Genomic DNA, 56,299 nt, shown 5'->3' with positions numbered 1-56,299 from the left:
ATGCCACCGCGTTTCATCAGGCGTTGTTTTCGTTGATCAGGCGCTTGAGCAGTTCGATCTCGTGACTGAGCTTGGTATCACCGGAGATCAGCTCCTCAATCTTTCGCACCGCATGAAGAACGGTAGTATGATCACGCCCACCAAAGCGGCGGCCGATTTCAGGGAATGATCTTGGCGTCAGTGTTTTCGACAGATACATGGCGATCTGGCGGGGCTTCACTATGACACGCGTACGGCGGTTCGACACAAGCTCCTGACGCGATACATTGTAGTGGCGCGCCACGATCCGCTGAATATCCTCGATTCTAACCCGCTTGGCCTCGCCTGCACCGACGAGATGAGCAAGAAGCTCATCGACACGCTCGATGGATAGCTCAGGCTCAAATGAGCGCCGGAAGATCAGCTGGTTGAACGCACCTTCCAGTTCACGACCCGAATTGGCAACATTGCGCGCAACGTGGCTAAGGATCTCGTCCGGGATATCGAGCGCCTGATCATCCTGACGCGCCATTTCCAGACGGCGCTTCAGCATCTCGAAGCGCATTTCGTAATCAGGTGTTTCCATCTCGATGGCGACACCGCCCTGGAGCCGCGAACGAACGCGTGGATCGAGAGACTCAAGTTCCCAAGGCGCACGGTCGGCAGCCACGACAACCTGCTTTGCGCTGTCCAACAGCATGTTCAGAAGGTGACAGAATTCGTTCTGGATCATCTTGCCCTGCAGGAACTGCATGTCATCGATGATGAGAAGGTCAATGTTGCGCAGCGACTCCTTTAGTGTCAGCGCGTCGTTGTCGCGAATGGCCGTTGCAAAACGCCACATGAAATATTCGGCGGTCAGATAGACGACCCGCGGCATGCGCGATGAGCCGACCGCCGCATTGGCAATGGCCTGCAGCAGATGTGTCTTGCCAAGCCCCACACCGGAATGGATGAACAGCGGATTGAAGCGCACGGCACTTGCACCGGCTTCCGCAATCGTGCGGGCAGCGGCCAGTGCCACCCGGTTCGACGGACCCTCGACGAAGGTGTCGAAGGTATAACGGCTGTCGAGCGGCGAGCCAAACAGCGGGCTCGCAGAAGGCTGGCGAGCCGATGGCGCTGCGGCCTGCTGCACTGGCTGGGACTGCGCCGGAAAGGCCGCGATTTGGCCGATTTCGCGCGGACCGCTGGAACGGCGCTGCGGTGCTGTAACGGCAGTTTCCGGCACGGCTGCGCGCTCTTCGCCTGACGGACGAACTGCACGGCTGGCCGTACGAACCAAGATCTCGACCTTAAGGATCTCGGAGTCCTCGGCCTGGAAGATCGAGGTGATGAGATCCAGATAGCGGTTGTTGATCCAGGATTTCAGAAAGGTCGTCGGCACGCTCAAACGGACGACACTCCTGGAGATGGAATGCAGTTTCAAGCGGCCGAACCAACTGGCATAAACATCCTGGCCGACCTGCGCCTTCAAACGGGCACTAAACCGTTCGAACAGAGCATCATGCTTCATTTCAGACTTTTCCCCTGCCGCCTGGGACTGAACGCTTTCGAACGCCTCGGACACCAGGTTGCCACTCTCCAAAGTCCGGGTCGATACGGTGTTCATATGCATTCCTTGCCGCCTTCTTATGAGTTTCCCGCCGAAGGGTGCCATACCCACCCGCCAGGACAAATTCTTGTTCGGCCTCCGCACCCGGTCCTCCTCGTCAGAACCGGAAACATCCGCCTTGGTTGCATGTGCCGCGCGACCCGTCGCACGACGCCGGCTACCCGGCTGCTGGTTCGCCTCGTGCGCCCCAAGAAACCCGATTTCACCCTCGTCGATGAAATAAGGCCTACACTTCAATCCGAAGGCGACGCCCAACCATTCGGCACGAACGAGAAACCCCGGAGCCGGAGAGGCACCGCTGAACACGCTCAAGCTTTTTGAAGAACCGCGCTGCAGTCACAGCCCGGACAAGAGGCGAAAACCTGAAGTTCTCGGCTGCGCCGAGTTCTCTGCGTCGATTTTCTGGAGGGTTCCCCGTGCCGCTTGTTGAAATGCATTAAGGCAGGATCAGGGGGGGGAATCAACGACGAATTTTACATAAAATTAAGCCAGGTGCGTTGACTCAGAGCACCTAATTTGACTCGGACAGCGGGCTTTGAGCCAGAATCTCAAACGAATCAATGGGATTCGAAAATGGCATAGAGACACATGGCGAAAAAGGGCAAAAAAATAAAAAAATGCTTGACTCACTGACTCTCGAGTTTCCCTGGCCGATCGCGATAGACCTGACAGGATCCTCCGATAAACTATTGTAAATAAAAGATTATTTATGTCACTGCGATGTCATGGAACTCTTTTCTGGCCCTAGGTCCAAGTTCTTATAGGTCAGAATCACGAAAAGCCCGGTCAAAGACCAGGCTTTTAAAAACAACCGTTTGTGACGGTAATTAGGCGGAAATTGCCTTCACGCGCGCCGCCAGACGCGACACCTTGCGGGAGGCCGTGTTGCGGTGAACGACGCCCTTCGTGGCGGCACGCTGGATTTCCGGCTGTGCTGCACGCAGAGCTTCTGCTGCTGCTGCTGCATCGCCCGAAGCAATGGCTTCTTCAACCTTGCGGATGAAAGTACGAACACGCGAACGGCGCGCCTTGTTGATGTCTGTGCGGCGTGCGATCTTGCGGGTCGCCTTCTTCGCCGAAGTGGTATTGGCCATCTCTGCCTCTCTTCGAATTCGAACCAAAACTCCGCCGTCGCCGCGCCGGGTCTACATGACCTGTCATCCAGCAATTTGGGAGCAATAGAGGAAGCCGTCAAAGGCTTTCCCAACTGTGGGCGGTCTAATAGCCGGAATGCCGCCCGCCGTCAACGCGCAATTTCGCAGGAATTTGTGCGAAAAGCGCCCAAACCTTAAGTCTTGCGAGTCACTTCTGGCACGTTGCGCAGAAGAAGGTTGAGCGGCCGGACTGTACGACGCGTTCAATCGTTCCGCTGCAACCTTCTCGCCGACAGGGCTGTCCTTCCTGATCGTAGACCGCAAAACTGTGCTGGAAGTAGCCCAGAGAGCCGTCCGTCTGAATATGGTCTCGCAGGCTAGACCCTCCCGCCGCGATGGCATCGGCAATCACGTCGCGAATGGATTGCGTCAGCAGTTGCAGAGGTGGCCGGGCCTTGCCCGTCACGGTCACGAGCGTTGCGCCTTTTCGCAGAGGCGAAAGCCCGGCACGCCAGAGAGCTTCACAGACGTAGATATTGCCAAGGCCCGCAATGACAGTCTGATCGAGCAACAGGTTTTTCAGCGGTTGTGAACGTCCTTCGAATTTTCTCGCCAGCAGATCCGCATCCAGCAGATTCCCGGTCGGCTCCGGCCCCATTCCGGCAAAGGCCGGATAGAGATCAAGGTCAGCTCGCGGCCACAGATGCATGAAGCCGAAGCGGCGCGGATCGTTATAGATGACACGGCATGCCGTATCGCCGCTGTCGAGGTGAAAGACGACATGATCATGCTTGCCATCCTTGGATCGCGCGTGATGAAACTCACCCGGAAGATCGCTCGAGCCGCCTTGTTCGATGCGGAAGGAACCGGACATCCCCAGATGGGCTATGATGGTCATGCCATCGTCGAGATCTATCAGCAGATATTTGGCGCGACGCCCAAGCCCGACAATCCGCCGACCGGACACGCGGGCGACAAAATCCTCCGGAAAGGGGAAGCGCAGATCAGCACGGCGGGTTTCGAGCGCAAGCACCGTCATGTTTTCCATCACCGGCGCCAATCCGCGGCGCACCGTTTCCACCTCTGGCAATTCGGGCATGCGTACCTTACTTCCTGTTTCAACGGTGCTGTCCTTGCTCTATAGACCAGCGCCAAAGTGCCGCAAGCGGCCTCAACAGAGATAGTATAGCCGATCCAACTTCGCTATGGTCCGGCCAAGTTTGAAACGGAGATGAACAACCATGGCTGAGAACCGTGTCACGGCAGACGGCGGAATGGAAACCTCCTACGGTTTTCGCAGCGTTGCGGAAGGCGAAAAACAGGGGCTGGTGAACGAGGTTTTTCACAAGGTCGCAAAGCGCTACGACATCATGAACGATGTCATGTCGGCCGGCATGCATCGTGTTTGGAAGAATGCGATGGTGGCCGCGCTCAACCCGCGCAAGGATCCATCCTACAAGGTTCTGGATGTCGCAGGCGGCACCGGAGATATTGCCTTCCGGATCGTGGAGGCCTCCAACCGTCTCGCCCATGCCACCGTTCTGGACATCAACGGCTCGATGCTGGAAGTCGGCGCAGAACGGGCTGCCAGCCGCAAGCTTTCCAACAATCTGACGTTTGTCGAAGCCAATGCGGAAGAACTTCCATTCGAGAGCAACAGCTTCGACGCCTACACGATCGCCTTCGGCATTCGCAACGTTCCGCGCATCGACGTGGCGCTGAGCGAGGCCTATCGCGTGCTGAAGCGTGGCGGCCGTCTCCTGGTGCTGGAGTTCTCCGAGGTCGAGATGCCTCTGCTCGACCGCTTTTATGACGAGTGGTCTTTCAGGGCTATTCCCCAGTTCGGCAAGATGATCACGGGCGATGCGGAACCTTACCAGTATCTGGTGGAATCGATCCGCAAGTTTCCCAATCAGGAGGACTTTGCCCGTATGATCCGGACCGCTGGCTTCTCCCGCGTGACATACACCAATTATACGGGCGGCATTGCAGCTCTTCACTCTGGCTGGAAACTGTAATCGCATGAAATTGGCAAGGATTGCTGCGGAGGCCGGAGCATGAGCACGATCGGCGCTTATTTCCGGCTTGCGCGCGTGGGCTGGGTTCTCGTGCGGGAAGGCGTGGTGGCGGCACTCCCGACCCAGGGTCTGCCGCCGGTTGTCGGACTGGTGAAGTCGCTCGCGCAGATTTTCACACGGCCGAACTCCATCCAGGAAAGCCGCAGCGTTCGATTGACACGCGCCGTCGACAGGCTCGGTCCGTCCTACGTCAAGATCGGCCAGTTTCTGGCAACCCGCCCTGATGTGGTGGGCGTCGATTGGGCTCTTGATCTTTCCATGCTCCAGGACCGCATGGCCTTCTTTCCGACCGAGACGGCAAAGAGCGCCATCGAAGCCTCGCTTGGCAGACCGGTGACCGAACTTTATACGCGTTTCGAGGAGCCACTTGCTGCGGCCTCCATCGCACAGGTTCACCCAGCGCGTGTTGCCTATGCCAAGGGTGAGCGCAAGGTGGCGGTGAAGGTGGTGCGTCCAGGTGTGCGCCAGCGCTTCGCCCACGACATAGAAAGCATGTACCTGATCTCCCGCATGCAAGAGCGCTTCCTGCCGTCTACGCGTCGTCTGAAGCCGGTGGAAGTGACGCGCACGCTGGAGCAGACGACGAAGCTGGAAATGGATCTGCGGCTGGAAGCAGCCGCCCTATCCGAAATAGGCGAAAATACAAAAAACGATCCGGGCTTCCGGGTACCTCAGGTCGACTGGGAGCGAACCGGGCGCGACGTCATCACCATGGAATGGATCGATGGCGTCAAGATGTCGAACATCGACGGTCTGCGAGAGGCGGGCCATGATCTGGAGAAGCTGGCGGAAACGCTGATCCAGTCGTTCCTGCGCCACACGCTGCGCGACGGCTTCTTCCATGCCGACATGCATCCCGGCAACCTGTTCGTCGATCCTGCAGGCACGATTGTCGCCGTCGACATGGGCATTGTCGGGCGTCTCGGCAAAAAGGAGCGCCGTTTCCTGGCGGAAATCCTTTATGGCTTCATCACGCGCGATTATATGCGGGTGGCGGAAGTGCATTTCGAAGCGGGCTATGTGCCGTCCCATCATGACGTGGCGAGCTTTGCACAGGCCATCCGCGCCATTGGCGAACCGATCCACGGGCAGCCCGCTGAAACGATTTCCATGGCACGGCTACTGGCCCTTCTGTTCGAGGTGACCGATCTCTTCGAAATGCAGACACGGCCCGAATTAATCCTGCTTCAGAAGACCATGGTGGTTGTCGAAGGCGTGTCGCGTATGCTGGATCCGCGTTTCAACATGTGGCGTGCGGCAGAACCCGTTGTGGGAGACTGGATCCGCGACAATCTGGGTCCAAAGCGGGTCGTCACGGATCTGAAGGACGGGCTGAAAGCCGCGATGAAACTTGCGGAGGCGGCGCCAGAGATCGCTGCCAAGACCGAGAAGTTTCATCAGCAGCTGCTGCATATGACGGAACATGGCGTGCGCTTCGACGATCAGACAGCAGAAGCGATCGGCAAATCCGAGGCAAAGCACGGCCGATGGGGACGCATAGCGCTTTGGGTCATTGCTGCCTCACTGATCTATATCGCCGTTCAACTGAGCTGAACCGCCCTTCTTCTCTCGCATAGGCAATAGGGTTAGGATCAGGACCAAAAAAGGGCAGGAGTGAGTGCGGTCATGGAGCTTGCGGGAAAGCGCATTCTTCTCATCATTTCGGGCGGCATTGCCGCCTATAAAAGCCTCGACCTGATCCGTCGGCTGCGCGAACGGGGTGCTGAGGTCAGGCCGGTGATGTCGCGGGCCGCGCAGGAATTCATCACGCCGCTTGCCGTCGGCGCTCTCTCTTCGGGGCATGTCTATACCGGTCTCTTTTCGCGGGAAGACGAGCAGGATGTCGGACATATCCGGCTTGCTCGCGATTGCGATCTGGTTCTGGTCGCGCCCGCAACCGCTGATCTGATGGCCAAGATGGCGCATGGTCTGGCCGATGACCTGCCCAGCGCCGTGCTGCTGGCAACCGACCGGCCTGTTCTTGTTGCGCCCGCCATGAACCCGAAGATGTGGGATGCGGCGCCAACGCGGCGCAATGTCGCAACACTTCAACAGGACGGTATCCATTTCATTGGCCCCATGAAGGGCGAAATGGCGGAAAGTGGCGAGGCGGGAACGGGTCGCATGGCCGAACCGCTGGAGATTGCTGCGGCTGTCACCGCCCTGCTTTTGCCGGGCGAGAAGCCGCTGGCGGGCAAAAAGGCCATCGTTACGTCAGGCCCCACACACGAGCCGATCGATCCGGTACGCTACATCGCCAATCGTTCTTCCGGCAAGCAGGGTCACGCCATCGCCGCAGCCCTTGCAAAACTTGGTGCCGAGGTCACGCTGATTTCGGGACCGGTAGTGATTGCCGATCCGACGGGAGTTACTACTACCCATGTGGAAACCGCAGACCAGATGTTGCACGCTGTTCTGGCCGCTCTCCCGGCGGATATCGCCGTGATGGTTGCGGCGGTGGCAGACTGGCGCGTCGCGGGTTCCTCAGACCAGAAGATCAAGAAGCAACCGGGTGAACCTCCGGCTCCACTTCAACTCACCGAAAATCCGGATATCCTGAAGATGATAGGTCACCATGCCCTTCGACCCCGCTTCGTGGTGGGCTTTGCAGCTGAGACGCAGAATGTCGAGCAGAATGGCCGCCGCAAACTCGAAGCGAAGGGAGCAGACATCATCGTCGCGAACGATGTTTCGCCTGCAACTGGCATCATGGGCGGCGATCGAAACCGGGTTAAAGTGATTTCGCCCACCGGCATCGAGGAATGGCCGGATCTCGGCAAGGACGAAGTTGCCGAGAAGCTTGCGCACGAGATTGCGCGCCGGCTCGGATAGCAGCGTCAGAGATAGCTTGAGGCGAGACCCACAGCCGCGCCGAGCCCAAGAACCGCAACAGGGTGGGCGCGGGTCCAGATGGAGATTGCCGCGGTAGCCCCCGTTATCGCGGCAAGCAGCAGCGTATTGGCGGATGCGACGGTAATCACGACGGCACTGGCCGCGACCAACCCCGTCGTGATGGGCAGGAGCCCGGCCTGTACCACGGTGCGCAACGGGCGGTCGCGGAACCGGTCCCAGACCGACACGGTCAGGCAGGTGATCAGCGACGAAGGCAGGAATTTCGCAATTGATGCAACCGCGAGCCCCGGCAATCCGGCAACGTGCCAGCCGATGAGCGGGACGATCATCATGTTTGGTCCGGGTGCTGCCTGCGCAAGCGCGAAGAGCGCGCTGAATTCCTCTGCTGTCACCCAGTGCTGCACATCCACCACCCGCCGCTGGATCTCGGGCAGAACCGCATAGCCTCCGCCAAACGCCATGAGCGACAGCTCGGTGAAGATGAAAGCAAGCGCAATAAGGGTTCCGATCATGGACGCAACCTCCAGGCCAGAAGAACGGATAACGGCGCAAGCACCAGCATGGTTGGCAATAGCGGCAGACGCAGGAAGGCGACCGCAAAGAAGAGTAAGGAGGCGATGAAAAGCGCCGCGGGTTTGGTGAGGATCGGCGTGACGAGCTTGATTGCCATGGCGATCAGCAAGCCCGCTGCCGCCGCTGCCAGACCTGCGAAGACTTGCTGCACATGCGGATCGTCACGATACCGATCGTAGATCACGCCGAGAACGATGACGAAAGCCGTTGGAACCGCCGTCAGGCCGAGAATGGACGCCAGAGCGCCACGCCACCCGCGAAACTTCATGCCAACGGCGACGGAAATATTGATGACATTGCCACCCGGCAGGAACTGGCAAAGACCCAGAAGATCGACGAATTCATCGGGCGTCAGCCAGCGTCGGTCTTCCACCAGCATGCGACGGGCCAAGGGCAGAACGCCGCCAAAGCCGATGATGCCTATCCCTAAGAAACCGAGAAACAGCTGAAAACTGGTCGGGGGCGCTGAGGAAATCGTGGGGGCGCCGTCAGTCTTCATCGTCAACTCTCATTTCCATTGCAATGCAGGACGGCCAGATCAACTGATCTGGCCGTCCTGTTTTATGATCAAGCCGCTTTCGCGAAAGGTGCGGGCGAAAATGCAGAGGTCAGCAGTCCATCATCCGTCACCAGAACGGCGCTTCCGGCGGGGATCTCCGTCCAGGCATCAACGTCATCGTTCAATGGCTCAGACACGAGGCAATAGCCGCCTTGTGGCCCCATGGGAGCCGCGTAAAGCGTCGGCGGCTTTTGATCGCTCGCATAACGAACTGCATAGAGCGATTTGCCATCCGAGAAGGCTGCCGTGAAGCGCACAAGCGGATTTGCCCCTTCCTCTGCGGCATGTTTCTGCACCAGAGCGATTGCGCGAGAAACGGCACCGATCGGATCCTTCGCCATGCCCGTTTCCAGGGAGAGCAGAAAAAGCAGTTCGGAATCTGTCGTGCCCGAACGGGCATGGAAGAGTTCATCCGACAAATGCGCTTCCAGCTTGCGGCGGATCTTGTCGAAGCCTGCGACCTGGCCGTTATGCATGAACGACCACGGACCGAAAACGAAGGGATGGCAGTTATCGCGCCGTGTTCCACCGCTGGTCGCTGCGCGCACATGAGCGAGGAACAGCGGCGAGCGGATCTGCTTGGCGATACTGCGCAAGTTGCAGTCCGACCAGGCGGGCAGAATATCGCGATATCGCCCCGGTTCGGGGTGGTCGCCATACCAGGCGATACCGAAGCCATCGCCGTTGGTGGCTGTTTTTGCGCGGCTTGCGCAATGGCTCTGCTCGATAAGGGAGTGGGCAGGAGAGGAAACGAGTTCCTCCAGGTAAAGAGGGTTACCGCGATAGGCGGCCCAGCGACACATGATCGATCTTCCTGACTTAAATGCCCAGCAACCTGCCGGGATATCGATGTAAAGCTTGTGACGAATTGGTAAACGATGTCTTAGCGAACGTCGTGCCTGATAAACTTGCCTGGAAAGTGTCAAATAAATGACCAGGCGTATTCGCACCGAAGCAGTCAGTTCGCGGTTGACACCTTGCCTTATGAGTGCCCCGGTCTACATCCCAAAACATGTTAACACCTGATACAGCTTGTGAAGCCAAGGGGCAGTTCGCGGACTCAGCAGTGCTTGAAGAGCTTGCAAGAGAGCCTCAAGTCTGGGCGCTGTTCCTCGATATTGACGGCACTCTCATAGACCTTGCAGAGACGCCGGAAGCGGTTGTCGTTCCTGAGGGGTTGATTTCGACCCTGTCGCGGATCTCAAACCTTCTGGGCGGCGCGGTCGGGCTTGTTACCGGGCGGGCGGTTTCCTTTGCAGACCAGCTTTTCTCACCGCTGGCTTTGCCAATCGCCGGCCTTCATGGTGCAGAAAGGCGAAATTCTGCCGGGGATCTGGAACGGCTGCCCCAAGACGACGATTTCGAGGCCCTTAAACGATCTCTGGCACGCGTAACCGCCGACTGGGACGGCGTCATCATCGAGGACAAGGGATCAGCAGTGGCGGCCCATTACCGTCAGGCGCAGCAATGGGCCGGAGCGCTGGACGCCGTCATGCAATCTGCTGCCGAGGAGGCAGGGGCTGACTACACGCTTCAACGCGGCAAAATGGTGATCGAGATCAGGCCTGCCCGTGCCAGCAAGGGAGAGGCATTGAAGGCATTCCTCGATGCGGAACCCTTTCTAGGGCGCAAACCCATCGCCATCGGTGATGATCTGACGGATGAGGCGATGTTCAAAGTCGCCAACGAGTTGGGAGGCCTGTCCATCCGGATCGGAGAACTGCGCGATACCGCCGCGGTGTGTGCGATACCGTCACCCGATGCACTCAGGAAGATTCTGGCCGATCTGGCGCGCCAGGCCTGACACCATTCGGATTGAATTCGATCGTTGAAGAGGGAGTTTATTGTGAGCCGTCTCGTTGTCATTTCCAACCGCGTGCCCATGCCGGAGAAAAACGGCACGGCACCTGCCGGCGGACTTGCGGTCGCACTTCAGGCAGCGCTTGAAGAGCGCGGCGGCGTGTGGATGGGCTGGTCCGGGAAATCGAGCGGCACAAAAGAGCCAGCCCCGCTGGCACTGACGGAGCGCGGCAACATTACCTATGCGCTGACCGATCTGACGAGCACCGATGTCGAAGAATATTATCACGGCTTCGCCAACCGTGTTCTCTGGCCGATATGTCATTACCGGCTGGATCTCGCAGAGTATGGCCGCAAGGAAATGGCCGGTTACTTCAGGGTCAACCGCTTTTTCGCCCATAGGGTGGCTCCTCTCATCCAGGAGGACGACGTTCTCTGGATCCACGATTATCATCTGATCCCGCTTGCAGCCGAACTCCGGCAGATGGGCTTCAAGAACAAGATTGGTTTTTTCCTGCACATTCCCTGGCCGCCAGCAGATGTGCTGTTTGCCATGCCCGTGCATGAAGAGATCATGCGCGGACTGACCCATTATGACGTTGTTGGTTTTCAGACAGACCACGATTTGGAAAACTTCCGTGGCTGCCTGGTTCGCGAGGGTTTCGGCAATGCGGTTGGAGAGGGGCTTTATTCCTCGCACGGACGAACCTTTAAAGGCGGCTTTTATTCCATCGGTATCGAGACAGCGGCGTTTGCAGAATTTGCCAAACGGGCCGCCTCCACCACCATGGTGCGCAAGGCAAGGCAGAGCCTTGAGGGCCGTGATCTGATCATCGGTGTCGACCGGCTGGACTATTCCAAGGGCATCACCCAGCGCATCGACGCCTATGAAAGCCTGGTGTCCCACAATCCTGCCTATCAGGGCAAAGTCACTTATCTGCAGATCACGCCGAAATCGCGGTCAGAAGTGCCGGAATACGAGGCCATGCAGCGAACCGTTGCAGAGCAGGCTGGTCGGGTGAACGGCGCTCTCGGCACTGTGGACTGGGTTCCCATCCGCTACATCAACCGTTCCATCGGGCGTCCCGTTCTGGCGGGGCTTTACCGGCTGGCGAAGGTTGGTCTTGTGACACCTTTGCGAGATGGCATGAACCTTGTCGCCAAGGAATTCGTCGCCGCACAGGACCCGGAAGATCCCGGAGTTCTGGTGCTATCACGTTTTGCGGGAGCGGCACGAGAACTGAACGGCGCTCTTCTGGTCAATCCCTACGACATCGAGGGAACGGGCCATGCAATCGCTCGCGCCCTGACGATGGGCAAGGAGGAGCGTATCCAGCGTTGGCGCGGCATGATGGACCATTTGCTGGTTCATGACGTGAAGCGCTGGTGCGACGACTTCCTGGTAGACCTTACGTCGGAAGGGGATCACGCCGCCTTGGCGACGTGATACTCCTTGATTGCAACCATCTTGATGGACGGGTAGCGTTCCGCCTCATAGCGGAGCGAGAACGCATCCTGAGCCAGGAACACCGGATCGCCATCCAGATCGCGGGCGATATCGCCTCGCTTGACGGTCAGGAACTTCTCCATGTCGGCCTTGTTTTCCGAGGAAATCCAGCGGCAAACCGAAAAGCGCGACATTTCAAACGAGACTGGAAGGCTGTATTCGGCAGAGAGCCGTTCCTTCAGAACGTCAAGCTGCAGAGCACCGACCACGCCAACAATGGCCGGTGAGCCATCCTCTGGCGAGAAGAGCTGCACAACGCCTTCTTCTGCCATCTGCTGAAGCGCTTCCTTCAGCTTCTTTGCCTTCATGGCATCTTCCAACCGCACGCGTCGCAGGATTTCCGGCGAGAAGTTCGGCACGCCCTGGAAGACCAGCGCTTCGCCTTCTGTCAGCGTATCACCGATACGCAACGTGCCGTGGTTCGGAATACCCACCACATCGCCTGCATAGGCTGTATCTGCCAGCTGGCGCTGCGAGGCAAAGAAGAACTGCGGTGCGGTCAGGCCCATCTGCTTGCCGGTACGGGCCAGGCGCGCCTTCATGCCGCGCTCCAGCTTGCCGGAGCAAATGCGGGCAAAAGCAATGCGGTCGCGATGGTTGGGGTCCATGTTTGCCTGGATCTTGAAGACGAAGGCCGTCATCTTGTCTTCAGCCGCATGAACGGTGCGGGTATCGGCTACCTGATCTCGTGGTGGAGGCGCAAAATCGCCCAGCGCATTGATGAGATCACGAACGCCAAAGTTTCTGAGCGCCGAGCCGAAGAAGACCGGCGTCATATGGCCTTCTAGAAAAGCCTGACGGTCGAACGGGCGGCAGGCTTCGCGCGCCAGCTCCAGTTCGTCGATGAAAGCATCGCGTTCGTTTTCCGGCAGGTTTTCGGCAACACTTTGCGGACCATTCACCTTCAATGGCTCAACCTGTGTGTCGGAACCACGATAGGTGTTGTTGGCCAGATTGTAGGAGCCGCAGAAGGTTTTGGACCGCCCGACAGGCCAGGTGACCGGCGCCGTGTCCAGCGCCAGTTTCTCTTCCACTTCGTCCAGGATTTCGAAGGTATCGCGGCTCTCGCGGTCCATCTTGTTGACGAATGTGATGATCGGAATGTCGCGCATGCGGCAGACTTCAAAAAGCTTCAGCGTTCGCGGCTCGATACCCTTTGCGGCATCGATGACCATGACAGCCGCATCCACTGCCGTCAGCGTGCGGTAGGTATCGTCCGCGAAGTCTTCGTGACCCGGCGTATCCAGAATATTGAAAACATTGCCTTCGTATTCGAAGGTCATGACCGAGGTCACGACGGAAATGCCGCGTTCGCGCTCTATCTTCATCCAGTCGGACCGGGTCTGGATACGATCCTTCTTCGCCTTTACCTCACCTGCGAGCTGGATGGCACCGCCGAACAGCAGCAGTTTTTCAGTGAGCGTCGTCTTACCGGCGTCCGGGTGCGCGATAATCGCGAATGTGCGGCGGCGGGATACCGCCTCGGCAATGCTTTCAGCCATGATGTGCAAATCCTTCGAGTTGCGGCGTATCTAGCGATTTCGGGCCAATTATGCAATTGACCTGCCTGATTTGAAGGAGACGCTCATGCGCGAAGTCATCGGCCCTGCCCTGAAACTCGTTCGACTGCCTCATGCTGAGGGGCTTGATCTGCCGGCTTATGAAACGGCGGGCGCGGCCGGTATGGACATTCGCGCCGCTGTGAGTGAATCTCTCGTCCTGCAGCCCGGCACTCGCATGCTTGTGCCAACCGGCTTCATTTTGGAGATACCGCAGGGTTTTGAAATTCAAGTCCGCCCTCGCTCTGGGCTCGCGTTCAAACATGGCGTGACCTGTCTCAACACGCCCGGCACGATCGATAGCGACTATCGCGGTGAGGTTAAAGTCCTGCTGATCAATCTGGGCCAGGAGGACTTCACGATCGACCGCGGCATGCGGATCGCACAGCTGGTTTTCGCGCCCGTTGTTCAGGCTCAGGTGCAGGAGGCCGATACGTTCAATGACACGGCGCGCGGTGCGGGCGGCTTCGGCTCTACCGGTGTATAAACCGTTGCGCCCGGATCGCAACGCAATTAGCAATGGCGAATGAGGAGATAGTTCATGACCCTTGCTTCATTGATCACCTATGCTGGCGCTCTGTTCATCGCAGCGGCCATTCCCGGTCCCGGCATGACAGCCATTGTCGCGCGGGCCCTCGGATCCGGCTTCCGCCCCACATTCTTCATGGGGCTTGGCCTCATTCTGGGTGATCTCGTCTATCTCACGGCCGTCATTCTCGGCCTTGCCATTCTTGCGCAGAATTTCACGACGCCCTTTCTCATCATCAAATATCTTGGTGCTCTGTATCTCTGCTATATCGCCTGGAAGCTGTGGACTGCAGGATTGCTGCGGCAAGACATTCAGGCGACAAAGGGTGCAACCGGCATGATGGCATTTCTATCCGGACTGCTGGTCACGCTTGGCAATCCGAAGACCATGCTGTTTTACGTGGCGCTCGTGCCAACCCTGATACCGTTGCAGGACATCGGTTTGCGAGATTATGTGGCTCTGGTAGCGACTACGTTCATCGTGCTGCTAGCGGTCTTGCTGCCCTATATTTTGCTCGCGTCGAAAGCGCGCGAACTCCTGAAGAAACCACGCACGCTGCAGGCACTCAATCGTTCGGCAGCAGGTATTCTGGCGGGAACAGCGGCTTACATCGCAGCACGCTGAGAACGCAGGGTAAGCACCGGATCCAACGCGGGAAAAATTATTCCGCCAAGTCCGGCGGACAGCGTTCACTCTCCCCTCGCGCAACACGGTTTTACGGCTTAGGTTGAGGCTCAATCACCCCAAACTCGATGCTTGACGAATGCTTGGAGATACGCAATGACTGATGCAAAACCGGGTCGCGGCAAAATCTATTCCTCGATCACCGAAACGATTGGCAACACCCCGATTGTGCGGCTGGAAAAGCTGGCCAAGGAGAAGGGTGTGAAGGCCAATCTTTTGGCCAAGCTGGAATTTTTCAATCCGATCGCCTCCGTCAAGGACCGTATTGGCGTTGCAATGATCGAGGCTTTGGAAGCTGCAGGTACGATTACGCCGGGCAAGACAGTTCTGGTCGAACCGACCTCCGGAAATACGGGCATTGCACTCGCCTTTGCAGCCGCCGCCAAGGGTTACCGCCTCATCCTCACCATGCCGGAGACCATGTCCATCGAGCGTCGCAAGATGTTGGCGCTTCTGGGCGCGGAACTTGTTTTGACCGAGGGGCCTAAGGGGATGAAGGGAGCAATCGCCAAGGCAGAAGAGCTGGCGGCCAGCCTGCCCGATGCCATTATCCCCCAGCAATTCGAGAACCCGGCCAATCCTGAAATACACCGCAAGACAACCGCGGAGGAAATCTGGAACGATACAGACGGACAGGTCGACTTCTTCGTGTCCGGCATCGGTACCGGTGGCACGATTACCGGCACGGGTCAGGTTCTGAAGAGCCGCAAACCGGACATCAAGGTCATCGCCGTTGAACCCGCTGAATCCCCGGTCCTGTCTGGCGGAGAACCCGGTCCTCACAAGATCCAGGGCATCGGTGCGGGCTTTGCACCCAAGATCCTCGACCAATCCGTCTATGACGAAATCGTGACCATTTCCAGCCAGGAGGCCATCGACACCGCGCGTCTGGTGGCTCGTCTTGAAGGCGTGCCGGTCGGCATCTCGTCTGGCGCAGCACTCGCAGCCGCCATCAAAATCGGCTCCCGGCCAGAGAATGAAGGGAAAAACCTCGTTGTGATCATTCCGTCTTTTGCAGAACGCTATCTCTCGACCGTCCTGTTCGACGGTCTCGGTGCCTAAAGCCAAGCAACGCGATAAGACTTGCCGGACACCACTACAGCGCGGCGCGTTCGATTGAACGCGCGGACGACGCTGTAAGACTTTGAAATGATGCATGTTCGTTTCGCTCAACCGAATCCGGTTGAGCGCGACATGCATTAGCGCTACGCCGTCAGGGCTGATCTCCATGGTCGGGGTCAGCCCGACATCGGGCGTGAGATCTACGAGCGAGCATCCGGTCTGCTCATCAGCGGGTCTCACCGGTTATCTCGAGAGCCTTTCGTCAGACGGCTGCAGTCAATCGTTCTCCTGCTATTCGGTAGGATATGGCTTCCGCGAGATGGATGCGCCCAACACGGTCGCAGTCGTCCAGATCCGCAAGGGTTCGGGCTACTTTCAGCACCCGATGATAAGCGCGCGCCGAGAATTTCATCTTGTCGGCCGCATCCTTCAGCAGTTGCGCTCCGGCATTGTCAGGTTCAGCGACCTGCTCGATGAGCGAGGTCGAACATCTTGCATTGGTGCTGATGTAAGGCATGCCTGCGGCAATGAACCTCCGGCGCTGGCGATCCCTTGCCTTCGCGACGCGGGCAGCCACATCGGCACTGCTTTCAGCCGGACGAGGACGGATGAGGTCCGCTGCCGCGACAGCAGGTACGTCGATACGGATATCGATGCGATCCAGCAGAGGCCCGGAGATGCGTGCCTGATAATCCGTCATGCATTTGGGACCCTTGGCACAGGTATGCCCCGGCTCACCGGCCATACCGCATCGGCACGGATTCATGGCAGCGACCAGTTGGATATTGGCCGGATAAGAGACCCGATGATTGGCGCGTGCAATAATGCACTCGCCCGTTTCCAGCGGCTGTCGCAAGGCATCGAGAACCTGCGGGGAAAATTCGGGAAACTCGTCAAGGAACAATACGCCGTGATGTGACAGTGATGCTTCACCCGGTTTTGCCCGAAAACCGCCACCGACAAGCGCTGCCATGGTGGCCGAATGATGCGGTGTGCGGAACGGCCGCCGGTCCGACAACTTCCCTCCCGAAAGTTGACCCGCAATCGAGTGAATCATGGAGACTTCCAGAAGCTCCGCAGCCGAAAGCGGCGGGAGAATGGAAGGAAGGCGCGCCGCCAGCATCGACTTTCCAGAACCTGGCGGCCCCACCATCAGAAGATTATGACCACCCGCCGCAGCAACTTCCAGCGCTCGCTTGGCGCTTTCCTGTCCTTTGATCTCGGCGAGATCCGGCAAGTTGGTGGGAGCTGCACGAATTGCTGGCGCTGGCCTTGAGAGAAGCTGGCTTCCGCGAAAATGATTGGCCAGCGCAATCAGACTGCGAGGTGCCAGAATATCGAATTCGGCACCAGCCCAGGCAGCCTCCGCGCCGCTATCAGCCGGGCAGATGAGGCCTTTGCCGAGCGCGTTTGCACCAATGGCTGCGGGCAATGCACCGGCCACCGCAGCCAGTGTTCCGTCAAGGTTGAGCTCGCCGATGACGACATAGCCTGCCAACGCTTCTGCAGGAATGGCGCCCAAGGCAGCCATGAGCCCCAGTGCAATTGGCAAATCGAAGTGAGATCCCTCTTTTGGAAGATCTGCGGGCGCCAGATTAATCGTGATCCGTTTCGGCGGCAGCGCGAGACCGGAGGCATGCAGGGCTGCCTGTACGCGCTCACGACTCTCGGCTACCGCCTTGTCCGGCAGGCCAACGATCTGCATGGCGAGCTTCCCCGGGCCCACCATGACCTGCACGTCAACAGGGACGCCCTCTATGCCCTGAAAGGCAACCGTATTAACACGCGCGACCATTTCCACCTGCCAGCCACGCTTCGGCAGCAGCACCGAAGCTCGCGCGCAATCAAGCACAACTTGCAGGCGGAAACAAGAACAATTAGAGAACAAAAATCCTGTTAAAGTTGCATCTAAATTTGAAAGGTCTCAACTCTCAAGCGGCAGAACGCTTTGCCTCAATCGCATCCCAAAGCAGCGCGGCCGCATCGACCCCCCCGAACTTCTTCACCTCGCGAATGCCGGTTGGAGACGTGACATTGATCTCGGTCATGTAATCACCGATGACATCAATCCCGACGAACAGGAAGCCGCGCTCACGCAAAGCGGGCCCAATCCGATCGCAGATTTCCTGCTCGCGGCGGGTCAACTCTGTCGGCTCTGCACGACCGCCGACATGCATGTTGGAACGGGCGTCATGCTCGGCAGGGACGCGGTTGATGGCCCCGACCGGCTTCCCGTCCACGAGGAGGATACGCTTGTCACCCTTGCGCACAGCCGGCAGATAGGCTTGGGCGATGTAAGGTTCGCGATACATCTGGCCGAACATTTCCAGAAGCGACGAAAAGTTTCGATCATCACGAGCAGAGTGGAAGACGCCTGCGCCACCATTGCCATAGAGTGGCTTCAGGATGATATCGCCGAGTTCTTCCCGGAAGCGAGCGATCTCGCCGACATCCTTCGTGATCAGGGTCGGCGGCATCAGATCTCCGAACTCGGTCACAAAAATCTTTTCAGGAGAATTGCGAACCCAGGCTGGATCGTTCACGACCAGTGTCTTGGGATGAATGCGCTCGAGAAGATGAGTGGATGTGATATAGCCCATGTCAAAGGGGGGATCTTGCCGCAGGTGGACGACATCCATGGTCGAAAGGTCCACGCGCTCCCGCTCACCCAAAGTGAAATGGTTGCCTTTTTCGTCACGCAACTGCATGGCTTCCACTGCGGCAGAGACTTTACCATCGCGCATGGTCAGCCGGTCAGGCGTATAGTGAAAAAGTTCGTAGCCGCGCGACTGCGCTTCCAGCGCCATGGCGAAGGTCGAATCTCCGGCTATGTTGATGCCGGATATGTGGTCCATCTGGAACGCGACTTTGCGAATACTGGCCATGACTGCCCCTCAAGGAATTGCCTGGCAGATGTAGGATGCCTGAGGGGCAATGGCAACGCGTGAAACAAACCTTATAGATTTCGTTGCCGACCTTTAAGCTCCCAGATGATGCGCCGCCGCATCCGGTAAAAGAACGACATAGGCAGACCTAGTGGCTGGCGCATAAAGGCGATCTTGCGGACATAGTGATCGATACGCCATGTCGCCCAGGTACCCGCTGTGAAGTAACCTACGTCCCCGGCTCTCAGCAGTTTCTGGGTGCCATCCGCGGCTGTTATGAAAACCTCGCCCTCAAGAATAACCACTGTCTCGTCTTCGGCAAAAAACCAGCGAAAACTACCGGCCGTACAATCCCACATCGCTGTCGATGCGCATTTGTCCGCCGCTATGGATTGATAGGCGACACGCGCCTGCGGGTTACCGGATAGGATCCAGCTCGGCTCAATTGGCGAAGACACCATATCCCTGACGAGGTGCTCGTTGCTGGCACCGATGAACGGAGTCGGGACCGTCTCTTTATTGGCAATCCGTCTACGATGAGCCAGAGCCAATGCCCCAGCCAAAGCCAGTTTCAATACCATACTTTCCCCCACGACCATATTCGAGCGGAGAGTATCAGGTACAACCAACGATCAGGTTTCTGCGGTCACTCACATTTTAATCGTTTGCCCAAAATTCTGATCATGCCCTTGCAGAAGATCGAGCAAGTGGCCTCGACCCTTCCAGCGCATGCCTTTTTCCGCTGGTTGCATCGCAGAAATGGAGCCATGCTGGGTCAATCACCATGCAAAGATCCTCGGCCAGCAGAGATTTGGCAGAAAAGGCTGTCAGAGCCTGGTCTCCGACAAAGCCATCCGCAAGACGTTGCGGGCCAAGTTCCTCGATGTAGTCCAGCCGGAATGGAAGCCCTCTCTCGCCGACTCTCACCACTCGCATGTCCTCTGGCCTTAGCCCCACGGTCACTGCTCCCGATAACAGTCCTGGCGTCGATAGATCCAGCTGTCCAGAGCCGATCAATAGTTTTGAGCCTTGCACCTTCTGCTCGTAACAGGTTCATCGCGGGAGATCCGAGAAAGCTTGCGACGAAGGCAGACGCTGGCGCGTGATAGACTTGGCGCGGAGACCCGATCGGCTCGATCTCTCCGCTGTTTTGCACTACCAGCCGATCCGCCAGCGTCATGGCTTCTAGCTGATCATGCAAGACATAGAGGTGGTGCCGAGACGCCGCTGGAGGCGCTTGATTTCGCCACGCATGGACACGCGCAGCTTTGCATCGAGATTGGAGAGCGGCTCGTCGAAAAGAAATGCCGCTGGCTTGCGTACAATGGCGTGCCCCAGGGCAACGTGCTGGCGCTGCCCGTCGGAAAGTGCGCGCGGCTTGCGCTCCAGATACTGGATGATCTCCAGCATGCGAGCGGCTTCTGCGACGCGCGCATCGATTTCCACCTTTGGCGTGCCGCGATTTTTCAGGCAGTAAGCCAGGTCTTGATAGACGGTCATATGCGGGTAGAGCGCATAGTTCTGGAAGACCATCGCAATGTCGCGCTCGGCCGGTTCTTTATGGTTGACCACGCTGCCACCGATGGAAACTTCACCTTCCGAAATCGTCTCCAGCCCGGCTAACATGCGAAGCAACGTTGACTTGCCGCAGCCCGAAGGACCGACGATGACTTAGCCGTCAGCGCCATGTGGGAATAGTTCGGCAGGCCATTTGCAGCCGGAGCATTGGTCAGGATTATTCGGTAATTTTTGATAAAATGATCCCCCGGTAACAGGGGAATCCGCTGACCATCAAAGTCGAAACATAATGGGTAGAAGCAATGACTGCCACATAGATAGGCAGCGCGGCGACCAGAAAGCCGCAGATGAGGAAAAGATGCGTGAGAAAGGCGAGGAAGGGTTTGTCTTCAATCATGGTCGTTCCTCAATACAGCGCTAGGCGTTCGATGTAGCGGGGCTGAACAAACGTCAGCACCATGACGATGAGCATCAGAAGGACCAATTACGCCGAGGAGGAGTCGAGATTCAAGCCGAGATAGCCATCCTTATAGACCTTGTAGACGAGGGTGATGATTGCTTGTGTCGGCCCGCCAACCGTCGTCGCATCAACAATCGGGAAGGTGTCGAACATCGTGTAGTTCACATTCATGATGAACAGAAAGAAGGTGGTGGGGAAGAGAAGCGGCAGCGAAATAGTGAAGAAGCGCTTCATCGGGCCGGAGCCGTCGATTGCGGCGGCTTCCATCAACGCCTACGGCACGGATTGCAGACCGGCCAGTAAGAACAGGAAGTTGTATGAGATCTGTTTCCAGGCAGCCGCAACGATGATCAGGATCATCGCATGCGTGCCATCAGATCATGGTCCCAGCGAATGCCGAATCGTTCCAGAACAAAGGGCATAAGCCCGTCGAGGTATTTAAGAGAAACCACCACAAAACGCCTGCGACGACCGGTGCTACCGCATAAGTCGCACTTGGCCGCGCCCGACGTTACGATCTTATTTGAAAACTCCTCGACTTCCTTCCAGGTCTTCGGAGCAACTTCTGGATCAAGGCCAGCCTTCTTGAAAACGTATCTGTTGTAATAGAGGACGGGCGTTGACGAGTTGAACGGCAGTGACAGGATATTGCCCTGAGTGTCGGAGTAGTAGCCGACGACCGGACCGAGGAACGACTTCGGCTCGAAGCTTTCGCTCTCATCCTTCATCAGCTTGCAGACGGGTAAACGGCACTCTTGGCGGCCATCATAGTGCCGGTTCCGACTTCGAAAACCTGAATGATGGCCGACTGCTGACTGGCGCGGAAGGCAGCAATGGCTGTAGTCAGAGTTTCCGGGTAGGAACCATTGTAAACGGGAACGACCTTGTATTCGCTCTGGCCTTCATTGAACTTCGCGGCAATCTCTTCGAGCTTGTTGCCGAGTTCGCCGTCCATGGCGTGCCACCAGGTGACCTCAGTTGCCGCAAGCGACGTGGATGCAGATAGAGCAAACGCTACCGCTGCAAGGCCAAGCTTCTTGAACATGGGGATAGTCCCTCTTTCCTTAAGTTTAGGATGAGGGGGGTGATTAGCGACGTTCCGTGACGGGTCCTTGAAATAGATATGACTTACTAATGCAGATTCATCGAATTTGCAAAATTATGCAAAAGCACTCAGAAAGCATCAACAAAATGCCTTGGTAGACGCCAAGGCCTTACCGCAACGATGTCATATCTTAGCGATAAGACGGATGCCTTCCTTTGCTTTGCAAGCCACAAATCGCTTGCTGCACGAATACGTTTCTGGCTTTGAAAGCCGACCGCCTCGACAGCTAAATTTTCCGATTTGCGCGCCTTGACCTCAATAAATGCAACAACGCTGCCCTTACGGGCAATCAGATCAATCTCGCCAAGAGGCGTACGATACCGTGTCGAGACAATCCGATAGCCTTTGGCCATCAGATAAAGCGCTGCCAAATACTCCGAATATCGGCCTCGCCTTTCTGCGTGCCTGCGCCGTTTGCCGTCATTTTTGTGTGTCTTCGGCATCTTTCAACTCGATCAGGCGCTGATAAAGATCTTTACGCGAGAGACCGGTAAGCCGGGCGGCCTCAGCTGCGGCTTTGGTGGCTGGCATGGCGATGGAGAGTTCTTTCAGCATGATGTCCACATCGACGGCGGCGGGAACATCATCATAGTCTGGTGGACCAACAACAAAAACGATTTCCCCTTTGACCGTCACGTCCTTGTACTGCACTGCCAGATCGCCCAGCGTTCCGCGGCGGAACTCTTCGAAAGTTTTAGTCAGTTCACGGCACACGCAGGCTGCACGTGTCGGGCCAAGAACATCCGCTGCAATGGTGAGCGTATCTGAAATCCGGTGCGGTGATTCGAAAAAAATTAGGGTTGCCGGGATCTTGGAAAGCTCTGCCAAACGATCTCGCCTGCCCTTTTCCTTCACCGGCAAGAAGCCCGCGAAGAGAAAAGTTTCCGTCGATAAGCCCGAACCCACAAGTGCAGCCAGCGGCGCCGAGGCGCCGGGGATCGGCACCACCCGATAGCCCGCTTCAATCGCCAATTGGCCCAGGCGATAACCGGGATCGGAAACCAGCGGAGTTCCGGCATCTGACACCAGCGCAACAGATTTGCCGACCTCAAGCGCCGCCAGAAGCTTCGGTCCAGCCTCGTTGGCGTTGTGTTCATGATATGCATATGGCCTGCCCGTAATGCCGAAACGGTCCAGCAGCACACGCGTGACCCGTGTGTCCTCGCAGGCCAAAACATCCGCGCCTGCCAGCGTTTCCAAGGCACGAAGAGTGATATCGCCCAGATTGCCGATCGGAGTTGCCACCAGATAGAGTGCCGGTTCCAGCGGTCGCGCCGGGATCGCCGTGTTCCCGATTCGATAGGTTTTCGCCGCTTGTTGTCGATCTTCCGTCAATGCTTAACGCCCGCCTGGTGAATATCTCGCCTTTATGGGCGAGCGCACCATGCTGAGCAAGGCAAAAGCGGCAACCATGTGGAAAGCTGTGAGTAGTTCATGCACCAACTTGATTCCGACCTGAGAATCTGACGGCCCTCTTGCCTTTTTGCCGCTTTGTCTGCCATTTTGCCGGTCCATATCCGTCCGACCAGCCTGACGGATGAGAATAACATTCGGCTTCTCATCGGAAGCCGGCACGGTCGAAAGCGGTAGCATCCCATGCGTATTACTCTTGAGCGGTCCAACCTCCTGAAATCGCTGAATCACGTTCACCGAGTGGTGGAGCGCCGCAACACGATTCCGATCCTTTCCAACGTCCTGCTGCGTGCTTCCGGCAACGATCTGGCGCTGAAGGCGACGGACCTAGATCTCGAGATCACTGAAGAACTGCCGGCAATGGTGGAGACGGCCGGTGCGACAACGGTTCCGGCGCATCTTCTCTATGAAATCGTGCGCAAGCTGCCTGATGGCTCGGAGGTTCTTCTAGCCGTCAACCCGGATGGCAGCACGATGTCGGTTCAGTCCGGCCGTTCGAAGTTTTCGCTGCAATGCCTGCCCGAAGCTGACTTCCCTGACCTGACGGCGGGAAGTTTCACGCATAGCTTCAAGATCAAGGCATCCGATCTGAAGATGCTGATCGATCGCACGCAGTTCGCGATCTCTACGGAGGAAACGCGCTATTACCTCAACGGCATTTTCTTCCATACGATCGAGACGGGCGGTCAGTTGAAGCTGCGAGCCGTTGCGACCGATGGACATCGGCTTGCTCGCGCCGATATCGAGGCACCCTCCGGTTCGGAAGGCATGCCAGGCATCATCATTCCCCGCAAGACAGTGGGCGAGTTGCAGAAGTTGATGGACGATGCGGAAGCCGTGGTCACGGTCGAGGTTTCGGATGCCAAAATCCGCTTTACGCTTGGTGGCATAGTCATGACGTCCAAGCTGATCGATGGGACGTTTCCGGATTATCAGCGCGTTATTCCCACTGGAAACGATAAGGAAATGCGCGTGGATTGTCAGAGCTTTACCCGCGCAGTCGATCGCGTGTCCACAATCTCTTCCGAACGTGGCCGCGCCGTGAAGCTGGCACTGAGCGACGGGCAGTTGCTCCTGACGGTCAACAACCCGGATTCCGGCAGCGCTACGGAAGAAGTGGCCGTCGGCTATGAAAGCGACCCGATGGAAATTGGCTTCAACGCCAAGTATCTTCTAGATATCACGGCGCAGCTATCAGGAGAGGATGCGATATTTCTCCTCGCCGATGCGGGTTCGCCGACACTCGTTCGGGATACAGCGGGCGATGACGCACTTTATGTGCTGATGCCGATGCGTGTTTAATCTAAATTTCAAGGGTCGCAGCCGCGGCCCTTTTTTCTGCCGCATTTCAGATGCGACATTTTTCCTTGATTTTGCGTCATGTCGGCGCGATGAACACTGAATAGATTCGCGGGAGATAGTTGATGGAATTGCGCCTGAAGGAACGACTGGGCCGTAAATTCGATGAGGAAATCCGTTTCTTCAAGGGATGGATGGAAGGCCCCAAGCAGGTTGGGGCGATCCTGCCCACCTCCAGCGTCACGGCACGCCGGATGGCAAGCGTCATCAATCCGCAGTCCGGTCTTCCGGTTCTGGAGCTTGGTCCCGGCACGGGCATCATCACCAAGGCAATCCTGAAACGGGGCATCAAGCCGCAGGATCTGGTGTCCATCGAGTATTCGACGGACTTCTATCAGCATCTGATGAGGACCATGCCGGACGTGCGCTTCGTCAACGGCGATGCTTTCGAGCTTCAGACCATTCTTGGCGACTTCAAGGATCGCAAATTCGACGCCGTCATTTCTGCCATCCCGATGCTAAGCTTCCCGATGGAAAAGCGGATCTGGCTCCTGGAAGACCTTCTGGATCGCATGCCACACGGCCGCCCGGTGATGCAGATCACCTACGGACCGGTTTCACCCATCATCGCAAAGCCGGATTGCTATCGCATCAAGCATTTTGACTTCGTGGTGCGCAATTTACCGCCGGCGCAGTTGTGGACCTATACGCGTCCTGATTAAATCAGAAAATGTTCGGGCTCTATATCAGTCATCCTCAGGTGCAGATCGACCCGCAGATTCCGGTTCCCGACTGGAGCCTCTCGCCGCTTGGGCGTGAACGCGTTTTTGCTGTAGCAGCTCGTCCATGGGTGACAAAGCTGCAGCGGATTATTAGCAGTCCGGAACGCAAGGCCATCGAGACCGCCGAAATCCTGGTCGAGGCGGCTGGCGTCGAGTTGGAAATCGCGAGCGCCAGCCGCGAAATTGATCGATCCGCGACGGGCTATCTCACGCATGACGCCCATGAAGAAGCGGCCGATCGCTTTTTCGCGGATCCTTCCCGCAGCTTTCGGGGTTGGGAGAAGGCTATCGATGCGCAACAGCGGATCGTGACCACGATTTCGCAGATCATTCTGGAACATGATCCCGCCCGCCCCATCGTGTTTGTAGGCCACGGCGGAGTTGGAACGCTCCTCAAATGCGCGCTTGCGGGTCGGTCCATCGCTCGAGACTGGGATCAGCCAGCGGGAGGCGGCAATCTTTTCTGCTTTTCTCTTGCGCGCAATCTTGCCGAGTGCCGCCTCAAATGCGAGTGGACACCGATGGAATTCTGGCAAGGAGAAACGTGATGGATGCTCGCGACCGCCTGATCTTGGGCCTGGATGTACCGACCGTTGGCGAGGCAGAGGCGCTGATCCGCACACTTGGCGAGACGGTTTCCTTCTACAAGATCGGCTACCAGTTGGCTTTTGTCGGTGGACTGGAACTGGCGCGCGATCTGGTTCGGAACGGAAAATCCGTTTTTCTCGACATGAAGCTGCTCGACATTGACAACACCGTTGCCCACGGGGTCGAGAATGTTGCCAAGATGGGCGTGAACATGCTGACGCTGCATGCCTATCCGAAGGCGATGCGTGCAGCGGTCGCGGCAGCGAAGGGATCGGATCTTTGCCTGCTGGGCGTCACCGTCCTTACATCAATGGACGCGCCAGATCTCTTGGACGCTGGCTACGACACCGATCCTCGCTCGTTGGTTCTCAAGCGCGCCGAACAGGCCCGAGACGCCGGGATGGGCGGTATAGTGTGCTCTGCCGAGGAATCCTCTGCTGTGCGCAGCGTCATCGGACCCGATATGGCGCTCGTCACACCAGGAATTCGTCCTGCGGGTTCTGACGCGGGCGATCAGAAGCGCGTGGTGACGCCTGGCGATGCGATAAGGAACGGTTCGAGCCATCTGGTTGTCGGACGCCCCATCATCAAGGCGAGCGATCCTCTCGCTGCGGCAAAATCGATCCTTGATGAAATGGCACTTGCGCTTTCCGCATAAGGCGCCTTTCATTCCGTAAAATTAAATATGGAGGAAGGCATGCCGAAGGGATACTGGATTGCGCGCGTCGATGTTCGTGATCCCGAACGGTACAAGGATTATGTGGCAGCGGCCAAACCAGCGTTCGAGAAGTATGGCGCAAAGTTTCTGGCACGCGGCGGCGATCATACGCGGCTGGAAGGAACGGCCCGGGCCAGGAACGTTGTCATAGAGTTCCCTTCCATGCAGGCCGCAGTCGATTGCTACAAGTCTCCCGAATATCAGATTGCCGCCAAGATCCGTCAGCAGGTTGCCGATGCGGAAATGGTGGTTGTCGAAGGCATCGGAGACGTTTGACCCTAAGGCATCCTCTGTTGCGCAGAGCGCATTGAAGAAAACATGCGCTGCCAGCGAATGCGTGCATTGCAACCCTTCACCTCGTCCGCGGTTTCGGCTAGAGACAAAGAAAAACAACTCTCCTTGGCTTTCGGAGTACTCCCATGACCATGTCCAATCTTCCGCCGCTCGTGACCGTTTTCGGGGGGTCGGGCTTTGTCGGCCGGCATGTTGTGCGGGAACTGGCCAAGCGCGGCTACCGTATCCGTGTGGCTGTCCGTCGGCCGGACCTCGCTGGCTTCCTGCGTCCGGCTGGCTATGTGGGCCAGATTCAACTGGTACAGGCCAATCTGCGTTACCGGAAATCGATCGATCAGGCGGTTGCCGGCTCGGATCACGTGGTCAACTGCGTTGGCATCCTGTTCGAAAGCGGCAAGAACTCGTTTGATGCCGTGCAGGAATTTGGCGCCAAGGCCGTAGCTGAGGCTGCCCGCGCCGCGGGCGCAACCCTGACGCATGTATCGGCCATCGGCGCGGATGCCAATTCGCAGTCCTCCTATGCACGCAGCAAGGGCCGCGCCGAGGAAGCAATCCTCTCCACCGTTCCGGATGCTATCATCCTGCGTCCCTCCATTATCTTCGGCAAGGAAGATAACTTCTTCAATAAATTTGCCGATATGGCGCGCACCATGCCCTTCCTTCCGCTGATCGGTGGCGGGCTGACCAAGTTCCAGCCCGTTTTCGTGGAAGACGTCGCCACGGCCATTGCAAAGGCGGTCGAAGGCAAGGTTGCCAAGGGCAAGATTTATGAACTCGGCGGCGCAGAGGTTCTGACCTTCAAGCAGTGTCTCGAGGCTGTCCTTCGCATCACCTACCGCAAGCGTCCGCTGGTCACGCTACCCTTCGGTGTTGCCTCGTTGATCGGCAGCATCGCCTCCATGGTTCCTCTGATCACGCCGCCGCTGACGAGCGATCAGGTTCTGCTCCTGAAGTCTGATAACGTTGTTTCGAAGGAAGCCGAGCAGGAAGGCCGCACGCTTGCAGCCTTCGGTATCCGTCCTACGCTGCTGGATGCGATCCTGCCAAGCTACCTCGTCCAGTATCGCGTGCAGGGGCAGTTCACCAATTCCGGCAAGGCAGCCTGACGGCCGAAAATCCACTTCAATTAGATATGCTCAAGCAGGAGGCAGGACATGGTTCTGCCTCTTTGACGTTCAGGGTTGTGGCGTAAATGACGCAACGCACAACTGCTTAACGTTAACCGGCGGTTCAGCAAAATACTCTATTGAAACAGATCGCGACGGCCCGTACACCGCCGCCATTCTCCCAAGTACCCGAGTATCGCCGTGACTGCCACACCCTCCTCCGAAAGGCTTCCCCCCATGGGCAAATCCATCGCACTGTTTTTTGCGTGTGCGGCATTTGTTATTCTTGCAGGCTCGTTCCTGGCCCCCGGCACTGTTGCCGCCAACAAGAGCGCCTGCGCGCCCGCCTATGGCGTGGATCCGTGCAGCACGGCGTCCATTCGCCGTTAGAGCGCTTCAGGGTTAAATGGAAACAGTTCTGTTTGGGAGGGCGGGAGCAGATGCGAGGAGAAGGGCGCGTGTCGTAGCCTCAGCATAGGGCCAAGCCCTGCGACAAAGCAGATGACCCGCCATCTCAAACCCAGAGGGCCGGATCATTTTCAGCCATTATCTGCGGCTTTTGTCTCGATCGTACCTTGCGGGTATGCCCTTCGCCAAAAGCCTTGATCCTGACTGAAACCGAGCACGGCAGAACGATTCCATTGAGCCCTGAAACGCCCTAAGCTGAACAAGTTCGGCCTGCCATTGGCAGCACCAGCTTTCTGACAAACCCCACTGGTCCAACCGCCAGCATGAGGGTCTATCATCAATCTGAGGTCCGCTTCGAAAGAGGCGGACCTTTTTGATTTTAAGACGATGGAAGTGGATTATGCGGCGTTCGCCTGCTCCTGATTCAGAAACGCATAAATGGCGGACGCTGAATCGGTGGCGCGCAGCTTTGCCACAAGATCGTGATCTCTCAGCACCCGGGCAATCCGCGAGAGTGCCTTGAGGTGGTCAGCTCCAGCGCCTTCTGGTGCCAGAAGCAGGAAAACCAGATCGACCGGTTCATCATCCAATGCTTCGAAATCCACAGGGGTTTCAAGTCGAGCAAATAATCCCGTGATTGCCCCAATACTGCCAAGCTTGCCGTGCGGAATGGCAATGCCGTGGCCGACACCGGTCGAGCCAAGTCGCTCACGCTGCAGGATGACATCGAATATCTCGCGCTCTGGAAGTCCCGTCAGCTTTGCAGCCTTGACGGCGAGTTCCTGGAGAAGCTGTTTCTTGGAATTGACCTTGAGCGCAGGAACAATTGCATCTTGCTGCAGCAGATCTGCCAACGCCATTCTTTCCATCCTTCTGCCCCCGCTGGGGGGGAATGGGAGTGCCGAAGCACTCCCTTCAGGCTATCCTTTGATACTGGCGGCGTCGATCCAGCCAATATTGCCGTCGTTGCGGCGGTACACAATGTTCAACTGTTTTCCAGGGTTCCTGAAAAACAGAACGGGTTCGTCTGTCATGTCGAGCGCCATGACGGCGCTTGCGACGGTCATTGTCTTCAGAGGCTTGGAGCTTTCTGCCACGATCGTGGGAGCAAAGTCATCCGGAACCTCATCCTCCTCTTCCGACACTGCGTCCATCACCGTGTAGGCGATTTCTGCATAGCCGTTCTGGGTTGCCCCAGCATGGTGGTCGCGAAGCTTGCGCTTGTAGCGGCGCAGGCGCTTTTCAATCCGTTCCGATGCTGCATCGAAGCTAACCTGCGGATCGTTGGCTTCACCTGTGGCATGAAGCACGATGCCGGTGTCCAGGTGCACCTTACAGTCCGAGGTGTATCGGGATCCGGATTTCTCCACGATCACCTGACCCGAATATCCTCCGTCGAAGTATTTTGTAACCGCCTCCCCGATATGGCCCTCGATCCGCTGTCTGAACGAATCGCCGATTTCCATATGCTTTCCGGATACACGCACACTCATGGAATTCCTTCCTTCTTGTCGTGACTTGCACGTGGCAGTCTACGCCAAGCGGCTCCCTCATCCAAGCGTCTCTGCTGATACTTCGCCGATTTGATAACGATAGGCCTGACCGACCGTTAAATGCGGCTTCCGCCGTCCTTTCTCATTGTGCGGCGCGCTTCTAACGGTCGATTTCGGGAAAGTCAACGGTGGTATATGCGCATAATATTTTAAAGCCTAGGTTTATCTTTGGCGTGATTCGGCAGCCAAAAAGTGATTCGCCGGTTCCTGATCATCTGAGTCAGCTTTAGTCTTAAGCTCAACAGGCGGCAATCCTGGCAAGAGTCCGCTTCTCGCGCCGTCGTTGGACGGAGCTCGGAATGTTCATGGATTCCCGATATTTGGCAACGGTTCTTCGTGCCAGCTCGACCCCTGATTTCTTCAGGATGGCGACGATATCGTCATCGGAGAGGACCGCTTCGGGAGCCTCCTGCGCGATCATCTGGCGAATGCGATGACGCACGGCTTCCGCGGAGTGATTGTCTCCACCTTCAGCTGAGTTGATGGAAACTGTGAAAAAATATTTGAGCTCGAAAAGCCCGCGCGGGGTCAGCATGTACTTATTCGATGTGACCCGGCTGACCGTTGACTCGTGCATTTTGATGGCTTCGGCCACGGTCTTCAGGTTCAGCGGACGAAGATGATCGACCCCGTGGAGCAAGAATGCGTCCTGCTGACGGACGATTTCGGAGGCCACTTTCATGATCGTCTTGGCGCGCTGGTCCAGGCTACGTGTCAACCAGTTTGCATTTTGCAGGCACTCAGAGAGGAAATTCGCGTCTTCGCCCGGTCTGGACGCCTTCTTGGAAATCGACTGAAAATAGGTCTGGTTGACGAGCACCCTCGGCAAGGTGTCTGGGTTCAGCTCGACAAGCCAGCTTCCGTCAGTCCCGGCACGCACCACCACGTCAGGGAGGATAGCCTCGTAGCCGCCATTTTCGAAGCTGCTGCCCGGACGCGGGTTGAGCGCGCGGATCTCTGCCAGCATGTCGATGAGATCCTCGTCATCCACCCCGCAGATGCGCCGCAGCGACGCGAAATCGCGCTTGGCCAAAAGTTCGAGATTTCCCAGAAGTGCCTGCATGGCCGGATCCAGGCGATCCTTCTGGGTCAGCTGGATGGAGAGACATTCGGTGAGCGAGCGTGCATAAACTCCCGGTGGATCGAGGGATTGCAAGGACTTCAGAATGGCATCGACCTGCGCTGGCGTCGTACCAAGGCGTTCCGCGACCTCTGACGTATCGCCCTGCAGATAGCCATTCTCATCGAGAAGGTCTGTCAGGTGCTGCGCGATGAGCCGGTCTCTTTCCTGATGCAGCAGAAAGGGGATTTGCTGGGAGAGATAGTCTCGCAGGGAAACAGTGCTCGCAACAAAATCCTCCAGATCATATCCCTCGCCAGCCTCACCGCCGGGCATGGACTTCCATTGACCCATCAGTTCAGGTGCATCCGGCCGACGCTCGGCTACATCATCAGGAAAAACATTCTCGAAATTCGCGTCTAGGCGCTCGTTGAGCTGTCCATGATCGTTCGAACCGGAATCGAACCAGTCCGCATCCCCATCGCCGGAGGCTGAGTGTCCGCTATCTTCGTTGGCATTCGTCTCTGGTGCCTCGAAACTCTCGAAACTGTCATTGCTTGCTTCTCCATCAGATGGAGAGAATTCGAGCAGAGGGTTCTTTTCGACTTCCTGCGCAATGAAATGGTTGAGTTCGAGGTGTGTCATCTGAAGCAGCTGGATGGACTGCATCAGTTGCGGTGTCATGACCAGAGTTTGAGCTTGGCGCAGCAACAGGCTGGTAGATAAAGCCATAACGGACGCTGAACTCCCTAAAAAACCTCTCGGATCGCCCAATGGTATGGAAATTGGGAGATGGTGAGACCAACTGGCCCAAAAATTGCTTTTTTAGGAGGTTTGGTCAAGCATGGACGAGGCTTGAGGTAAAGATTCTCGCCAGCTTGCTGTCAGAGATGGAATTTGTCGCCAAGATAAAGGCGCCGAACATCAGCATTATTGACGATATCGTCCGCCCGTCCATGCGTCAAAACTTCACCGGCATGGATAATGTAGGCCCGGTCGATGAGGCCCAAGGTCTCACGGACATTATGATCTGTGATCAAAACGCCGATGCCCCTGGCCGTCAAGTGGCGAACGAGGTTTTGGATGTCGGACACCGAGATCGGATCGACGCCCGCAAATGGTTCGTCCAGCAGCATGAAGGCCGGATCTGTTGCCAACGCGCGGGCGATTTCAAGGCGTCGTCTCTCGCCGCCCGAGAGGGCCACAGCCGGGGCCTTCCGCAATCGGCTGATATGAAATTCTTCCAGCAATTCATCGAGTTTGCGCTCGCGCTTCTGCCGGTCGCGTTCGTGCACTTCAAGCACGGCACGGATGTTTTCCTCGACCGTCAGTCCGCGAAAAATCGATGCCTCCTGAGGCAGGTAGCCAACGCCCAAACGAGCCCGGCGATACATTGGCATGCGGGTGACATCATTGCCATTGATGGCGATCATGCCCTCATCGACGCCAACAAGTCCGGTGATCATGTAGAAGCAGGTCGTCTTGCCCGCGCCGTTTGGACCGAGAAGCCCGACTGCCTCGCCACGCCGCACAATCAGCGAAACGCCGTTTACAACACGTCGCGTGTCATAGGTCTTCGATAGGCTATGCGCGATCAGCGTGCCTTCATAGCGAACCTTGTCCTTCGGGTCGAAACCCTCGGGCGCAGGCGCTTTGGAGCGGGAAAAGAAAGACATGGAGTAGGGGAGCGCCTTACTGTTGCGGCTTGGATTTAGGATCCAGAAGAATTTGGATCCTCTTGCCGCAGTTATCGAGCTTGGCCTCACCGGAATCGACGCGCACCACGAGCTTGCACCCGGTCAACACGTTCGGGCCATCCGTCAGCACAACCTGCTTGCCCGTAAGGGTCAGCATTTGTGAAGCCATGTCGTACTCGCCCTGATCGCCGGTTGCCGTCTGCTGACCGGAGTTCAGCACGACCTTGCCGTCGATAAAGATCTTGTCGATATCCTGCTTGCCGGATGCGGCGCCCGAGCCGCCCGAAGAGCCCCCAGCAGGATCACCCTTGTACAGGACGACCATTTTCATCGCCTTCATCGTTGTCGTGCCCTGCACCACTTCAACATTACCGGTGAAGTAGGCCTTCTTCTCATTATCCTTGATTTCAAGCTGATCACTCTGGATCTGGATCGGCTTGTCATTAGACAGCTTCATGCCGTCCATCTGCTTGGAGGTGGACTGCGCTGAAGCTGTACCGGTCAGGCTTGCAAGCGCGATGCCAGCGATCAGCCAGGAGATAAGACGAAGAGAAGTTGAACGGCAAGGTGTCATTGGGCCGGGCTCTGGTTGTCTTGTTGTTTGAGAGCGGAGCCCGTCAGGTTGACCTGAACTTGCCCCGTGAACGTGATTGTCTTGCCGTTATCCGATATCTTCATCGACTTCGCAACAATGGCGGCGTCGTTTGTTTTGATATTGACCGGGTCGGTCGATTCCATGAAGCCGCCGGGAATATCCAGCCGTGCCGATTGGAAATTCGCAGTGATGCCGTTGCTGAGGTTCACCTCGAAGGGAGCCGTCATGTTCATCCGATCGGCCGAGCGATCGAATACGCCAGCGGTTGCAACGACACGCGCGATAACGTCGCCGCTCATCGGCATTGCCGCCTTCACATTCTCTAGTGACAGCATGTTCGGATCAGTTACATCCTGAAGCGCTCTGGTTGCGGTCAACGAATAGCTGATGCCTCTTTCGTTACGACCAGCGATCGCGGGGCTTTCCATGACGATCTTGCCGTTTTCGATGCGCGCGCTCTGAACGGTGAGATTTTCCGGCAGGTAGGACCGGATAAAAGTGATGCCGATAAAGAGGGCGGAAATCGCCAGCGCAGCAACCGGAAGCAGGATACGCAGCCGCTTCACGCGACGTGAATGCACCAAGGCAGCCTGGTAGGTGCCAGTGGCCGCTCCATTGTTGCGGGGAGCTTCATGATTTGATGCAAGCTTTTGCAGCATGGAAACCTTTTGATGCCGTGTCGGTCGAAGGCCGTACTCGGACGCGCTATTCGGACCCACCACATGGTCTCCCAATATGGCTTTTATCCATCAAGAAACAATAACGTTCGACACAAATTCGTGTATTGAAGAATCTTATTCCGGCAATGATGGCAAATAAGTCATCTACAGACGCCTTAATGAAGGGATTTCTAATGGATCAGTCGGCGATCGCGGACCGTCGTCAACTTCGACGCAAGCTTACTTTCTGGCGGATCGCTGCGGCTTTGCTGCTGGTAGCCATCGGTTTCTCGCTCTACAGCGTTGTCGGCGGAGAGGGATCGGCACGGCCGCATGTGGCGCGGGTCGAGATCGCCGGTATGATCACCGATGACGACGAACTGATCGAAAGGCTCGACACGATCCGCAAGAACGCTCAGGTCAAGGCCCTGGTTGTGTCAATCTCGTCACCTGGCGGAACCACTTTCGGCGGCGAACGGATCTTCAAGGCCATTCGTGCCGTTGCGGCCGAAAAGCCGGTGGTTTCCGACGTTCGTACCCTGGCCGCCTCGGCGGGCTACATGATCGCGTCCGCAGGCGATACCATCGTCGCGGGCGAGAGCTCCATCACCGGTTCGATCGGCGTCATCTTCCAGTATCCGCAGATCCAGAATCTTCTCGAAAAGCTCGGCGTGTCTCTGGAAGAGATCAAGTCTGCTCCCATGAAGGCTGAACCATCGCCATTCCACGCTCCGCCGGAGGAGGCAAAGGCGATGATCAGAAGCATGATCATGGATAGCTATGACTGGTTCGTGGATCTGGTGGCAGACCGACGCAAGCTTCCAAGGGAGGAAGTTCTCAAGCTCGCCAACGGTGCCATCTTCACAGGGCGGCAGGCCTTGAACGTAAAGCTCGTCGATACGCTTGGCGGCACGCCGGAAATTCGTGCCTACCTTGCCACGCGCGGCGTCTCGAAGGATCTGCCGATCATCGAATGGAAAGAGCGCAGGGAAACCGGTTATCTGGGGTTCGGTGCTTTTGTGCCCTATATCGCCGCAGCCCTGGGCTTCGACCCGGATCTATCAAAAGCCCACAGCCTGCTCGGATCCAAGTTGTTCCTTGACGGTCTTGTTTCCGTTTGGCAGGTTGGTAAGGATTGAAAATTCAGAATATTCCAGGGGGAAGTCGTGATTAAATCCGAACTGGTGCAGATTGTTGCGGCCCGTAATCCGCATCTCTACCACCGTGATGTCGAGAATATCGTCAATGCCGTTTTGGATGAAATCACCGACGCCCTTGCCGCGGGGAACCGAGTGGAGCTTCGCGGCTTCGGTGCCTTCTCCGTCAAGAATCGTCCGGCTCGCTCCGGACGCAACCCTCGCACCGGCGATACGGTTTTCGTCGAAGAAAAATGGGTGCCGTTTTTCAAGACTGGTAAAGAGCTGCGCGAACGCCTGAATCCCGATCTGGTGGACGAAGAAGACGAAGACTGAGCTGCCCTTGTCGGGGTTGGTCTGTCTTGAAACCAACCTTTTGAACACTAATCTCTGGTCTTGAAGAGCCGGTGCAGTTCGAGCCGTCTCAACCCTGCTTGAGCAGGGTGTGAATTCACGTCATCAGGCAGCAGCCCTGAGTCCAGGCACGTTATCGGGAGCATGTCATGAACCGAGTCCGCAAGATCGTCAGCCTCGTGATTTTTGTGCCGCTGGCCATCATGCTGATTGTGCTCTGCGTCGCCAATCGCGAGCCAGTAAGGCTGGCGCTCAATCCGTTCCAGCCTTCCGATACCGTGCTCTCTGTTACCGGTCCACTCTTCCTCATGCTTTTTCTGGCTTTGCTGGTGGGCATGCTAATCGGCGCTGTCGGTACATGGTTTGCACAAGGCAAGTACCGCAAGCAGGCTCGGCTGGAGGCGCGAGCAGCCATCGCTAGAGAAAAGCAGGCCGTTTCTGCGCCTGTAAAAGCCGCAACAAACGCCGTTACTTTGCCTGGCTCCAGGATGTGAGCAGTTACAGACTGGTTTCCGCCGGTGTCGTCAACACCGCGTTGAAGTCTGCAAAGAATTGCTGTGCAAGTTTCTGGGATGTCGACCCGATCAGGCGCGATCCCAGTTGTGCAAGCTTGCCGCCGACCTGTGCATCTGCCTTGTAGCGCAGGATAGTGTCCGCGCCATCTTCTTCCAGCACAACATCGGCATGGCCTTTGGCAAACCCGGCGATTCCACCTTTACCCTCGCCGGAAATGCGATAGCTCTCCGGTGCGTTTATGTCCGACAGCGTAACTTCGCCGTTGAAGCTTGCGGAGACAGGACCGATCTTGAGTTTCACGGTGGCAGCAAGTTCGGTTGGTGATTTTTGTTCCAGGGTTTGGCAGCCGGGAATACACTGGCGGAGAATATCCGGATTGTTGAGGGCAGCCCACACGACGGCACGCGGTGCGGCTATACGTTCTTCTCCACTGATCTCCATGCGACCCTCCCAAGCCAGCATTCTACGAACCCATATTAGCGTGCTTCGTCGCAGAAGGGAAAGCGCTTTGCCAAGAGCAATGCCGATGCTATTTGCAGTTTAAACAATTCGATTACAGCGGAAGACGTCTCTTGAACAAGAAACCGCAGCGGCCGGATCGGTCCGCGCAGAAAAATACGCAAGATCGTGGGCAAAAACGAAGCCAGGGCGGTAAGCCTGGAGCCGTGGGGTCGCTGGCATCGAATTCAGCGAGATCGGATCACCCGCAGCGTAATCCTCCCCGGGGAAATGTGAAACCCGAGAGCGTTACGACCCCGGTTGCGGAGACACGTCGGCTCATCACACGCAAAGGCGAATTGCCCCGCGAGCGCGTGCCAGTCATTCTGGAATCGACCGGGGCGGGGGATTTTTACCTGATCGATAGTGGCGCTGGCCTCAAGCTGGAACAATATGGCCCTTACCGGATCGTTCGACCGGAAGCGCAGGCGCTTTGGCAGCCTGGTCTTCCCGAGAGCGTGTGGGAGAATGTCGACGCCATCTTTACCGGGGATACCGACGAAGACGGTATGGGACGTTGGCGGTTTCCAAAGGCGGCCCTTGGTGAAACATGGCCTATGTCTCTCCTGGATGTCGATTTTCTCGGTCGCTTCACGTCATTTCGCCACGTCGGGGTTTTTCCGGAACAGATCGTTCACTGGTCCTGGGTCAAGGAGCAAGCGGAAAAGACGGATCGCCCTATCAAGGTCTTGAATCTTTTTGGCTATACCGGCGTTGCATCTCTGGTTGCCGCTGCTGCGGGTGCCGAAGTCACGCATGTCGATGCTTCGAAGAAGGCAATCGGCTGGGCGCGGGAAAACCAGGCACTTGCCCGGCTGGAACGTGCGCCGATCCGCTGGATCTGTGAGGATGCCATGAAGTTTATTCTTCGTGAGGAGCGGCGGGGCAATCAGTATGACATAATCCTTGCCGACCCACCGAAATTCGGCCGTGGTCCCAATGGCGAGGTCTTTCACCTGTTCGAGCAACTGCCGCTGATGCTGGATGTCTGCCGCGAAATCCTGTCGCCGAAAGCAATAGGACTTGTGCTGACGGCCTATTCGATCCGCGCCAGTTTCTATTCCATCCATGAATTGATGCGCGAAACGATGCGCGGCGCAGGCGGCGCGGTGGAATCAGGCGAGCTTGTCATTCGCGAGGCGGGTCTTAATGGACGAGAACCGGCCCGGGTCTTGTCCACGTCCTTGTTTAGCCGGTGGGTGCGTCAATGAGTTATGAATATCGTAAGCCCGGCGCGCAACGTGTCGGTCAGGTCAAGGAAGTCACAAGCCTGACCAACCCGATCGTCAAGGATATCAAGGGACTGACCTCCAAGAAGGAACGCGAGGAAAGCGGAACCTTTTTGGCAGAAGGCCTCAAGCTGATCATCGATGCGGTCGAGCTGGGATGGGAAATCCGCACCCTCGTTTACGCGAAGGCTGCGAAGGGAAAGCCGCTGGTTGAGCAGGTCGCAGCGAGGACTGTCGCGAGGGGCGGTCTGGTGCTGGAGGTCAGCGAGAAGGTCCTCTCCAGCATAACGCGGCGTGACAATCCGCAAATGGTCGTTGGCGTCTTCGAGCAGCAGTGGAGAAACCTTGGTCATCTTTCGCTTGAAAAAGGGCAGACCTTTGTTGCTCTCGATCGTGTCCGCGATCCTGGCAATTTGGGGACCATCATTCGAACCGCCGACGCGGCCGGTGCATCTGGCGTAATCCTGGTCGGTGACTGTACGGATCCATTCTCGCTGGAAACGGTCCGCGCCACGATGGGGTCTGTCTTTGCTATGCCAGTCTATCGTGCAAATGCGGACGAATTTGTGGGCTGGGCAAATCAGTCAGATGGTCAGATCGTGGCCACTCACCTGGCAGGCTCTGTCGACTACCGCACCATAGATTATGCGAAAAAGCCGACAATTCTGTTGATGGGGAACGAGCAGAGCGGTCTTCCGGAACAGTTAGCAAAGGCAGCTGACCGGTTGGCACGCATTCCCCAGGCCGGACGAGCGGATAGTCTCAATCTTGCAGTTGCGACAGCGGTCATGCTGTACGAAGCGCGCCGAACCTTTTTGAGCCTGGAGGCACGATGACCCTAGCGGACCTGAAGCCGACCCTGTTCTCGCGTCCGGCACCGATCTTTGCCTTCATCATTCTCGCAGTCCTGGCCGACCAGATCATAAAGATCGCCGTCGAAGCCTATCTGCCTTTGCAGCAGGCCGTGCATGTCATTCCCTATCTTGCCCTTTATCGCACCTATAATCTGGGTGTGGCGTTTTCGATGCTGGATCATCTGGACGGCTGGTTCATTGTCACCATGCGGCTTTGCATCGTCGCTTTCGTGATCTGGCTTTGGAGGCGAACGCCGAACGACCGATTTTTCGCCCATACCGGTTTTGCGTTGATCATCGCGGGAGCAATCGGCAACATTCTGGACCGTTTCATTTACGGACATGTCGTCGATTATATTCTGTTCTATACCGAGACATGGTCATTTGCGGTCTTTAATCTCGCCGACAGCTTCATTACAATAGGGGCAGGTTGCGTGATCCTGGATGAGCTTTTGCAAAGCCGCAAAAAAACGAACTGAGCGGTTTTATCCTTGGAGTCGTAAATCTATCGGAAGTAATCGCGTGATAAGGTGCCATCAATGCGCAACCTCGCCGACCTTCATGAGAGACTGCGATCTACCTTCAGCAGGGTAAAGCCGGCTGGGGAGGGTGGCCTGTTGTCGAAGGCAGCGCAACAGGCCGATCAGGAAATCGTGGATGCCGGTCCACGCGCCTTTCTCGAAAGCCAGGACATTCTGTCTTCGCTGGCAGTGGTTCGCAGCATCGACGGTGTGGTACTTGCTGTGAACAGGACGTTTCAGAAGATTATCGGTACCGAATCGCCGGAAGGTCGTACGCTTGAAGATCTGGGCTTGCCACTGTCCGAGCAGCCTCTAGCGTCGCCACGCGATATCGAGATGTCCATACAGCACGAAGCACGCGTTTTGAGCTGGCAGGATGTGGTTGTACGCGATTCCATAAGCGGGGATTATCTTGTGTTCGGAACCGCGCGCGATGTGACAGAGGATCGCCGCCTTGAACATGCCCGCGAAGAGGCGCGTCTTCATGCGGAAGAAGCAAGCCGTGCGAAAAGTCGGCAACTGGCGACCGTTGTTCACGAATTGCGGACGCCCTTGAATGGTATTCTCGGTATGAGCCACCTGCTCCAACAGACAGGGCTCACTCCGGAACAGAGAAACTATATCGTTGGCATCTCCCAGGCCGGTTCTGCCCTTGCTCAACTGGTTGACGATCTTCTCGACTTTTCCACGATAGAGGCCGGTCGTTTTCGCTTGAACAGCCGAGCTGAAAATATTCGACAGCTTTTGGAAAGCGTGGTGGAAATGCTTGCGCCGCGCGCTCATCAAAAAGGTATCGAACTGGGTGCCACCGTCGCTTTCGATGTGCCGAACCTCATGGATTTCGATCCGGCTCGTCTGCGTCAGGTTCTATTCAATGTCATCGGCAACGCGGTCAAATTCACGAAGGTCGGCGGTGTTCTCGTCTGTGTCCGTCTGAATGGACGTGCAATGGTGATCACCGTTGCAGACACCGGCCCCGGCATGTCTGCCGAAGCACGGGAGAGAATTTTCGAGGAATTCGGGCAGGTGGGAACGGCCGCCGAGCGAAGCGGCGGCACCGGTCTCGGCCTGTCGATCTCATCGCGCATCCTGCGTGAATTCGGAGGAAAGCTTTCGGTCGAGAGTGAAGAGGGTGTCGGTACGACCTTCACGATCGAGCTGCCTGCCATATCAGCGGACATGAATGCCGGTGGTAATGATCGGATGTTGTTGCTCCGATCATCGCACGTGCTGCTTTTGGCACCGGACGGTCCGGCAGCTCAGGCAATCATTTCGACTATTGAGACCCTTGGCGGTCGATGCCGACATGCAGCATCCGCCGAAGAAGCGGAATGGACAATTGCCAATCTGACGAGTAAGAACCTCGCCTTCACCGACATGATTGTTGATCATCGCGTGCTGGGTGTCGACCTTCTCGGCCCCGTTGCCCAAAGAATCCGTCGTATCCTTCTCGTCAGCCCGGAGGAACGCAGCAGTCAGCGTTGGGATGCTTATGATGCCTGGCTTATCCGCCCGTTGCGGGAACAGTCGCTGGTGGATGTTCTTCGCGGTCGTCTCGGCGGTATGGCTGGACGGATGAGTGCCGAAGTGGTTCCATCTGCGGAAAGCACGCGTTCGGAAATCGGACTATCCGTGCTGCTTGCGGAGGATGACCCGGTGTCCGCCATGATGGTAGGTGCCATCCTACGCAAGGCGGGCTGCATCGTTCACCAGGTCACAGATCTGGAGGGTCTGCATCAGGCCGCTCTTGCGGACAGGCACACCGACCTCATCATTTCCGATTTGCATATGCCGGGCGGGGATCTTGCCGATGTTCTGCCCTTGCTTGGTGAGCGCGCCGGAGCGCCCGGCGAGCATGCTCCCGTGCTGGTCCTGTCGGGTGAAACGGATCCGCAAATCCGTGAGCGCGTTCTGGCCAGCGGCGCCAAATGCATTCTTCAAAAGCCCATCGATCCACGGCAGCTTCTGGCGGAAATTGATTCGGTACTCCAGAGTGCCGGGCGTAAACCTGCCTGATCAGGCCCCCTGTCACTGCTCGTTGCCGGGCGTTGCGATCCACGGCCATGTCACTTTCCTGTCGCAGAAGGGTGCTTTATGGAAATTAGGGATTGGCGCCAGCTGCTGGAACAGGAAATATGAGTATCGATCTGCTCAATCGTGAAGTCGCATCTGCAACGGTTATGAAGCCTGCAACATCTCTGTTGCCTGCCGATGTGTTTGGCCGCATTGGCAGTATGGAAACACGGCTTGCGCGGAATTCTCAGGAAATCCAGGCGGCACAATCTATCCGCTACAGGGTTTTTGTCGAAGAAATGGGCGCGACGCTTGCGCCTGAGGCGATGAAGCGCAAGCGTGACTTCGATGTCTACGATGATTTTTGTGATCATCTTCTCGTCGTTGATACGGCCCTGACCGGCGAGCCGGAGGAACAGATCGTTGGTACCTATCGTCTTCTGCGGCAGGAGGTCGCCCTCGCCAATGGGGGCTTTTATTCTGCGAGCGAATATGACATCGCCCCGCTTCTCGCACGTCACCCGACCAAGAAGTTCATGGAGCTCGGTCGCTCTTGCGTTTTGCCGCATTACCGCACCAAGCGTACAGTGGAACTTCTCTGGCAGGGCAATTGGGCCTACGCTCTGCGACACGGCATCCATGCGATGTTCGGCTGCGCATCCTTCCCTGGTACCAGCCCGGAAAGCCATGCATTGGCCCTTTCATTTCTGCATCATTCTGTGGGCGCCAAAGGCGAGTGGGCAGTGTCCGCCCTTGAAGAACTGTTCAACACCATGGATTTGATGCCGCAGGAAGCAATCAACGCCAAGCATGCGCTGATGTCCATGCCGCCATTGATCAAGGGCTATCTGAGATTGGGTGCCATGGTCGGCAATGGCGCTGTTGTCGACAAAGCCTTCAACACGACGGATGTACTGATCGTACTGCCGATCGAATCGATCTCCGGCCGCTACATCAATTACTATGGTGCTGACGCTGGCCGCTTTGGTGGATGAACTCTCTATATTTGAGGAAAAAAAGCCCGGCGGGATCAACTCCGCCGGGTTTATCCGTTCAGCTTCCCGCGTTATAAGCCGCGATGGCTGCCATGTTGACGATATCGGCATCCTTCGCCCCCATGGATGTGATCTGCACCGATTTATCGAGGCCGACCAGCAGCGGACCAATCAGCGTCGAGCCGCCCAGTTCTTCCAGCATGCGTGTGGATATGGATGCCGAATGAATGGCGGGCATGACCAGAACGTTGGCGGTGCCGGATAGCCGGTTGAACGGATATTGCTCCATGCGGGCCGCGTTCAGTGCAACATCCGCAGCCATTTCGCCATCATATTCGAAATTGACACGCCGCTGATCGAGAATTGCAACTGCCTCACGCACGCGTTCGGATCTTTCTCCCCTTGGTTGTCCGAAGGTGGAATAGGCAAGCATCGCAATACGTGGCTCGTAACCCATGCGGCGTGCCAGACGTGCTGCCTCGCAGGCAACATCCGCAAGATCCTGCGCGCTTGGCATGTCGTGAACAGCGGTGTCGGCCACGAACACTGTTCGCCCGCGCGAAACCACGATCGATACGCCAATCACCTTATGACCCGGCTTCGGATCGATGCAGCGCCGAATATCGGAAAGCGCCGTCGCGTAGTTTCGCGTCGTTCCCGTCACCATGGCATCTGCATCACCGAGCGCCACCATGCAGGCTGCGAAGTGGTTGCGGTCGTTGTGGATCAGGCGCTGAACATCACGCTGTAGATAGCCTTCGCGCTGAAGTCGGGCGTAAAGGTAATCGATATAGGCTTCCACGCGGTTGGAGATACGAGCGTTGACGATTTCGATCCCCGGTCGGTCAAGCTCAATGCCGGCCCGCTCCGCCGTCGAGCGGATCACATCGTCGCGGCCCAGCAGAATTGCGGTGCCAAGGCCCTGATTGATGAAGGAGACGGCAGCACGCATGACCTGTTCTTCTTCCGCTTCTGCGAAGACAACCCGTTTGGGGCTACGACGCACCTGCGCGTAGATGTTCTGGGTCGTTGCGGCAATCGGGTCGCGGCGGGCTGAAAGCTCGCGGCCATAGGCATCGAGATCCCCGATCACCCGCCGTGCGGCACCGCTCTCGATTGCAGCCTTGGCAACAGCTACCGGAATGGCCGAGATGAGGCGTGGATCGAAGGGAACCGGAATGATGTATTGTGGCCCGAAGCGCGGACGAATGCCCTGATAGGCCGCAGCCACATCGTCCGGCACGTCTTCGCGGGCTAGGCTTGCAAGCGCTTCCGCCGCCGCGATCTTCATCGCATCGTTGATCTGGCGCGCGCGAACATCCAGCGCTCCGCGGAAAATGTAAGGGAAGCCGAGGACGTTGTTGACCTGGTTCGGATAATCCGATCGACCTGTCGCCATGATGGCGTCATCGCGAATACGGGCCACCTCTTCCGGCGTGATCTCCGGATCCGGGTTTGCCATGGCGAAGATAATGGGCCGCTCCGCCATGGAACGGATCATTTCTTCGGTGAAGGCACCCTTCTGGGACAGACCGAATACGACGTCTGCGCCTTTCATGGCTTCTTCCAGCGTGCGCCGGTCGGTTTTCACCGCATGTGCGCTCTTCCATTGGTTCATGCCTTCGGTGCGACCCTGATAGATCACGCCCTTGGTATCGCAGAGAATGATGTTCTCCGGATTGAAGCCCATGGACTTGATGAGTTCGATGCAGGCGATTGCCGCTGCACCCGCGCCGTTGCAGACAAGCTTTGTGGTCTTCAGGTCGCGCCCCGTCAGTTCCAGCGCGTTGATCAGGCCCGCGGCGGCGATGATGGCCGTGCCGTGCTGATCGTCGTGGAAAACCGGAATATCCATGAGCTCGCGCAGTCGGCTCTCGATGATAAAGCATTCCGGCGCCTTGATATCCTCAAGATTGATGCCGCCGAACGAGGGGCCGAGATAGCGAACGCAGTTGATGAACTCATCGACATTTTCCGTGTCGACTTCCAGGTCGATAGAATCGACATCGGCGAAGCGCTTGAAGAGAACGGATTTGCCCTCCATCACCGGCTTCGAGGCCAATGCACCCAGATTGCCAAGGCCGAGGATTGCCGTGCCGTTGGAGATCACGGCCACCATGTTGCCGCGCGTGGTGTAGTCGTAGGCCGCTGCCGGATCGGCAGCGATGGCCTTGACCGGAACCGCCACCCCCGGTGAGTAGGCGAGCGACAGATCGCGCTGCGTTGCCATCGGCTTTGTCGGAACGATCTCGAGTTTGCCAGGGCGCCCTTCCGAGTGAAAATCAAGCGCTTCCTTTTCGGTCACGCTCGGGCGAGAGCGTTTCCCACCATTCTTGGGATGATTTTCCTTGGGCGCCATGTTTCCTCCAGCATCCTGTGGGCATCCGTTCTGTTTCGGATGCGCGATATTGTGTTCCCGGGGTCATAATCGATAGAGTTACGGATTAGCCTGCGCAACAAAAAATGGCTGGATGATCTTGCTTAGCTTTACCTCAGACGTGTTGAACACAGCGGAACTGGCCTCGCCCGAGAGCCGTGCTTCGGCAACGCCGATGATGGAACAGTATATCGAGATCAAGGCGAACAACCCGGATTCGCTGCTGTTTTACCGCATGGGCGATTTCTACGAGCTGTTTTTCGAAGACGCGGTCGAGGCATCCCGCGCGCTTGGAATTACCCTGACGAAGCGCGGCCAGCATCTGGGGCAGGATATCCCCATGTGTGGCGTGCCCATCCATGCAGCAGACGATTACCTGCAGAAGCTGATCTCGCTTGGATTTCGTGTCGCTGTCTGCGAGCAGGTGGAAGACCCGGCAGAGGCAAAAAAGCGAGGCTCGAAGTCTGTCGTCAAGCGTGATGTGGTGCGTCTGGTCACTCCCGGTACTTTGACCGAGGACAAGCTGCTTTCTCCTTCTGAATCCAATTATCTGATGGCGCTTGCCCGCATCAAGGGCGGTTCTGAGCCGCAACTGGCGCTTGCCTGGATCGATATCTCCACCGGCGTATTCCGATTGGCGGAAACGACGCAGCTCAGGCTTCTGGCAGACATTTTGCGCATCGAACCGCGGGAACTGATTATCGCCGATAGCGTATTCCACGATGAGGAACTGAAGCCAACATTTGATGTGTTAGGCCGGGTCGCCGTGCCTCAACCAGCTGTTCTCTTTGATAGCGCCACTGCAGAAGGGCGCATTACGCGCTATTTCGGTGTCGGCACACTGGATGGTTTCGGCGCATTTTCGCGGGCTGAACTCGCTGCTGCTGCCGCCGCTGTGGCCTATGTGGAGAAGACACAGATCGCGGAGCGTCCGCCGCTCAACCCGCCGGAGCGGGAAAGTGGCGCGTCCACACTGTTCATCGATCCAGCCACGCGCGCCAATCTGGAGCTCACCCGCACCTTGGCAGGAGACCGCGACGGTTCGCTTCTGAAAGCCATAGACCGCACGGTGACCGGCGGCGGTGCGCGGCTTCTGGCGGAGCGTTTGATGTCGCCGCTGACCGACCCGGACGAGATCAACCGGCGCCTCGATAGCGTCGCTTTTTTGATCGGTGAGCCATCTCTCTGTGGCGATCTTCGCACCTCGCTCAAGCATGTTCCGGATATGCCGCGTGCCCTGTCCCGCCTTGCGCTGGATCGTGGCGGGCCACGAGATCTGGGTGCTATCCGGCAAGGGCTGGCAGCGGCCCGTCAGGTCGCAGATTTTCTCGGGCGAGCATTGTTGCCCGAAGAGCTGTCTGCTGCATTGAAGGATCTTTCAGCACTTCCTCGCTTCGTCGAGGACGAAATGGATCGTGTTCTTGGCGACGACCTGCCTCTTCTGAAGCGCGACGGCGGGTTTGTGCGCGACGGTGCGCATGGTGAGCTGGATGAGGTGAGGGCGCTGCGCGACCAGTCGCGTCGCGTCATTGCGGGGCTGCAACTACATTACGCGGAAGAAACCGGCATCAAGTCGCTGAAGATCAAGCACAACAATGTGCTTGGCTATTTCATTGAAGTCACGGCGGGCAATGCCGGACCGATGACCGATACGCCGGAAGCCAAGGCTCGTTTCATTCATCGCCAGACCATGGCCAATGCCATGCGGTTTACCACAACGGAATTGGCCGATCTGGAAAGCCGCATCGCCAATGCGGCCGATCGGGCGCTGACCATAGAGCTGGAAGCCTTCGACCGCCTGACGGGTATGGTGCTTGCCCACGCCGAAGTCATCAAGGCAGGTGCCCGCGCACTCTCGGTGATCGATGTCGCGGCAGCTCTTGGGCTGCTGGCCGAGGAATGGAATTATTGCAGGCCGGAGGTCGATGCTTCCCGTCAGTTCTGCATCGAAGGCGGGCGTCATCCGGTTGTGGAACAGGCTTTGCGCCGTCAGTCGTCCGGATCGTTCATCGCCAATGATTGCAATCTTTCGCCGCAGAAGGCGGGCGGCTTCGGTGCGCTCTGGTTGCTTACCGGACCGAACATGGGCGGCAAATCGACCTTCCTGCGCCAGAACGCTGTCATCGCCATTCTCGCGCAGATGGGTTCCTTCGTTCCCGCCACCAAGGCTCAGATCGGTGTCGTGGACAGGCTGTTCTCTCGCGTCGGCGCGTCTGACGATCTGGCTCGCGGACGCTCCACCTTCATGGTGGAAATGGTGGAAACGGCTGCCATCCTCAATCAGGCAACCGATCGTTCGCTGGTTATTCTCGATGAGATCGGGCGCGGTACGGCCACGTTCGATGGTCTCTCCATCGCCTGGGCAGCGGTGGAACATCTACATGAGGCAAACCGCTGCCGCGGCCTGTTTGCGACGCATTTCCATGAGTTGACGGTGCTCTCGGAAAAGCTGAACCGCTTGTCCAATGCTACCATGAAGGTGAAGGAGTGGGATGGCGATGTCATCTTCCTGCACGAGGTGGGCCCGGGAGCGGCGGATCGATCCTATGGTATTCAAGTGGCGAAACTGGCCGGCCTGCCCGATGCGGTGGTTGCCCGTGCCCGTGATGTGCTTAACAAGCTTGAGGATGCCGATCGCAAGAACCCGGCAAGCCAGTTGATCGATGATTTGCCGCTGTTTCAGGTGGCGGTGCGCAAGGAGCAGGAAAAGCGCGGTCCCTCAAAGGTGGAAGAAGCGCTGAAGGCTATCAACCCGGATGAGATGACACCGCGCGAGGCGCTGGATGCGCTTTATGCGCTGCGAAAACAGTTGGGAGCATGACGCAGGTGTCGTGACGGCGGTTCGCAATTCATGATAAGGCCACCCCGGTTCAAAGAGATTGCCGAGACGTTGCCGTGCTTTCCATTCCACTGCCATTCATCGTTGGATTGGTCTTTGCACTCACGCTGTATCGGAATCTTAAAGGCGTCGAGACACCGGGTTCAAAGCGATATTTCACGGTCTTCCTGATCGCCTATGCCTTGCAAGGCATCATTATCGGCCTTCGTTTCGGTTACGGAGTAGAGTGGCTGCATCTGGTTCAGCCAGCCACCGCAGCTGCCATGCCGCCGCTCGCTTACCTTGCTTTCCGTTCGCTGGCGGCGATCCGTTCGGAAAAGCCGTGGCTGCACGTTCTGCCCTTTCTGGCAGTCGCAATGGCGGTCGCCTTCTTCCCGTTCCTGACTGACCTGCTGCTGATGGCGACATTCATCGCCTACGGCGTTCTGCTTCATCGCTTCACGTATGATCATCCGGATGCGGTCGCAGAAACGCCTCTGCCTCGAATGCTGCCTGCACTTCGGGCGGCGCGGCTCTGTGCTGTGTTGTTGCTGTTCTTCGGCCTGACGGATGCAGGCCTTGCGGCCTTCACTTTTGTTTACGGAAACGAAGCAGTGCCGACGGTCGTAACGGCCATGAACATTGCCGTGCTGGTTACGGTCGCCATCTACGGATTCGCGCCCCAGATCTTCGGACGTGAACCGCCCGCAGCGGAAGCCGAACAGACGGTGCCTTCCGCTGACGATCAAGCTCTTCTGATCCGTATCCAGGAGGCTCTGGATACCAAGGATCTCTACCGGCGGGAGAATTTGAGCCTTGCCAAGCTGGCGCGCCGGGTGGGTGCACCCGCGCGGGATGTCTCCGCAGCAATCAATCGTGCAACGGGTCTCAACGTGTCGCAATTCGTCAACAACCGCCGTATACGCGAAGTGTGCCGTCTGCTGGAAGAAACAGATCAGCCTTTGACGACGATCATGCTCGATGCCGGTTTCGCGACGAAGTCTAACTTCAATCGCGAGTTTCGCCGCGTAATGGGAATGAGCCCCAGCGAGTGGCGTTTGAGGTTGCGTACTTCGTCAATCAGTAAGACATGAGAAACCAAGGATTGGAAAATCGGCCCGGATGTGAAATCTATCCGCAGGACTGAAACGCTCTGGCAACACTGCGGCACCACTGTGCCGCAATGAGGCGTTACGTCTCAATCCGGTATCGACACGATGCGATTGAGGCTGTAGCGCAGGGTGCGGCACCCGGCGGGATAACATGGCACGACACGAGATAGAATTTTCCGGACTTCTGGATGCGGCTCAACTGAGAAAGGACTGCGAAGCGGTTCTGGAACTGGGAGCCGACAAGATCCTGGAAATGCGAGCAGCATTGCTACCCATTTTTCGCAAGGCGAGCAATGAAAGCCGTGACCGGGCCAGGGAGCTTCTGGCAGAGGATGGCAGCGGCCTGAACTGCGCAGAGCGTATTTCCTACGTTCAGGATCAGTTGATCGCCATCATCTTCGAAACGGTTACCGCCAAGTTTTATCCAGCGGCTGCGGCGCAGGTTTCAGTCACTGCCGTCGGCGGATATGGCCGAGGCACGCTGGCGCCAGGGTCTGATATCGACCTGCTCTTCCTATTGCCTTCCAAGAATACAGACGAAATGCGAAAGGCGATCGAGTTCCTGCTCTATGTCCTTTGGGATCTCGGTTTCAAGGTAGGCCACGCCACCCGCACCGTCGATGAATGCATCGCATTGTCCAAGCAGGACATGACGATCCGCACCGCAGTGCTGGAGATGCGGTTCATCTGCGGCCGCAAGCTTCTGTCGGATGAACTGCAGCATCGCTTCGATAGCGAAATCGTCAGTCACGGCGCCGAAGACTTCATCGCGGCAAAGCTGGGCGAGCGCGACCAGCGGCACCAGAAGGCTGGCGATACGCGCTATCTCGTCGAACCGAACGTCAAGGAAGGCAAGGGCGGACTCCGCGATATCCAGACCCTCTTCTGGATTACCAAGTATCATTACCGTGTTCGGGATACCGCCCAGCTTGTGAAGCTTGGTGTCCTGTCTCGCCGAGAATGGCATCTTTTTCAGAAGGCGGAAGATTTCCTCTGGGCCGTACGCTGCCAGATGCATTTCGTAACGGGAAAGGCAGAAGAGCGGCTTTCCTTCGATATCCAGCGCGAAATCGCCGCCAATCTTGGTTATAACAACAGACCAAACCTCTCTGCCGTCGAACGCTTCATGAAGCACTACTTCCTTGTCACCAAGGATGTGGGGGATCTGACGCGCATCCTCTGCGCCGCGCTTGAGGAAGAGCAGGCAAAACCTGCCCCCGGCATTACGGGCGTGATCGGGCGTTTCCGCCGTCGCGTGCGCAGGCTCCCCGGAAGCTCGGAATTCGTTGAAGATCGTGGACGCATCGCACTGGCAGATCCCGAGGTCTTCAAGCGGGATCCGGTCAGCATCATCCGCCTGTTTCATGTGGCCGATCTCCATGGCCTTGAATATCATCCGGACGCGCTTCAGGCGATTACACGCAGCCTGCATCTCATAGACGACAAATTGCGTGAGGATGCCGAAGCCAACCGGCTGTTCCTCTCGATCCTCACATCACGGCTTGAACCGGCTTTGACGCTCAGGCGAATGAACGAAGCTGGTGTTCTAGGGCGCTTCATCCCGGAATTCGGCAAGATCGTCGCGATGATGCAGTTCAGCATGTATCACCATTATACAGTGGACGAGCACCTGATCCGCGCTGTCGAAGCCCTTTCCGATATCGACAAGGGTCGCTTTGCGGATGAGCACCCGCTTGCCAACAAGCTGATGCCCTCGATCGAGGAGCGTGAGGCGCTTTATGTAGCCGTGCTTTTGCATGACATCGCCAAGGGGCGGCAGGAAGATCATTCGATTGCCGGTGCGCGTGTTGCTCGCAAACTGGGTCCACGTTTTGGCTTGAAGCCGAAGCAGGTCGAATTGGTTGCCTGGCTCATCGATCAGCATCTTCTGATGTCCATGGTAGCCCAGACCCGCGACCTCCATGATCGCAAGACCGTGACGGACTTTGCCGACAAGGTGCAATCGCTTGACCGGCTGAAGGCGCTGCTGGTCCTGACGATCTGTGACATCCGCGCGGTCGGTCCGGGTGTGTGGAACGGCTGGAAAGGCCAGTTGCTGCGCACGCTGTATTACGAAACGGAGCTCCTCCTGTCCGGCGGCTTCTCCGAGGTCTCCCGCAAGGAACGCGCCAAGGCTGCCGAAGAAGCTCTGGCCAATGCACTGGATTCGTGGAGCCAGAAGGACCGCAAGACCTATTCCAAGCTCCATTACCAGCCCTACCTCCTGTCCGTTGCGCTTGAAGACCAGTTGCGGCATGCGCAGTTCATCCGCGATGCGGACAAGGGCGGGCAGGCGCTGGCAACCATGGTCCGCACCGATAGTTTCCGGGCCATTACGGAGATTACGGTCCTGGCGCCCGACCATCCACGCCTCTTGTCGATCATCGCAGGTGCTTGCGCCGCGGCGGGCTCCAACATTGCGGATGCGCAGATCTACACGACAACCGATGGTCGTGCCCTGGATACGATTCTCATCAACCGCGAATTCCCGGATGATGAGGACGAACTTCGCCGTGCCAAAAGCGTCTGCCGGATGATAGAGGACGTTCTGTCCGGCAAGAAGCGCCTGCCAGAGGTTATCGCAACACGGGCCAAGGCCAAGAAGAAGAACAAGACGTTTACCGTTCACCCGTCAGTGACGATTTCGAACACACTGTCGAACAAGTTCACGGTGATCGAAGTCGAAGGCCTGGATCGAACAGGTCTCCTCGCAGATATCACCGTTGTGCTTGCGGATCTGTCGCTCGACATTCATTCGGCACGCATCACCACCTTCGGCGAAAAGGTCATCGATACCTTCTATGTGACGGATCTCGTGGGATCGAAAATCACCAATGAAAACCGGCAGGGCACCATCGTTCAACGACTGAAGACGGTTCTGACCGAGCAGGAAGACGAGCTTCGCCGCGGAATGCCTTCCGGCATTATTGCACCGGATCCGGTCGCGGTGCGTGCAGGCAACCCGCCGCGCAAGACGCGGGCTGACGCATGAGCCTCGTCAAGAAGTTCGCGACCGTTGGCGGCGCAACGCTCGGCAGCCGCCTGTTCGGCTTTGCCCGTGAGACGCTGATGGCTGCGGCCCTTGGCACAGGCCCGATGGCGGACATCTTCTATGCGGCCTTCCGCTTTCCGAACCTGTTCCGTCGTTTGTTCGCGGAAGGCGCATTCAACGCCGCCTTCGTGCCGCTGTTCTCCAAGGAGATCGAGGCAAATGGCGTCGAGGGTGCCAAGCGCTTTTCGGAAGAAGTCTTCGGGGTCCTCTTCACGGCGCTTCTCGTCATCACCATTGGCATGCAGCTTTCCATGCCGCTTCTGGTGCGCTGGATCATAGCACCCGGTTTTGCCGATGATCCAGAAAAGACGGCGATCACCGTGCGCATGGCGATCGTCATGTTCCCCTATCTCATGTGCATGTCGCTGACGGCCATGATGAGCGGTATGCTGAATTCGCTGCATCATTTCTTCGCGGCAGCCATTGCGCCGGTCTTCCTGAACGTCATCATGATCAGCGCGCTCTTGTATGCGCTGTGGACCGGCGCCGATCCGCTGACGACAGGCTGGTACCTGTCCTGGAGCGTGCTCGCGGCGGGGATCGTTCAGCTCGCTATCGTCTATTTCGGCGTGCGCCATGCAGGCATCCGCATTGGTTTGCGCCGACCAAAAATGACACCGAACGTCAAGCGCTTGCTGGTCTTGGCCGTTCCGGCTGCGGTGACAGGCGGCATTACCCAGATCAACCAGATCATCGGCCAGGCCATTGCGTCCGGCAAGGAAGGCGCTATCGCGGCGCTCCAATATGCCGACCGCATCTACCAGCTGCCGCTGGGTGTAGTGGGCGTGGCTGTCGGTGTCGTGCTTCTGCCGGAACTCGCGCGTGCCCTGAAGGGCGGGCACATGAAGGAGGCATCGAACATCCAGAACCGCTCTCTGGAATTCGTGCTGTTTCTGACGCTCCCCGCCGCTGCAGGTATCTGGATCCTGTCCGAAGCCATCATTCGCGTTCTCTATGAGCGTGGAGCCTTCAGCGCAGACAATACCGCTGTCGTTGCGTCTATTCTCGCCATCTACGGTCTTGGCCTGCCGGGGTTTGTGATGATCAAGGCGCTGCAGCCAGGCTTTTACGCACGAGAAGATACCAAGACGCCGATGCGTTTCACCATCGTCTCGGTCGTGGTCAACTCCGCGCTCGCCATAAGCTTGTTCCCGTTGATCGCGGAAAGGGGCATTGCGACGGCGGAAGCTGCTGCCGGCTGGATCAACACCTGCCTCTTATTCTTCACGCTGTGGAAACGTGGTGATCTAACCTGGGAATGGTCGTTTGCGCGACGAGTGCTGATGTTGCTGATTGCGACCGCGTTCATGAGCGCGGGATTGATCTATGCCATGCCCTATGCTGCGCCTTGGCTGACACCAGGAAGCGGACTTCTGCATCAGCTCGCGGCACTCTTCGGCCTGATCGGGCTGGCGATGGTGACCTATTTCGGCATCGCCTTCCTGATCGGCGGCGCTGATCTCGGCATGATCCGGCGAAATCTGAAGCGTGGAAAGCGGGCGCCTGCTTCTACTGCGGACGATCAGCAATAGACCCAGCGACGCTTCGGCCCGACATCGACGTGGATGATGCCATTGCAATAGCGCCCGATGCCGCCAATTCCGGGGGCTGTGCTGGCCGCAGCCACCACTTTGCGATCAGACACACCCGGAACCCGGATGTCGGCGGCGAGGCAATGGCTGTGCTGTGAGGCCCCGGCGCGGGGACGATGGCCTGACGTGACGACGGGCTTGCGACCCGTCTGCTGCGCAATATGAGCAAGGATTGCTTCCAGCTTTTCCGGAAAACAGGCGGTGCGTACGCTGACACGCTGGACTGTATAGGCTGCACTATAATCGTGCTTGAATAGATTGGCGCGGCGCTTCTTGACACCGTTGCTCTCTGTGGAGGCCTCTCCGGCAATGGCGGATGTGGCCGCGATGGCGAGGCTAAGCCCGACACATAGAAGTAAACGCATTTGAACTCCGTAACTGTGCGGCCCTCGGACAGCCGCAAAAGAATGTGCGGAGCATTTCGTTTCTCAAAGTGACGTCAATAAGGATAAATTTGCTCAAATTAGAGAAGTCGCTGCCTTAATTGCTAAGATCCATTAACCATTGAGGGATTTATGACGTGGAAAGTAGTTAGACTGTGGACTGCCTGTGGAAATGCGTTTTGAAGGATCTGATCCAGCACAGCGGCGAATAATCCCTTGATCGGCCTGCCCGAAACGCACTAGAAACGCCGCGCAAACCCTGGCCGTCAGGGGCGCGGCGCGGAAAGACTTCACCCTTTCCGATGCCTCGTTTCCGAAAGCCTGTGGCCCTCCACCAGCCTATCGAGGACGATATGAACAGCTTCAAGCCGCTCGTTTTTTCCGGTGTTCAGCCCACCGGCAACCTGCATCTCGGCAATTATCTCGGTGCGATCCGTAAATTCGTGGCGCTTCAGGAAAACAATGATTGCATCTATTGCGTCGTGGACCTGCATGCCATTACCGCCCAACTGGTCCATGAAGACCTGAAGGGTCAGATCCGCTCCATTGCCGCCGCCTTCATCGCGTCCGGCATCGATCCGGTCAAGCATATCGTCTTTAATCAGTCGGCTGTGCCGCAGCATGCGGAACTGGCGTGGATTTTCAATTGCGTTGCCCGTATTGGCTGGATGAACCGCATGACGCAGTTCAAGGACAAGGCCGGCAAGGACCGCGAAAACGCCTCACTTGGCCTGCTTGCCTATCCGAGCCTGATGGCTGCTGATATTCTTGTCTATCGCGCGACCCATGTGCCGGTCGGAGACGACCAGAAGCAGCATCTGGAACTGGCGCGTGATATCGCACAGAAGTTCAACATCGACTTCCAGGAGCGCATCCGCACCACGGGTCAGGGCGTGGACATGGTGGTCGGAGAAGAGCCGATCCATGGCTATTTCCCGCTGGTCGAGCCTTTGATCGACGGTCCTGCCCCCCGCGTCATGAGCTTACGCGATGGCACCAAAAAGATGTCCAAGTCCGATCCATCCGACCTGTCCCGCATCAACCTGATGGATGACGCCGACGAAATTCTCAAGAAGATCCGCAAGGCAAAGACGGATCCTGACGGTTTGCCGTCGGAAGTCGAAGGGCTGGCCGGACGTCCGGAAGCGGACAATCTGATCGGCATCTATGCTGCTCTTGCAGACAGAACAAAAGCCGATGTTCTGAAGGAATTCGGCGGTCAGCAATTCTCCGTTTTCAAACCCGCACTGGCCGATCTGGCCGTTCAGGTTCTGGCACCGATCAGTGACGAAATGCGCCGTCTGCTTGGAGATACCTCGCATATCGACGCAATCCTCAAGGATGGCGGTGAGCGCGCCCGCGCCCGCGCCGAAGCAGTGATGAACGACGTTTACGACATCGTCGGCTTCCTGCGCTGATAGGATAGATCAGCTTCATGTGAGCCCGCCGGTGTCATGACCGGCGGGTTTTCATTTGGCGGTTTTCGTATAGATTTTGCAATCTCGATAGGATCGGTCGAGGTGGCGGAGGGGAAGCATGGTATCAAAGCGACTGTCACGGCTGGAGGGGCACCGGCGCAAGTTCATGGCCGTGATCGATGGTACGCCGGAATGCGAACGGGCCGTACATTATGCAGGCCGCCGCGCCCAGAATACCAACGGCTCTCTGGTCATGCTCTATGTGATCCCCGAAGGTGATTTTCAGCAATGGCTGGGTGTTGAGCAGATAATGCGTGCGGAGGCGCGTGAGGAGGCCGAGGCAGTCATGGCAAAGGTGGCACAGAAAGTGCGCGAGACCATCGGCATTGACCCGGAAATCGTGATTCGCGAAGGAAATGCGGCTGAAGAGATCAATGCCGCGATCGAAGAAGACCGGGACATTGCCATTCTGGTTCTGGCTGCCGGTTCCGCCAAGGAAGGGCCGGGACCACTGGTCGCCTCGCTTGCCGGCCGCACCGCCGCTTTTCCCATTCCGGTCACCGTTCTGCCGGATACACTCAGCGATGACGAAATCGACGCACTCTGCTGATCGCTCTTGACCCTTACTGAGCAACGGCGCACTTGAACATAAAGCTGAATGCGACTATCTTCTTTTGAAGAATTCTAAACTGGCGCTGCAAGAGCCGCCAAGGAGATGCGACATGTTCATCCAGACCGAAGCCACCCCGAACCCTGCAACGCTGAAGTTTCTGCCGGGCAAGGTCGTGATGGAAAAGGGCACCGCCGATTTCCGCTCGTCCGATGAAGCCCAGGCGTCACCGCTTGCAGCACGTCTGTTCAATATTCCGGGCGTCACAGGCGTCTATTTCGGCTACGATTTCGTGACCGTTACGAAGGAAGCGCAGGAGTGGCAGCATCTGAAGCCAGCAATCCTCGGCTCCATCATGGAGCACTTCATGTCCGGTCAGCCGGTTATGGGTGGTTCGGCAAGCTTTGCGGAAGCAACCGATGAGGAAGGCGAGTTCTTCGATGCGGGCGATGAGACCATTGTCGCAACCATCAAGGAATTGCTCGAAACGCGCGTTCGTCCGGCTGTTGCGCAGGATGGTGGCGACATCACGTTCAAGGGCTTCCGCGAAGGAACGGTCTACCTGAACATGAAGGGCGCTTGCTCGGGTTGCCCGTCCTCGACGGCAACGCTGAAGCACGGTGTACAGAACCTGCTGCGCCATTTCGTGCCTGAAGTACAAGCAGTCGAAGCGCTCTGATCCTCGATGAAGGTTCTCGCAATCGATACGGCGGGGGTGGATTGCTCCGCCGCGGTTCTTGACGCCGCGACCGGCCAGATGTTGTCGGTCGTAAGAGAGCGGATCGGCAA

Annotated in this window: 53 protein-coding genes and 3 pseudogenes (1 of these 56 cut by a window edge); 31 read left to right on the top strand and 25 right to left on the bottom strand. The window is 57.4% G+C overall.

Features of this window, described 5'->3' with window-relative positions:
* Positions 1 to 16 precede the first annotated feature (16 nt).
* From dnaA to mutM, 3 genes are all read right to left on the bottom strand, one after another.
* On the bottom strand, positions 17 to 1,597 hold the full coding sequence (gene dnaA / locus MUU53_RS08940) for a chromosomal replication initiator protein DnaA (protein WP_247260629.1): 1,581 nt from the start codon (positions 1,595 to 1,597) through the stop codon (positions 17 to 19).
* 824 nt (positions 1,598 to 2,421) lie between these two features.
* Positions 2,422 to 2,688, bottom strand: coding sequence for a 30S ribosomal protein S20 (gene rpsT / locus MUU53_RS08935; protein ID WP_062555168.1), 267 nt, complete (start codon positions 2,686 to 2,688; stop codon positions 2,422 to 2,424).
* Positions 2,689 to 2,896: 208 nt separating this feature from the next.
* A complete protein-coding gene (mutM, locus tag MUU53_RS08930; RefSeq protein ID WP_247260591.1) occupies positions 2,897 to 3,787 on the bottom strand; it encodes a bifunctional DNA-formamidopyrimidine glycosylase/DNA-(apurinic or apyrimidinic site) lyase in 891 nt (296 codons plus the stop codon).
* A 142-nt stretch (positions 3,788 to 3,929) separates the two neighbouring features.
* Between mutM and ubiE the strand changes: the two genes are divergently transcribed.
* From ubiE to coaBC, 3 genes are all read left to right on the top strand, one after another.
* Positions 3,930 to 4,706 (top strand): bifunctional demethylmenaquinone methyltransferase/2-methoxy-6-polyprenyl-1,4-benzoquinol methylase UbiE, encoded by a 777-nt coding sequence (gene ubiE / locus MUU53_RS08925; RefSeq protein ID WP_062555166.1) that lies wholly within the window; start codon positions 3,930 to 3,932, stop codon positions 4,704 to 4,706.
* 39 nt (positions 4,707 to 4,745) lie between these two features.
* Positions 4,746 to 6,320, top strand: a complete 1,575-nt coding sequence (gene ubiB, locus MUU53_RS08920) for a 2-polyprenylphenol 6-hydroxylase (protein ID WP_247260590.1) — start codon at positions 4,746 to 4,748, stop codon at positions 6,318 to 6,320.
* A 72-nt stretch (positions 6,321 to 6,392) separates the two neighbouring features.
* Positions 6,393 to 7,598: a bifunctional phosphopantothenoylcysteine decarboxylase/phosphopantothenate--cysteine ligase CoaBC gene (gene coaBC, locus MUU53_RS08915; protein ID WP_247260589.1), complete on the top strand. Its 1,206-nt coding sequence runs from the start codon at positions 6,393 to 6,395 to the stop codon at positions 7,596 to 7,598.
* Positions 7,599 to 7,603: 5 nt separating this feature from the next.
* On the opposite strand, the gene MUU53_RS08910 is transcribed toward coaBC, so the two are convergent.
* The 3 genes from MUU53_RS08910 to MUU53_RS08900 form a co-directional block, all read right to left on the bottom strand.
* A complete protein-coding gene (locus tag MUU53_RS08910) occupies positions 7,604 to 8,131 on the bottom strand; it encodes a chromate transporter (protein ID WP_247260588.1) in 528 nt (175 codons plus the stop codon).
* Positions 8,128 to 8,691 (bottom strand): chromate transporter, encoded by a 564-nt coding sequence (locus MUU53_RS08905; RefSeq protein ID WP_247260587.1) that lies wholly within the window; start codon positions 8,689 to 8,691, stop codon positions 8,128 to 8,130. The genes MUU53_RS08910 and MUU53_RS08905 overlap by 4 nt, the downstream gene beginning before the upstream one ends.
* A gap of 68 nt (positions 8,692 to 8,759) precedes the next feature.
* On the bottom strand, positions 8,760 to 9,554 hold the full coding sequence (locus tag MUU53_RS08900; RefSeq protein WP_247260586.1) for a class II glutamine amidotransferase: 795 nt from the start codon (positions 9,552 to 9,554) through the stop codon (positions 8,760 to 8,762).
* Positions 9,555 to 9,817: 263 nt separating this feature from the next.
* On the opposite strand from MUU53_RS08900, the gene otsB reads away from it, so the two are divergent.
* Complete coding sequence (gene otsB, locus MUU53_RS08895; RefSeq protein ID WP_247260585.1) at positions 9,818 to 10,555, top strand: trehalose-phosphatase; 738 nt, start codon at positions 9,818 to 9,820, stop codon at positions 10,553 to 10,555.
* A 42-nt stretch (positions 10,556 to 10,597) separates the two neighbouring features.
* A complete protein-coding gene (otsA, locus tag MUU53_RS08890) occupies positions 10,598 to 11,998 on the top strand; it encodes an alpha,alpha-trehalose-phosphate synthase (UDP-forming) (RefSeq protein WP_247260584.1) in 1,401 nt (466 codons plus the stop codon).
* Here the strand turns inward: otsA and MUU53_RS08885 are convergent.
* Entirely contained in the window at positions 11,977 to 13,560 is a 1,584-nt protein-coding gene (locus MUU53_RS08885; protein WP_062555158.1) for a peptide chain release factor 3, read from the bottom strand. The genes otsA and MUU53_RS08885 overlap by 22 nt on opposite strands.
* A gap of 85 nt (positions 13,561 to 13,645) precedes the next feature.
* Here MUU53_RS08885 and dut point away from each other — a divergent pair, with 85 nt between their 5' ends.
* The 3 genes from dut to cysK all read left to right on the top strand — a co-directional run bounded on the left by dut (position 13,646) and on the right by cysK (position 15,892).
* Entirely contained in the window at positions 13,646 to 14,104 is a 459-nt protein-coding gene (dut, locus tag MUU53_RS08880) for a dUTP diphosphatase (protein WP_247260583.1), read from the top strand.
* A 54-nt stretch (positions 14,105 to 14,158) separates the two neighbouring features.
* Positions 14,159 to 14,770, top strand: a complete 612-nt coding sequence (locus tag MUU53_RS08875) for a LysE family translocator (RefSeq protein ID WP_247260582.1) — start codon at positions 14,159 to 14,161, stop codon at positions 14,768 to 14,770.
* Between the two features lie 156 nt (positions 14,771 to 14,926).
* A complete protein-coding gene (cysK, locus tag MUU53_RS08870; RefSeq protein ID WP_247260581.1) occupies positions 14,927 to 15,892 on the top strand; it encodes a cysteine synthase A in 966 nt (321 codons plus the stop codon).
* A 262-nt stretch (positions 15,893 to 16,154) separates the two neighbouring features.
* Here the strand turns inward: cysK and MUU53_RS08865 are convergent, their stop codons facing one another.
* The 9 genes and pseudogenes from MUU53_RS08865 to rsmI form a co-directional block, all read right to left on the bottom strand.
* Positions 16,155 to 17,687 carry a YifB family Mg chelatase-like AAA ATPase gene (locus MUU53_RS08865; RefSeq protein ID WP_247260628.1) on the bottom strand — a complete coding sequence of 511 codons (1,533 nt, stop codon included), beginning with the start codon at positions 17,685 to 17,687 and terminating at the stop codon, positions 16,155 to 16,157.
* Between the two features lie 136 nt (positions 17,688 to 17,823).
* On the bottom strand, positions 17,824 to 18,777 hold the full coding sequence (gshB, locus tag MUU53_RS08860) for a glutathione synthase (protein ID WP_247260580.1): 954 nt from the start codon (positions 18,775 to 18,777) through the stop codon (positions 17,824 to 17,826).
* A gap of 71 nt (positions 18,778 to 18,848) precedes the next feature.
* On the bottom strand, positions 18,849 to 19,358 hold the full coding sequence (locus MUU53_RS08855) for a cupin domain-containing protein (protein ID WP_247260579.1): 510 nt from the start codon (positions 19,356 to 19,358) through the stop codon (positions 18,849 to 18,851).
* 100 nt (positions 19,359 to 19,458) lie between these two features.
* A pseudogene (locus MUU53_RS08850) lies at positions 19,459 to 20,448 on the bottom strand (ATP-binding cassette domain-containing protein); the annotation flags it as partial.
* Positions 20,449 to 20,512: 64 nt separating this feature from the next.
* Positions 20,513 to 20,692 (bottom strand): hypothetical protein, encoded by a 180-nt coding sequence (locus tag MUU53_RS08845; RefSeq protein ID WP_247260578.1) that lies wholly within the window; start codon positions 20,690 to 20,692, stop codon positions 20,513 to 20,515.
* A gap of 9 nt (positions 20,693 to 20,701) precedes the next feature.
* Positions 20,702 to 21,242 (bottom strand): annotated as a pseudogene (locus MUU53_RS23350) (ABC transporter permease subunit); the annotation flags it as partial.
* Between the two features lie 4 nt (positions 21,243 to 21,246).
* Positions 21,247 to 21,800, bottom strand: a pseudogene (locus tag MUU53_RS08835) (extracellular solute-binding protein); the annotation flags it as partial.
* Positions 21,801 to 21,928: 128 nt separating this feature from the next.
* Positions 21,929 to 22,303 (bottom strand): YraN family protein, encoded by a 375-nt coding sequence (locus tag MUU53_RS08830; RefSeq protein ID WP_247260576.1) that lies wholly within the window; start codon positions 22,301 to 22,303, stop codon positions 21,929 to 21,931.
* On the bottom strand, positions 22,281 to 23,195 hold the full coding sequence (gene rsmI / locus MUU53_RS08825) for a 16S rRNA (cytidine(1402)-2'-O)-methyltransferase (RefSeq protein ID WP_247260575.1): 915 nt from the start codon (positions 23,193 to 23,195) through the stop codon (positions 22,281 to 22,283). Before rsmI ends, MUU53_RS08830 begins: the two co-directional genes overlap by 23 nt.
* Before the next feature lie 261 nt (positions 23,196 to 23,456).
* Here rsmI and dnaN point away from each other — a divergent pair, with 261 nt between their 5' ends.
* The 7 genes from dnaN to MUU53_RS08790 all read left to right on the top strand — a co-directional run bounded on the left by dnaN (position 23,457) and on the right by MUU53_RS08790 (position 28,450).
* Positions 23,457 to 24,575 carry a DNA polymerase III subunit beta gene (gene dnaN / locus MUU53_RS08820; protein WP_247260574.1) on the top strand — a complete coding sequence of 373 codons (1,119 nt, stop codon included), beginning with the start codon at positions 23,457 to 23,459 and terminating at the stop codon, positions 24,573 to 24,575.
* 122 nt (positions 24,576 to 24,697) lie between these two features.
* A complete protein-coding gene (gene pmtA, locus MUU53_RS08815; RefSeq protein WP_247260573.1) occupies positions 24,698 to 25,294 on the top strand; it encodes a phospholipid N-methyltransferase PmtA in 597 nt (198 codons plus the stop codon).
* 8 nt (positions 25,295 to 25,302) lie between these two features.
* Positions 25,303 to 25,902 carry a histidine phosphatase family protein gene (locus tag MUU53_RS08810; protein WP_247260572.1) on the top strand — a complete coding sequence of 200 codons (600 nt, stop codon included), beginning with the start codon at positions 25,303 to 25,305 and terminating at the stop codon, positions 25,900 to 25,902.
* Positions 25,902 to 26,600: an orotidine-5'-phosphate decarboxylase gene (gene pyrF, locus MUU53_RS08805; protein WP_247260571.1), complete on the top strand. Its 699-nt coding sequence runs from the start codon at positions 25,902 to 25,904 to the stop codon at positions 26,598 to 26,600. The genes MUU53_RS08810 and pyrF overlap by 1 nt, the downstream gene beginning before the upstream one ends.
* 39 nt (positions 26,601 to 26,639) lie before the next feature.
* Positions 26,640 to 26,936 carry a DUF1330 domain-containing protein gene (locus tag MUU53_RS08800; protein ID WP_062555141.1) on the top strand — a complete coding sequence of 99 codons (297 nt, stop codon included), beginning with the start codon at positions 26,640 to 26,642 and terminating at the stop codon, positions 26,934 to 26,936.
* Positions 26,937 to 27,079: 143 nt separating this feature from the next.
* On the top strand, positions 27,080 to 28,060 hold the full coding sequence (locus MUU53_RS08795; protein ID WP_247260570.1) for a complex I NDUFA9 subunit family protein: 981 nt from the start codon (positions 27,080 to 27,082) through the stop codon (positions 28,058 to 28,060).
* A gap of 237 nt (positions 28,061 to 28,297) precedes the next feature.
* On the top strand, positions 28,298 to 28,450 hold the full coding sequence (locus MUU53_RS08790; RefSeq protein WP_137135961.1) for a hypothetical protein: 153 nt from the start codon (positions 28,298 to 28,300) through the stop codon (positions 28,448 to 28,450).
* Between the two features lie 416 nt (positions 28,451 to 28,866).
* Here MUU53_RS08790 and ptsN read toward each other — a convergent pair whose 3' ends face one another.
* The 6 genes from ptsN to lptC form a co-directional block, all read right to left on the bottom strand.
* On the bottom strand, positions 28,867 to 29,328 hold the full coding sequence (gene ptsN / locus MUU53_RS08785) for a PTS IIA-like nitrogen regulatory protein PtsN (RefSeq protein ID WP_247260569.1): 462 nt from the start codon (positions 29,326 to 29,328) through the stop codon (positions 28,867 to 28,869).
* 60 nt (positions 29,329 to 29,388) lie between these two features.
* Positions 29,389 to 29,961 carry a ribosome hibernation-promoting factor, HPF/YfiA family gene (hpf, locus tag MUU53_RS08780; RefSeq protein WP_062555176.1) on the bottom strand — a complete coding sequence of 191 codons (573 nt, stop codon included), beginning with the start codon at positions 29,959 to 29,961 and terminating at the stop codon, positions 29,389 to 29,391.
* Positions 29,962 to 30,259: 298 nt separating this feature from the next.
* Positions 30,260 to 31,813 (bottom strand): RNA polymerase factor sigma-54, encoded by a 1,554-nt coding sequence (rpoN, locus tag MUU53_RS08775; protein WP_247260568.1) that lies wholly within the window; start codon positions 31,811 to 31,813, stop codon positions 30,260 to 30,262.
* Positions 31,814 to 31,965: 152 nt separating this feature from the next.
* Positions 31,966 to 32,757, bottom strand: a complete 792-nt coding sequence (lptB, locus tag MUU53_RS08770) for an LPS export ABC transporter ATP-binding protein (RefSeq protein WP_247260567.1) — start codon at positions 32,755 to 32,757, stop codon at positions 31,966 to 31,968.
* A 16-nt stretch (positions 32,758 to 32,773) separates the two neighbouring features.
* Positions 32,774 to 33,352, bottom strand: coding sequence for an LptA/OstA family protein (locus MUU53_RS08765; protein WP_247260566.1), 579 nt, complete (start codon positions 33,350 to 33,352; stop codon positions 32,774 to 32,776).
* Positions 33,349 to 34,032 carry an LPS export ABC transporter periplasmic protein LptC gene (gene lptC, locus MUU53_RS08760; protein ID WP_281435054.1) on the bottom strand — a complete coding sequence of 228 codons (684 nt, stop codon included), beginning with the start codon at positions 34,030 to 34,032 and terminating at the stop codon, positions 33,349 to 33,351. Before lptC ends, MUU53_RS08765 begins: the two co-directional genes overlap by 4 nt.
* A gap of 194 nt (positions 34,033 to 34,226) precedes the next feature.
* Here lptC and sppA point away from each other — a divergent pair, with 194 nt between their 5' ends.
* The 3 genes from sppA (at position 34,227) to MUU53_RS08745 (ending at position 36,016) form a co-directional block, all read left to right on the top strand.
* Positions 34,227 to 35,171, top strand: coding sequence for a signal peptide peptidase SppA (sppA, locus tag MUU53_RS08755; RefSeq protein ID WP_247260564.1), 945 nt, complete (start codon positions 34,227 to 34,229; stop codon positions 35,169 to 35,171).
* A gap of 27 nt (positions 35,172 to 35,198) precedes the next feature.
* Entirely contained in the window at positions 35,199 to 35,504 is a 306-nt protein-coding gene (locus tag MUU53_RS08750) for an integration host factor subunit beta (RefSeq protein WP_062555182.1), read from the top strand.
* Between the two features lie 167 nt (positions 35,505 to 35,671).
* A complete protein-coding gene (locus tag MUU53_RS08745) occupies positions 35,672 to 36,016 on the top strand; it encodes a YhcB family protein (protein ID WP_247260563.1) in 345 nt (114 codons plus the stop codon).
* 4 nt (positions 36,017 to 36,020) lie between these two features.
* On the opposite strand, the gene MUU53_RS08740 is transcribed toward MUU53_RS08745, so the two are convergent.
* Positions 36,021 to 36,479 (bottom strand): SRPBCC family protein, encoded by a 459-nt coding sequence (locus MUU53_RS08740; RefSeq protein WP_247260562.1) that lies wholly within the window; start codon positions 36,477 to 36,479, stop codon positions 36,021 to 36,023.
* A 131-nt stretch (positions 36,480 to 36,610) separates the two neighbouring features.
* Here MUU53_RS08740 and MUU53_RS08735 point away from each other — a divergent pair, with 131 nt between their 5' ends.
* The 5 genes from MUU53_RS08735 (at position 36,611) to olsB (ending at position 42,148) form a co-directional block, all read left to right on the top strand.
* Entirely contained in the window at positions 36,611 to 37,747 is a 1,137-nt protein-coding gene (locus MUU53_RS08735) for a class I SAM-dependent methyltransferase (protein WP_377307134.1), read from the top strand.
* Positions 37,744 to 38,601 (top strand): TrmH family RNA methyltransferase, encoded by an 858-nt coding sequence (locus MUU53_RS08730; RefSeq protein WP_247260561.1) that lies wholly within the window; start codon positions 37,744 to 37,746, stop codon positions 38,599 to 38,601. Before MUU53_RS08735 ends, MUU53_RS08730 begins: the two co-directional genes overlap by 4 nt.
* On the top strand, positions 38,598 to 39,098 hold the full coding sequence (lspA, locus tag MUU53_RS08725) for a signal peptidase II (RefSeq protein WP_247260560.1): 501 nt from the start codon (positions 38,598 to 38,600) through the stop codon (positions 39,096 to 39,098). Before MUU53_RS08730 ends, lspA begins: the two co-directional genes overlap by 4 nt.
* A gap of 138 nt (positions 39,099 to 39,236) precedes the next feature.
* Positions 39,237 to 41,156, top strand: coding sequence for a hybrid sensor histidine kinase/response regulator (locus MUU53_RS08720; protein ID WP_247260559.1), 1,920 nt, complete (start codon positions 39,237 to 39,239; stop codon positions 41,154 to 41,156).
* 119 nt (positions 41,157 to 41,275) lie between these two features.
* Positions 41,276 to 42,148: a l-ornithine N(alpha)-acyltransferase gene (olsB, locus tag MUU53_RS08715; protein WP_247260558.1), complete on the top strand. Its 873-nt coding sequence runs from the start codon at positions 41,276 to 41,278 to the stop codon at positions 42,146 to 42,148.
* A gap of 58 nt (positions 42,149 to 42,206) precedes the next feature.
* Here olsB and MUU53_RS08710 read toward each other — a convergent pair whose 3' ends face one another.
* Entirely contained in the window at positions 42,207 to 44,507 is a 2,301-nt protein-coding gene (locus tag MUU53_RS08710; RefSeq protein ID WP_247260557.1) for an NADP-dependent malic enzyme, read from the bottom strand.
* A gap of 193 nt (positions 44,508 to 44,700) precedes the next feature.
* Here MUU53_RS08710 and mutS point away from each other — a divergent pair, with 193 nt between their 5' ends.
* The 4 genes from mutS to murJ all read left to right on the top strand — a co-directional run bounded on the left by mutS (position 44,701) and on the right by murJ (position 53,039).
* Positions 44,701 to 47,346: a DNA mismatch repair protein MutS gene (gene mutS, locus MUU53_RS08705; RefSeq protein ID WP_247260626.1), complete on the top strand. Its 2,646-nt coding sequence runs from the start codon at positions 44,701 to 44,703 to the stop codon at positions 47,344 to 47,346.
* 74 nt (positions 47,347 to 47,420) lie between these two features.
* Complete coding sequence (locus tag MUU53_RS23295) at positions 47,421 to 48,437, top strand: helix-turn-helix domain-containing protein (RefSeq protein ID WP_247260556.1); 1,017 nt, start codon at positions 47,421 to 47,423, stop codon at positions 48,435 to 48,437.
* 169 nt (positions 48,438 to 48,606) lie between these two features.
* A complete protein-coding gene (locus MUU53_RS08695; RefSeq protein ID WP_247260555.1) occupies positions 48,607 to 51,447 on the top strand; it encodes a [protein-PII] uridylyltransferase in 2,841 nt (946 codons plus the stop codon).
* A complete protein-coding gene (gene murJ, locus MUU53_RS08690) occupies positions 51,444 to 53,039 on the top strand; it encodes a murein biosynthesis integral membrane protein MurJ (protein ID WP_247260554.1) in 1,596 nt (531 codons plus the stop codon). Before MUU53_RS08695 ends, murJ begins: the two co-directional genes overlap by 4 nt.
* On the opposite strand, the gene MUU53_RS08685 is transcribed toward murJ, so the two are convergent.
* Positions 53,030 to 53,464: a YcbK family protein gene (locus MUU53_RS08685; RefSeq protein ID WP_062555195.1), complete on the bottom strand. Its 435-nt coding sequence runs from the start codon at positions 53,462 to 53,464 to the stop codon at positions 53,030 to 53,032. The two genes, murJ and MUU53_RS08685, sit on opposite strands and share 10 nt — an antisense overlap.
* Positions 53,465 to 53,835: 371 nt before the next feature.
* Here MUU53_RS08685 and trpS point away from each other — a divergent pair, with 371 nt between their 5' ends.
* The 4 genes from trpS to tsaB all read left to right on the top strand — a co-directional run.
* Entirely contained in the window at positions 53,836 to 54,900 is a 1,065-nt protein-coding gene (gene trpS / locus MUU53_RS08680; protein WP_247260553.1) for a tryptophan--tRNA ligase, read from the top strand.
* 118 nt (positions 54,901 to 55,018) lie between these two features.
* Positions 55,019 to 55,510: a universal stress protein gene (locus MUU53_RS08675; protein ID WP_062555196.1), complete on the top strand. Its 492-nt coding sequence runs from the start codon at positions 55,019 to 55,021 to the stop codon at positions 55,508 to 55,510.
* 112 nt (positions 55,511 to 55,622) lie between these two features.
* Positions 55,623 to 56,189 (top strand): NifU family protein, encoded by a 567-nt coding sequence (locus MUU53_RS08670; RefSeq protein WP_062555197.1) that lies wholly within the window; start codon positions 55,623 to 55,625, stop codon positions 56,187 to 56,189.
* Between the two features lie 6 nt (positions 56,190 to 56,195).
* Positions 56,196 to 56,299: the start of a tRNA (adenosine(37)-N6)-threonylcarbamoyltransferase complex dimerization subunit type 1 TsaB gene (tsaB, locus tag MUU53_RS08665; RefSeq protein ID WP_247260552.1), read on the top strand. The gene runs 556 nt beyond the window's last position; the window shows 104 of its 660 coding nt (coding positions 1–104); the start codon lies at positions 56,196 to 56,198; its stop codon lies off the right edge, out of view.

Origin of the sequence: Affinirhizobium lemnae (genome assembly GCF_022968395.1) — a bacterium.
Lineage (GTDB): Bacteria > Pseudomonadota > Alphaproteobacteria > Rhizobiales > Rhizobiaceae > Neorhizobium > Neorhizobium lemnae.
This window is presented reverse-complemented; position numbering and strand designations above follow the sequence as displayed.

What these genes read in the sequence shown, in the direction of transcription:
- MUU53_RS08740 (WP_247260562.1), bottom strand. Translation starts at nt 36,479, where the DNA reads ATGGAGATCAGTGGAGAAGAACGTATAGCCGCACCGCGTGCCGTCGTG.
- MUU53_RS08795 (WP_247260570.1), top strand. Translation starts at nt 27,080, where the DNA reads ATGACCATGTCCAATCTTCCGCCGCTCGTGACCGTTTTCGGGGGGTCG.
- MUU53_RS08695 (WP_247260555.1), top strand. Translation starts at nt 48,607, where the DNA reads ATGGCACGACACGAGATAGAATTTTCCGGACTTCTGGATGCGGCTCAA.
- gshB (WP_247260580.1), bottom strand. Translation starts at nt 18,777, where the DNA reads ATGGCCAGTATTCGCAAAGTCGCGTTCCAGATGGACCACATATCCGGC.
- MUU53_RS08675 (WP_062555196.1), top strand. Translation starts at nt 55,019, where the DNA reads ATGGTATCAAAGCGACTGTCACGGCTGGAGGGGCACCGGCGCAAGTTC.
- pmtA (WP_247260573.1), top strand. Translation starts at nt 24,698, where the DNA reads ATGGAATTGCGCCTGAAGGAACGACTGGGCCGTAAATTCGATGAGGAA.
- MUU53_RS08910 (WP_247260588.1), bottom strand. Translation starts at nt 8,131, where the DNA reads ATGATCGGAACCCTTATTGCGCTTGCTTTCATCTTCACCGAGCTGTCG.
- MUU53_RS08855 (WP_247260579.1), bottom strand. Translation starts at nt 19,358, where the DNA reads ATGGTATTGAAACTGGCTTTGGCTGGGGCATTGGCTCTGGCTCATCGT.
- MUU53_RS08845 (WP_247260578.1), bottom strand. Translation starts at nt 20,692, where the DNA reads ATGATTGAAGACAAACCCTTCCTCGCCTTTCTCACGCATCTTTTCCTC.
- dnaA (WP_247260629.1), bottom strand. Translation starts at nt 1,597, where the DNA reads ATGCATATGAACACCGTATCGACCCGGACTTTGGAGAGTGGCAACCTG.
- MUU53_RS08790 (WP_137135961.1), top strand. Translation starts at nt 28,298, where the DNA reads ATGGGCAAATCCATCGCACTGTTTTTTGCGTGTGCGGCATTTGTTATT.
- MUU53_RS08875 (WP_247260582.1), top strand. Translation starts at nt 14,159, where the DNA reads ATGACCCTTGCTTCATTGATCACCTATGCTGGCGCTCTGTTCATCGCA.
- hpf (WP_062555176.1), bottom strand. Translation starts at nt 29,961, where the DNA reads ATGAGTGTGCGTGTATCCGGAAAGCATATGGAAATCGGCGATTCGTTC.
- rpsT (WP_062555168.1), bottom strand. Translation starts at nt 2,688, where the DNA reads ATGGCCAATACCACTTCGGCGAAGAAGGCGACCCGCAAGATCGCACGC.
- MUU53_RS08905 (WP_247260587.1), bottom strand. Translation starts at nt 8,691, where the DNA reads ATGAAGACTGACGGCGCCCCCACGATTTCCTCAGCGCCCCCGACCAGT.
- dut (WP_247260583.1), top strand. Translation starts at nt 13,646, where the DNA reads ATGCGCGAAGTCATCGGCCCTGCCCTGAAACTCGTTCGACTGCCTCAT.
- dnaN (WP_247260574.1), top strand. Translation starts at nt 23,457, where the DNA reads ATGCGTATTACTCTTGAGCGGTCCAACCTCCTGAAATCGCTGAATCAC.
- MUU53_RS08745 (WP_247260563.1), top strand. Translation starts at nt 35,672, where the DNA reads ATGAACCGAGTCCGCAAGATCGTCAGCCTCGTGATTTTTGTGCCGCTG.
- cysK (WP_247260581.1), top strand. Translation starts at nt 14,927, where the DNA reads ATGACTGATGCAAAACCGGGTCGCGGCAAAATCTATTCCTCGATCACC.
- MUU53_RS08865 (WP_247260628.1), bottom strand. Translation starts at nt 17,687, where the DNA reads ATGGTCGCGCGTGTTAATACGGTTGCCTTTCAGGGCATAGAGGGCGTC.
- MUU53_RS08685 (WP_062555195.1), bottom strand. Translation starts at nt 53,464, where the DNA reads ATGCGTTTACTTCTATGTGTCGGGCTTAGCCTCGCCATCGCGGCCACA.
- MUU53_RS08730 (WP_247260561.1), top strand. Translation starts at nt 37,744, where the DNA reads ATGAGTTATGAATATCGTAAGCCCGGCGCGCAACGTGTCGGTCAGGTC.
- ubiB (WP_247260590.1), top strand. Translation starts at nt 4,746, where the DNA reads ATGAGCACGATCGGCGCTTATTTCCGGCTTGCGCGCGTGGGCTGGGTT.
- MUU53_RS08765 (WP_247260566.1), bottom strand. Translation starts at nt 33,352, where the DNA reads ATGACACCTTGCCGTTCAACTTCTCTTCGTCTTATCTCCTGGCTGATC.
- MUU53_RS08810 (WP_247260572.1), top strand. Translation starts at nt 25,303, where the DNA reads ATGTTCGGGCTCTATATCAGTCATCCTCAGGTGCAGATCGACCCGCAG.
- mutM (WP_247260591.1), bottom strand. Translation starts at nt 3,787, where the DNA reads ATGCCCGAATTGCCAGAGGTGGAAACGGTGCGCCGCGGATTGGCGCCG.
- MUU53_RS08800 (WP_062555141.1), top strand. Translation starts at nt 26,640, where the DNA reads ATGCCGAAGGGATACTGGATTGCGCGCGTCGATGTTCGTGATCCCGAA.
- lptB (WP_247260567.1), bottom strand. Translation starts at nt 32,757, where the DNA reads ATGTCTTTCTTTTCCCGCTCCAAAGCGCCTGCGCCCGAGGGTTTCGAC.
- lptC (WP_281435054.1), bottom strand. Translation starts at nt 34,032, where the DNA reads ATGCTGCAAAAGCTTGCATCAAATCATGAAGCTCCCCGCAACAATGGA.
- trpS (WP_247260553.1), top strand. Translation starts at nt 53,836, where the DNA reads ATGAACAGCTTCAAGCCGCTCGTTTTTTCCGGTGTTCAGCCCACCGGC.
- pyrF (WP_247260571.1), top strand. Translation starts at nt 25,902, where the DNA reads ATGGATGCTCGCGACCGCCTGATCTTGGGCCTGGATGTACCGACCGTT.
- MUU53_RS08900 (WP_247260586.1), bottom strand. Translation starts at nt 9,554, where the DNA reads ATGTGTCGCTGGGCCGCCTATCGCGGTAACCCTCTTTACCTGGAGGAA.
- murJ (WP_247260554.1), top strand. Translation starts at nt 51,444, where the DNA reads ATGAGCCTCGTCAAGAAGTTCGCGACCGTTGGCGGCGCAACGCTCGGC.
- MUU53_RS08830 (WP_247260576.1), bottom strand. Translation starts at nt 22,303, where the DNA reads ATGCCGAAGACACACAAAAATGACGGCAAACGGCGCAGGCACGCAGAA.
- mutS (WP_247260626.1), top strand. Translation starts at nt 44,701, where the DNA reads ATGATGGAACAGTATATCGAGATCAAGGCGAACAACCCGGATTCGCTG.
- ubiE (WP_062555166.1), top strand. Translation starts at nt 3,930, where the DNA reads ATGGCTGAGAACCGTGTCACGGCAGACGGCGGAATGGAAACCTCCTAC.
- rpoN (WP_247260568.1), bottom strand. Translation starts at nt 31,813, where the DNA reads ATGGCTTTATCTACCAGCCTGTTGCTGCGCCAAGCTCAAACTCTGGTC.
- sppA (WP_247260564.1), top strand. Translation starts at nt 34,227, where the DNA reads ATGGATCAGTCGGCGATCGCGGACCGTCGTCAACTTCGACGCAAGCTT.
- ptsN (WP_247260569.1), bottom strand. Translation starts at nt 29,328, where the DNA reads ATGGCGTTGGCAGATCTGCTGCAGCAAGATGCAATTGTTCCTGCGCTC.
- coaBC (WP_247260589.1), top strand. Translation starts at nt 6,393, where the DNA reads ATGGAGCTTGCGGGAAAGCGCATTCTTCTCATCATTTCGGGCGGCATT.
- MUU53_RS08710 (WP_247260557.1), bottom strand. Translation starts at nt 44,507, where the DNA reads ATGGCGCCCAAGGAAAATCATCCCAAGAATGGTGGGAAACGCTCTCGC.
- lspA (WP_247260560.1), top strand. Translation starts at nt 38,598, where the DNA reads ATGACCCTAGCGGACCTGAAGCCGACCCTGTTCTCGCGTCCGGCACCG.
- olsB (WP_247260558.1), top strand. Translation starts at nt 41,276, where the DNA reads ATGAGTATCGATCTGCTCAATCGTGAAGTCGCATCTGCAACGGTTATG.
- MUU53_RS08670 (WP_062555197.1), top strand. Translation starts at nt 55,623, where the DNA reads ATGTTCATCCAGACCGAAGCCACCCCGAACCCTGCAACGCTGAAGTTT.
- MUU53_RS08885 (WP_062555158.1), bottom strand. Translation starts at nt 13,560, where the DNA reads ATGGCTGAAAGCATTGCCGAGGCGGTATCCCGCCGCCGCACATTCGCG.